This window comes from Terrirhizobium terrae, from assembly GCF_030323265.1.
Classification (GTDB): domain Bacteria; phylum Pseudomonadota; class Alphaproteobacteria; order Rhizobiales; family Rhizobiaceae; genus Neorhizobium.
The window spans coordinates 1,381,137-1,437,591 of sequence record NZ_CP104992.1 but is presented as its reverse complement, the minus strand read 5'-3'; the positions used below and the strand labels follow the sequence as shown (position 1 = coordinate 1,437,591).

Sequence of the window (56,455 nt, the reverse complement as noted above, 5' to 3'; positions counted from 1 at the left end):
CCGATATTCGAGATCGTCGAGTAGCGTCGCGAGCGGCTGGCCCACGCTGCCGGAGCGCCCCAGAAATTGCGCCCATCCCGCGCCGGCAAGCGTGGCCACCTGTGCCCGCGGCCAGGCTGCAAGCGCCGTCCGTTTCAACAGTTCGGCAAGTTCGCGGATGGCATCGCCCCGTCTCGCGGCATCGGTCATTTCGCCTTCCAGTTTCGCAAGCTGCCGCACGGCATCACGGCGGTAGGCGTTGCGCCGGAAACGGCGAACGGCCAGGATCGCGATCGCCAGCAGGAGCAAGAGAAGAAGGGCGGCGAGGGTAGCCCAGCCCCAGGTCTGCGGCATCCAGGAGATGGGTTGAGGCATGACGATGTCATGCAGTGAGCGAAGTGCCATTTCAGTCATCGGGTCGAGTTTCGGCGCGGGCTCCATCAGCGCCTCCGTTGCCGGAAGGTCGACTGCTCAAGCAGCCGACGCAGTTGCGGCGCTGTCTCCTCGGCGGCCGAGACGGGAAGCATCGGCAGGCCGAGCTCCCGCTGCCATGCGCGCAGCTCGTTGCCGCGGTCCTGCGCGAATTTGTTGACCGCGCCGCGCACGGCGCCGCGACCGAGCGTCAGTTCGGCCTGCAGCGTGCCGCCGCTGACGACGATGTCTCCGGCCCTCGGCAGTTCCAGCAGGAACGGATCGTAGATCAACAGGCAGATGACGTCGTTGCTGACGGACAGGCGCAGCAGGAGGTCGCGCGTCGTGCTGCCATGACCGTCGAAATCGCTGATCACCAGAATGAGATGATCATGGCGGGCGATATTGGCGGTGAGATGCAGGGCATCATCCAGTGCCTGATGGGCCGGCGCATCCGCATAAGCGGCGGAAAGCGCGGTGTTCTTCTCGGCAATGCGATCGGCCAGCGCGATGACGGCATTGCGGCTTCGGTGCGGGCGCAATTCGCTCGTGCCGGTATCGCCGATGACAAGCCCGCCGACCCTGTCGCCGGAGCCGAGGATGCGCCAGGCACAGAGCATGGCCGCCTCTGCCGCCGTAACCGACTTCAGCGCCCGGCGGCTGCCGAAGAACATGTTGATGCGCTGGTCGACGAGTAGAATGGCAGGCCGCTCCTTCTCCTCGCCATAGACGCGGATGGTCGGCTTGGTCGTGCGCGCCGTCACCCGCCAATCGATCGAGCGGACGTCGTCTCCCGGCAGATAGTCGCGCAACTCCTCGAAGATCAGCCCCCGACCGCGCAGGGAGGATTGCATGCGGCCGGCAAGCTGCTGGTGGCTTTTCGCCTTCTGGACGAAGCGGAGGTCGCGCGCATTGGTTTCCAGCGCGACGAGCTGTTCGGTCGTCACATAGGCGCCGTCACCTGCTGCGGCGCCGGGTTTCATGAGACGGCCACCAGTTCGGTGATACGGTCGATCACCTGATCGGGCGGCGTGTTCGATGCATGGGCCTCGTAGGACAGGATCAGCCGGTGGCGGAAGACATCGTGGACGACGGCCTTCACGTCGTCCGGCGTCACATAGTCCCGTCCCTGCAGCCAGGCGTAGGAGCGCGATACCTTATCCAGACCGATCGCGCCGCGCGGACTGGCCCCCACCTGCAAGAGCTTCGCGAGATCCTTATCGAAACGTTCGGGATATCGGGTCGCGAAGACCAGTGCGACGATGTATTTCTCGACCGGCTCAGTCATGGTGACGGCGCCGATCTGCTCGCGCGCCTCGAATATTGCCTGCGGATCGAGCCGTTCCGGCTCCGCATGGCGGGTCTGGTCGTGGCTGGCATTCTCCTCGTCGCGGTTGAGGCGCATGATTGCGGCCTCGGATTTTTCGTCCGGATAGCCGACCTCGACATGCATCAGGAAGCGATCGAGCTGCGCCTCGGGCAGCGGATAGGTTCCCTCCTGCTCGATCGGGTTCTGCGTCGCCATGACCATGAAGAGATCGGGCAGCGGATAGCTGGTGCCGCCGACCGTCACCTGCCGCTCCTCCATCGCTTCCAGAAGTGCCGACTGCACCTTGGCCGGAGCGCGGTTGATCTCGTCGGCGAGGATGAGATTGGCGAAGATCGGTCCCTGCTGGAACCTGAATTCGCCCTTGCCGCCTTCGGAAAAATAGACTTCCGAGCCAGTAATATCGGCAGGCAGGAGGTCGGGGGTGAACTGCACGCGCGACAGGTCGGATTGCAGGTTCTTCGCCAGGCTCTTGATCGCCCGCGTCTTGGCCAGTCCTGGCAGGCCCTCGACGAGAAGGTGACCATTGGCGAGCAGCCCGAGCAGCAACCGCTCGACCATCGCCTCCTGACCGATGATCGACTGGTCGATGCGCTTGCCGAGCGCGATGATATCGTCATGTGCGGTCATGGATCGAACCCGGTTGTTGCCGCGATGGAGCCTCAGGAGATTGGCTGGTATTCCAGCCTGTTTTGTCCTGGAGCCGAGTGGAAGTACGCAACGGTAAATCGAACCGTAACTCGACGTTAAACGGCGCCATCCGCGCTAATAGGTCACCGGTCTCGATTGCGGATCGGCTTGCAGTGTCTGGGTAACGTCGGTCGCGGCGGGTCGGGCCACTGGCTTTTCGGCAATCGCCAGCGGTGCTGCCGCGACGGTGCCGACGGTGCGTGCAGTGCCGCCGACCACGGCCGCGACGCTGTCGCCGAGGCTGATCGTCGAATCCGTCAATGTCTGCCCGGTCATCAGGCGCTGGCCGATGAGCTGGACGACCTGCGGGCTTTCGGCAAACTTGCCATGGTTGAGATTGTCTCCGGTCTTGACCTCAGTGAGGTCGATCGCGGTGATCCCGGCCTGGTCGAGCCGGCTGCGATAGGGCTCCTGGGATGGATCGATCGCACCGAGACGCGAGACCTTGCCGGTTATCAGGCTCGAGAATGCGAGCGCGCGATCGTCCTGCGACACGAAGATCGTAAATTTCGGCGTCGGCTTGCCCATCTCGACGAACTGCTTGGCGAAGACCTGGATATCGATGTCGGGAGAGGCAAGGATGACGTTGCGGATCTTGCCGTTCACATGGCCGTCGCGAATGCCCATCTGCCGCAACGCCTCCATCGTCAGCCAGGTGCCCATCGAATGGGCGAGCACGGTGATCTCCTTCACGCTCGGATCCTGCGCCAGAATGCGGAGCGTCTGCTCCAGCGCCGTGCGGGAATAATTCGTGCTTTCCTTGTCGTATTCGTAATCCCGAAGCTTGGCGCGCGAAGGCCAAGTGAACAGCACCGGCGTCGCGCGCATGCCGCTGTCATGGACGATCTGCGCCAGACGGAAGACGGAATCCTCGTATTTGTTGTTGAAGCCGTGGACGAAGACGAGCGCATGGCCGCCGACCAGATGCTGGCTGACCCAGGCTCTGCCGGCCTGAATCGTTTCGATCTCAGTGACGCGCGTGACGGCAAAATCCTTGGCCGGATCCGGCGGCAGCCGCTGCGGCCATTGCACCTCGCCGGCCTTCCTGTTGGGTGGCAGCGATACGACGATCTCCGTCAGATGCGCTTTCGGGCTACGCTCGCCGGTGAACAGTGTCGCCCGGTCGCGGGAGGGCTCGCGCGTCGTGGCGACAAGCATTTCGACGCGCGCCGTCTTCGGCGTCGCTGCCGTCACGGCGACAGGCGTCATCACACCCGTCGGATGTCCGCATCCGACTAGGGTCAGGACGGTGATGCACGCAACAAGGATCTTCATCCGCAATCCACCGGTTTGCCGGAGCAACGATAGCTGCAGAGTTGGTGCGAGGAAGTACGTTACAGTAAAAATCGACGTTAACGGCCGAGATTGGCGCTTCCATCCCAAGGCTGGAACTGGATGAGCGACGGCGCCATATTGATCGGCGGTTCACTCGCATTTTAATGCTATTTAAATTTCGCATTGCTAATGTTTTGGGATGCGGATCAGTGTCATCACCAATTTCGCCTATGGCGCCACCGTTGTCCTGACGGCATTGTCGGGGGCGGCGTTTATCCTCTCGGCCAACAGCGCGGAGCGGGAGCGTCTGGCCGTCGAGGAGCATCGGGTACTCGATAATCTCGGCGATGAACTTGCGCTCGGTGCAGAGGAACGTAGCGACGAAGCGCGGCTCTATGTCGTCAGCGGTGAAGAGCGGCATCTGCGGGCATTCAAAAGCCGAGAAGAAGAGGAGCGGCGTTTCGAGGCAGCCCTTTCTGCATTCGGCAATCAGGAGTTGCCGACCGCCGAGGCAGAGGCGATTGTCGATCTGGAGCGGTATGCGGATACGCTTGATCGCCTAGAAGAGGAGGCCATCGCTTCCTACCAGCGCGGTGATCGCGATGAAGCGAGCCGGATCTTGTTCGGACCGGAGCATGAACGCTTGCAGGCCTCTCTTACTGAAGCTTTGACGCGTTTGCGGGCGCTGGCCGCAACGCGTGCGAGCGATCTGCTGCAGGATGCGCGCGATCGCGCCGACGTCTGGAGCCTTGTTGCACGCATCATGCTCGGTCTGACGGCAGTGCTTTTTCTTGCGGTGCTGTATTTCGTGCTGCGGCGACGCGTCGCCCTTCCGCTCATCCAGATGACCGGTATCGTGAGCCGGCTTGCACGGCAGGATTATGCCGTCGAGGTGCCGCGTGATCGCCGACAGGACGAGATCGGTGAAATGACCGAGGCGATCCATATTTTCCGCCAGAACGGGCTGGAACGGGACCGACTGGATGCCGAGCGACGCCGCGACCAGATGATGAAGGATCTGATCCTGCAGATGATGCACCGTCTGCAGGCTTGCCAGACCCAGCTGGAACTGGCGGAGGTGGTTTCGCTTTTCGCGCCACAGATATTCCCGCAGCTTGCCGGTCAGTTATTCGTTATGAACGAAAGCCGCACCGCTCTGACGAGTTTCGGTTCCTGGTTGAAGCCGCGGCATGCGGAGACCTCCTTTCCGGCCTCGGCCTGCTGGGCGATCCGCCGGGGACGACCGCATGTCAGCGATTTCGCGCAGAGCGACATTTCCTGCCAGCACCTGCAAGGGCTGGACGTGACGGGCTTTTGCGTGCCGTTGACGGCGCAGGGCGACATGATTGGTCTGCTCTATTTTGAGGAGAGGGAAGAGGCCGATGGCAGGCTGGCGGAGACTTCGCGACTTTATCTCGAGCTGATTGCCGAAAATATTGGTCTTGCGGTCGCCAACCTTCAGCTTCGCGATCGTCTTACCCATCTTGCGGTCCGCGATGCGCTGACAGGGCTGCTGAACCGTCGTTCTTTGGACGATGCGCTCGCGCGTCAAAGCCGCAGCACGGACGGCGAGGCACTCGCCTGCCTGATGATCGACATCGATCACTTCAAGCGCTTCAACGACGAGTTCGGCCATGATGCCGGCGACGAGGTGATGCGCTATGTGGCGCAGATCATCGCCGATACAGTTGGAGACGACGGAAAAGTCTATCGATTCGGGGGCGAGGAATTCGCGGTTCTGGCTCCGGGCCTCGGTGAAGAGGCCGCGGTGGCGCTGGCCGAGAAGATCCGAGCAGCAGTAATGGAGGCTCCGCTCGCTTATCGGGGCCGCATCCTGGGATCCATTACCGCATCGCTCGGTGTTGCCGCCACGGCGCGATCATATTCAGGCCCGGCTTTGCTTATCCTCGCCGACAAGGCCTTGCTTGAGGCCAAGGCTCGTGGACGCAATTTATCCGTGTCGGCGCTTGAGCTGGGCGAAGCGGTCGCTCAAGAAGGCAAGCCTGGCGACATAACCATCAGTTCAGAAGACGATCGAGCCGTAGTCGGTGACGATCGTCGGTGATCCGGCTGACGCCGGCATAGACCGCGATAACGGCGCTGAAAACACCACTGGAGGCCAAAAGAAGCATCAGGAATATCTGATATTTCCCAGCTTCCAGCGGATCCTGTCCGGCCAGGATCTGGCCGCTCATGATGCCCGGCATGGTGATGATACCGGCTCCAACCATCTGGTTGGTAACGGGCAACAGGCCAGCCTGAATGGCCCGACGGATCAGGGGGCTAGTGCCCGCCAGCGGGTCGCGCCGAGGGCGAGTTGCGCTTCGATTGCATTTCGTTCCGAGCCGATATTTGCGAAAAGGGCATTGAGCGCGATGCTGGCGGAATTCATCGCAGTTCCGAGAATGATGCCGGCGATCGGTATCGCATGGGCGGGTTCAAGCCAATTCTCCGTGCCGAGTACCGTGAGGAGCGCGAATATGGACACGAAGCCCGTGGAAATCGTGATTGCGGTGCCGCTTACCAGGAACTGGAAATAGCCGCTCAGACGGCGGGGCAGCCTGGCGCCGGTCTCGTAACTTGCCGCAAGCAGCATGGTTGCAAATACAAGTAGCGTGATCCATGCCGAGCCGTGGGAAAAGACGAAGCGCAGCAGCATGCCCACCAATAACAGCTGAACGATCATCCTGATCGCGGACCAGGCAAGCGTCCTATGAAAGCCGAGCGACAGCAATACCGACAAGCCCGCGCTGATCAGTACCAGGGCACTTGCGAGCGACAGTTCGATCAAGCCAAGCGATATCATCACGGTGCGTGCCTCAGTACCAGTTTCTGGTCTGCCAGTCGTTCGCCCTGGGCGGCATTGTGGGTCACCATCACGAGGCCACAGCCTTTGTTCTTCGCGTCGTCAAGGGCGGCTTCGACGAGACCGGTCGTATCCTCGTCGAGCGCAGATGTCGGCTCGTCGAGAAGAAGAAAGCGCGGCTTTTGTATCAGAGCCCTGATCAGCGACATCCTCTGGCGCTCTCCGCTGGAAAGGTTCTGCGGCGGGCTGTCGAGTTTATCTGCCGCCAGACCCAGGCATGCCATGAGCCCGGCAGGGTCGATATCCGGATCAAGATGGTCACGCATTGTCGGTGCCCACCAGCCGGCATCCGATGACACATAGGTGACCTGCTTGCGCCAGAGCGGTCCTGGTGTTTCCCGCTGAGACTGGCCCCCAAGCAGAACCGAGCCGTCATGGGGATCGAGGTCGGCGAGCTTACGCAGCATCGTCGTCTTGCCCACACCTGAAGGCCCCATCACAATCAGGCACCCGCCCGCCGGAACAGAGAATTGCACAGCAGCTGTCGTCGCGGTGGCCGGAAGGCTTACGGTGAGCGATGGGGGCGAAAAATCTGTCATCCGACGGCAATGCCATTTTGAAGCAATCGAGGCAATTCGCCGACGCGGATCATCACGCGAAAGCTAAGAAGGAAGGCTCCGGGGACCGTGTCTCCTTCGCAAAGTCCTTGCCATGGTCGGTTGCCGCTACAGGAAGCCCTATGCCGAGCAGGAGGTCGATAATCAGCAGGCCAGGGCCGCGGCCAGCAGTTTTTGTCGATCCCGGCTGAAGCCTTCAAACGATTGTCAGATTTATGTGAGAAAGCGCCTCCATTGCAAAGAAAGGTGCATGATGGATAGTTCGGTACTGGCTAACACTATCGTTCGGCTGGCAGAAAACGGCGATATCGCCGCAGCCAATAGGCTTCTCGCTGCCGCAAAGGCTAAGTCGCGGCGTGGTGAGTTATATGCGCGGTCTTTGCGGCTTCGGTTGATGTTTGCCTCTATCGCACTTTTCGTGATTGCCTTCTTGTTCTTCTTTTTCGATCGCTAGGCAGCAGGCATGCGACTGCTCTGACCGAGCGCTTCGTTTTTTCCACTCCAACATATACATGCACCGGATCAGGCTTTTATACGGTCCACCATGTCTGCCACGAACTATGGTCGCACTTGATTGCAGGATGCCTGCGTTGTCGTGGTCAGCGCGCCTTTGGCGTCAAATACATATAAGATTCCTATTTTTTCCCCGTGAGCCTCATCTCGAATTCCTATGGTCATGAGATGCACATAGCGTTGCCGATCTCGGATATCGGCGCCGTTATCCAAAGGTGTGCATCATGGCATTCGATTATATCCTGAGCGGGATCGTGACGGTTTTCATTACCGTCTATCTCGCCTACGCCCTCTGGCGGCCTGAGCGTTTCTAAGGCGCTGCCATGCAAGGCTTTTTCCACTATTGCCGCCGACAGCTGCCATCGCGTCTCCATGCGCGCAGCTTCTGCCAAGGGTCGACCATCATCCTCAGGATGTGCGTCCTTCTCGGTGCGGCAACGGCCATCGCATTGCTGATCACGCGTCTTTCGCCGACCGCCTGACTTTTTCACATCCGCCAACTTGATGGGATTTCCCATGTCTGAGCCCAAAAGCGCGAGCATGTTCGATGCTCGCATTCTCGTGCCCGCCATCGGCGGCGCATTCACCAAACTCAATCCACGAACCATGGCCAAGAACCCGGTCATGTTCGTGGTTGCCATTGTTTCGGCCCTTACCACCGTCCTGTTCGTCAAGGATCTGGTGACCGGTGCCGAAGGCCTCGGCTTCTCTTTCCAGATCATCCTGTGGCTCTGGTTCACCGTGCTGTTTGCAAATTTTGCGGAAGCGGTGGCGGAAGGTCGCGGCAAGGCGCAGGCGGAAAGCCTCCGCAAGACGCGTACCGAGACGCAGGCCAAGCTTCTGACCTCCGCCGAAGGGCGTGAGTGGAAGGAAGTGGCCGGCACTTCGCTCAAGGTCAACGACATCGTGCTCGTCGAGGCCGGAGACATCATCCCGTCCGACGGCGAGATCATCGAAGGTATTGCGTCGGTCAACGAAGCGGCGATCACCGGTGAATCGGCACCTGTCATCCGTGAATCCGGCGGCGACCGATCGGCTGTCACCGGCGGCACGCAGGTCCTGTCCGACTGGATCAAGGTGCGCATCACGGCCGCTGCCGGCTCGACCTTCATCGACCGCATGATCGCACTCGTCGAGGGCGCCGAGCGTCAGAAGACCCCGAACGAAATCGCGCTCAACATCCTGCTCGCAGCCCTGACGCTGATCTTCGTCATGGCAACAGCCACCATCCCGGCCTTCGCCTCCTATGCAGGCGGTGCGATCCCGATCGTCGTTCTCGTCGCGCTTTTCGTGACGCTGATCCCGACCACGATCGGCGCGCTTCTGTCGGCCATCGGCATTGCCGGCATGGACCGCCTCGTCCGCTTCAACGTTCTGGCCATGTCCGGCCGCGCAGTGGAAGCAGCCGGCGACGTCGATACGCTGCTGCTCGACAAGACCGGCACGATCACGCTCGGCAACCGCCAGGCCACCGAATTCCGTCCCGTCACGGGCGTGACTGCGGCAGAGCTGGCCGATGCGGCCCAGTTGTCGTCGCTTGCCGACGAAACGCCGGAAGGTCGCTCGATCGTCGTGCTTGCCAAGGAAAAATACGGCATCCGCGCCCGCGACATGAAGGAGCTCAACGCCACCTTCGTGCCGTTCACCGCGCAGAGCCGCATGAGCGGCATCGATTTCGACGGCGCGTCGATCCGCAAGGGTGCCGTCGATTCCGTTCTCAAATACCTGCAGTCGCAGTCGGTTTCCGGCCGTGCCGGTTCGGAAGCGACGATCAAGGAAGGCCAGGCCATTGCCGATGATATCGCCAAGGCCGGCGGTACGCCGCTGGCGGTTGCCCGCGATGGCCGTCTGCTCGGCATTGTCCACCTGAAGGACATCGTCAAGGGCGGTATCCGCGAGCGCTTTTCCGAACTGCGCAAGATGGGCATCCGCACCGTCATGATCACCGGCGACAACCCGATGACCGCAGCCGCCATTGCCGCCGAAGCGGGCGTCGATGACTTCCTTGCCCAGGCTACGCCTGAAAACAAGTTGCAGCTCATCCGCGACGAACAGGCCAAGGGCAAGCTCGTTGCGATGTGCGGTGACGGCACCAACGATGCTCCGGCGCTGGCGCAGGCCGATGTCGGCGTTGCCATGAACACCGGTACGGTCGCTGCCCGCGAAGCCGGCAACATGGTCGACCTTGACTCGGATCCGACCAAGCTCATCGAGATCGTCGAGATCGGCAAGCAATTGCTGATGACCCGCGGTTCGTTGACGACCTTCTCGATCGCCAACGACGTGGCAAAGTACTTCGCCATCATCCCGGCGATGTTCGTCACGCTCTATCCGGGCCTCGATGCACTCAACGTCATGGGTCTGCACTCGCCGCAGAGCGCCATCCTGTCGGCCATCATCTTCAACGCGCTGATCATCATCGCGCTGATCCCGCTGGCTCTGAAGGGCGTTGCCTACAAGGCGATCGGTGCCGGACCGCTCTTGCGCCGCAACCTTCTCATCTACGGCCTGGGTGGTCTCGTTGTCCCGTTCATCGGCATCAAGCTGATCGACATGGTCATCGTAGCCCTCAACCTTGCCTGATCGGAGACATCAATGACCATTCTTTATCTCATCCTCGGGCTGGTCGTCTTCGGACTACTCTTTGCCCTCGCCTCCGCGCTTGATCGCGCGTGATTGGGGAGACACTACAATGACACAAGCAGTAATCTTCGTACTCTTCATATTGGCCGGCACCGCGCTCCTGTCGTGGCCGCTCGGCCGCTACATGAGCTGGGCCATGGACCCGGCGCGCGGTAAAGGTCAGCCGAACAGCTTTACCTCGCTCTTTCAGGGCATCGGCGGGTCGCTGGCCCGCCAGGAACAGAACTGGAAGCGCTACGTCGTCTCGCTTCTCGGCTTCAACGTCATCATGTTCATCGTCGTCTTTGCTGTCCTGGCTTTCCAGCAGTATCTGCCGCTGAACCCGGATGCCAAGGAAGCGCTCGATCCGAGCTTGATCTTCAACACGGCTGCGTCGTTCACCACCAACACCAACCTGCAGCACTATTCCGGCGAAGTCTCGTTCAGCTACCTGACGCAGTTGGCCGGCCTGATGTGGCTGCAGTTCGTCTCGGCGGCTGTCGGTATCGCGGCGCTGACGGCTCTTGCCCGTGGCCTCGCAGGCCGCAAGCTCGGCAACTTCTTCGTCGACGTGCAGCGCGCCACCTTCCTGGTGCTCCTGCCGGTCGCCTTCGTTGTCGCCGTACTTCTGGTCCTGAATGGCGTGCCGATGACCTTCAACGGCTCCGTCGTCGCCACCACGCTGGAAGGCGTGCAGCAGACGATCGCCCGCGGTCCGGTCGCGGCCTTCGTGGCGATCAAGCAGGTCGGCACCAATGGCGGCGGCTTCTTCGGCCCCAACTCGACCCATCCGCTGGAAAACCCGAGCTTCTGGTCGAACGCCATCGAAACCATCGCCATCATCCTCATCCCGATGGCTTGCGTCTGGATGTTCGGTCACATCATCGGCCGCCTGAAGCATGCTGCCGTGCTGTTCACCGTCATGCTCATCCTCATGGGTGCTCGCATCACGGCAACCGTCGGCTTCGAAAACGTGCCGACCCAGGCCTTCAATGCGCTGCCGATCACTCAGGATGTCGGCAACCTGGAAGGCAAGGAACTGCGCTTCGGTGCGTCGGCTGGCCCGCTCTGGGCAGTGCTCACCACCTCCACCAGCAACGGCTCCGTCAATGCCATGCATGACAGCCTCAATCCGCTGGCAGGCATGATGCCGATGATCGGCATGTGGCTCAACGAAGATTTCGGCGGCGTCGGCGTCGGCATGGTCAATATGTTCCTCTACATCATCGTCGGCGTCTTCATTGCCGGCATGATGATCGGTCGCACACCGGAATATCTCGGTTGGCGCGTCGAGGCCAAGGAAGTGAAGTTCGCCATGCTGGCACTACTCTCCCACGGCTTCTTCATCCTGGTCGGCACCGCAATCTTCGCGGTCACCCCATGGGGCGCCGATACGCTCAACAATATCGGTCCGCACGGCTTCAGCGAGATTCTGTATGAGTTCTCGTCGGCCGCCGCCAATAACGGCTCGGGCTTCGAAGGTCTGGGTGACGCCACCACGCCGTGGAACATCGCAACCGGTCTCGTGATGCTGCTTGCACGCTTCATCCCGATCATTTTGCCGCTCGCCATCATCGGTTCGCTGTCGGCCAAGCGTCGCGCGACGGAATCCTCCGGTACGCTTTCGGTCGAAGACGGCACGTTTGCAGGCATGCTGACCGCTACGGTCATCATCGTCGGCGCGTTGACCTTCTTCCCCGCCGCCACGCTCGGCCCGATCGCCGAACACGTCATGTTCATGAAGTAAGAGGTCCAGATCATGGAAACCCTCATCTCAAGCCTTCGCATCACCGTCGCCACAATGGCGATCTGCGTCGGCGGTTACTCCGCGGCCGTTTGGGCCATCGGTCAGGCGGTCACGCCTGACACGGCCGAGGCCTCGATCATCACCAAGGCTGATGGCACCGTCATCGGTAGCCGTCAGGTGGCCCAGGCCTTCACCCAGCCACAGTATTTCTGGCCGCGTCCTTCGGCCGTTGATTACAACGGCGCCGGTGCCGGCGGCTCCAACAAGTCGCCAACCAGCACGGATCTGACCGAGCGGGCAACGGAAACTGTCGCAGCCTATGGCGCGACAGCTGAAAATCCGCTTCCGGCGGAACTGGCTGCCGCATCCGGTGCGGGTCTCGACCCGCATATCACCGAGCGTGCGGCCCGTTATCAGGTGGCCCGCATCGCCCAGGCGCGCAACATCCCGGCCGATCAGGTTGAACAGCTTATCGACCGGAATGCCTTCTCGCCTGGTGGTATGTTCACGCCTGACCGGCTGGTAAATGTGCTCGAAATGAATCTCGCTCTGGACAACGTCCAGGTACAGTGAGCTAGAGATTGATATCGGCGGTGCCTCAAGCGCCGCCGATATCGGAGAACGGGGCGAGATGGCCAACGAAAATCAGAGCGGACAGGATCGCCGTCCTTCTCCCGACGCCTTGCTGGAGCGGGCGGACCAGGAAAATCGCGGCAAGCTGAAGATCTTTCTCGGTGCTGCGCCCGGTGTCGGCAAGACCTATGAAATGCTGATGTCGGCCCGCGCGCGCCAGGCCGATGGCGTGGATGTCGTGGTGGGCGTCGTCGAGACCCATGGTCGCAAGGAAACAGAGGCTCTCGTCCACGGGCTGAAGATCATTCCCCGCAGGGCAATCGAGTACAAGGGCCAGGCGCTCGAAGAGATGGATCTCGATGCCATCATCGAGAGACGGCCGGCGCTCGTTCTGGTCGATGAGCTTGCCCATACCAACGCCCCGGGCAGCCGACATCCCAAGCGCTATCTCGACGTGCTCGAGCTGCTCGCCAACGGTATCGACGTCTATTCGACGCTCAATGTCCAGCATGTCGAAAGCCTGAACGACGTCGTCGCGCAGATCACCCGTATCCGCGTTCGCGAGACGGTTCCCGATTCCGTCATCGACCGCGCCGACGATATCGAGATCATCGACATTACCCCCAGGACCTGATCAAGCGGCTGCAGGACGGCAAGGTTTATGTGCCGAAGACGGCGCGCCGGGCGATCGAGAACTATTTCTCGCCGGGCAACCTGACCGCACTGCGCGAACTGGCGCTTCGACGGACGGCACAGCGCGTCGACGAGCAGTTGCTTAATCACATGCAGGCCCACGCGATTTCCGGCCCCTGGGCGGCCGGCGAGCGCATTCTCGTCTGCCTCGACCATGGCCGCAACGGCGCGGCTCTCGTCCGTTATGCCCGCCGCCAGGCTGACCGGCTGCGCGCGCCCTGGACTGCGCTGCATCTCGAGACGCCGCAGTCCGCCACCATGGCGGATGCCGACAAGGATCGGCTGGCCGCCTGCATGCGGCTTGCCGAACAGCTCGGCGCCGAGACGGTGACGCTTCCGGCCTCCAGCGTTTCCCGTGAAATCATCGCCTATGCCAATGCCAACAATTTCAATCACGTCATCATCGGCAAGTCGAACAAGCCGAGGTGGCGGGAGATATGGGAAGGCTCCGTCACTCACGATCTGATCCGCCATTCCGGCGCAATCAGCGTGCATGTGATGTCCGGCAGCGAGGAGACGATCGACCCCAATGCCGTCAAGACCGCGGTTCCGAAGCGTCGTTTCCGGCTGAAATATTATATCCGCAGCACGGTCTTCATGCTGATCGCCGTCGGTATCGGCGTGCTGCTCGATCGGGCGCTGGATGTCCGCAATCTCGCCCTGGTCTTTCTGATGGGCGTGCTTGCGTCGGCGGTTCGCGGCGGCCTCGGGCCCGGTCTTTACGCATCATTGATCGGTGCGCTGTCATTCAACTTCTTCTTTCTGGAACCGCGCTACACGCTGACGGTGCGCGATCCGGAAGGGGTGATCGCTCTTCTGTTCTTCCTCGGCACGGCAATCGTCGCAAGCAACCTGACCGCCGCCGTCCAGCGACAGGCGGCTGCAGCCCGGCAGCGTGCCAGGACGACGGAGGATCTCTATCTCTTCTCCAAGAAGCTCGCCAGCACCGGCACGCTCGACGACGTTCTATGGGCGACGGCCTTCCAGATCGCGTCCATGCTGAAGGTCAGGGTCGTCATTCTGCTTCCGGAGGGCGGAACGATTGCCGTGAAGGCAGGTTACCCGCCGGACGATACGCTGGTGGACGCCGATATCGCGGCCGCCAAATGGGCCTGGGAGCACGACCGCCCGGCAGGCCGTGGTGCCGATACCTTGCCGGGCGCAAAGCGCCTCTATCTGCCGCTCAGGACCGGGCGCGGTGCGATCGGCGTCGTCGGTCTCGACAATGACCGGCAGGGACCGATCCTGACGCCTGAACAGAGCCGTCTTCTGGATGCGCTCGCGGATCAGGCAGCACTTGCGATCGAGCGCGTTCATCTGGTTGCGGATGTAGACAAGGCCAGGCTTGCGGCCGAGACGGACCGGTTGAGGACGTCGCTCCTGACTTCGATCTCCCATGACCTCAAGACGCCGCTTGCCGGCATCATGGGGGCAGCAGGGACGATGAAGGATTTCGGAAAGGGCCTATCGGACGATGCGAAGGGCGAGTTGCTGCAAACGATTATCGACGAGTCCGAGCGGCTCAACCGGTTCATCGTCAACCTGCTCGACATGACCCGCATCGGCTCGGGCGCCATGGAGCCGAACTACGCGCTGCATTATCTCGGCGACATCGTGGGCTCGGCGCTGAACCGCGCAGCAAGGATCACGGGCCAGCACAGGGTCGAGGTTGCCATTCCCGAAGATCTGCCGATGCTGCGTGTCGATCCAGTGCTTTTCGAACAGGTTCTGTTCAATCTCATCGACAACGCCGCCAAGTATTCGCCCGATGGTACGATGATCTCCATCCGCGCATGGTCCGAGGACAGCCAGATCAAGGTTCGTATTCTCGATGAAGGTTCCGGCATTCCGCCTGGCGATTTCGAGCGGATCTTCGACAGCTTCTATCGTGTGCGTAAAATCGATCACGTCAAGGCGGGCACCGGGCTTGGGCTTTCGATCTGCCGCGGCTTCGTCGAGGCCATGGGGGGCAGTATCAGGGCAGAAAACCGCCCAGACCGTCAGGGCGCGATGTTCACCATAACCATGCCGAGGCCGCCAGCGCCTCAGGGAGACGCATGATGACCAATCCAACGGTAAAGATACTGGTGGTCGATGACGAGCCGCCGATCCGCAAGCTCCTGGATGTCGGCCTCTCGTCGCAAGGGTTTTCGGTTCAAGGCGCTCCGAATGCCAAGGCCGCAATGGAGATGGCGGTGTCCAACACGCCGGATCTCGTACTGCTGGATCTCGGCCTGCCGGATATTGCCGGTCACGAATTGCTGGCGAAGTGGCGAGCCGACGATGTCACCTTCCCGATCGTCATCCTGTCCAGCCGCACCGACGAGGCGGGCATCGTCAAGGCGCTGGAGCTTGGCGCGGACGATTATGTGACGAAGCCGTTCGGCATGAACGAACTGGTGGCACGAATCCGCGTCGCATTGCGGCACCGGCTGCAGACGCAGGGAGAAAATCCTCTGTTTCAGGTGGGCGATCTCTCGGTCGATCTCGTCAAGCGGATCGTCAAGGTAAAGGGCGAGGAGGTCAAGCTGACCCCGAAGGAATACGACATCCTCCGGCTTCTCGTGCAGTATTCCGGTCGGGTGCTCACCCACCGCTTCATCCTCGACAAGGTCTGGGGCGAGATTACCGATGTGCAGTATCTGAGGGTCTATGTCCGCCAGCTTCGCCAGAAGATCGAGGAGAGCCCCGATCAGCCGCGATACATCCTCACCGAAACAGGCGTCGGCTACCGGCTCACCGAGCCAAGTTGAAAATATCCAAGCTCCATGGAGTGCATCATGAAACTGCAGGACTTCCTGCCGAGTGAGAACATTGTTGTCGGCGTACAGGCCGCATCCAAGGATCAGGTTCTCCGGCTGCTTGCCGAAATCGCCAGCAAGAAAAGCAAGCTCGCGGCCGGTGATATCTCGAAGGGCCTGCTTGAAAGGGAAAGATTGGGCTCGACGGGTATCGGCGACGGCATCGCCATACCGCATGCTCGATTCGAGGCGTTGCAAGAACCGCTCTGCCTTTGCGCCAAGCTCGCCAAGCCGGTGGATTTCGATGCGATGGACGGGCTGCCGGTCGACGTCGTCATCCTCCTGCTTTCACCGGCGGGTGCCGGTCGCGATGGCCTCAACATGCTGTCCTGTGTGGCCCGGAAATTTCGCGACGACAGAATCCTGCCTGCGATTTGCCAGGCAGGCAGTGCCGAGGAGATCTATGCGATCCTTACCGCGTGAATGGTTCGCTGGCGCGGAAACGTAATGAAGTCAGCATTACTAACGGCAGCCGGTAATTCGCCGCCGACATCGGTTGATATGCTGCTCGTCAGCTTGTCGCGGCGCTTGGTTCTCCGCAGCCGCGACAAGCTATCGAGCCAGATGCAATCAGTTGCGTCGCTTGCCGATCCTGCCATGCTTGACGTGATAGGCAATCGTGCTGCGCGACAGGCCGATGTCTTTCAGGCTGTCGTCATCGAGCGCCATCAACTCGCGAATGGTGAGGCGCGTCCTCAGCCAGTTCGACAGGCTTCTCATAGTCTCGATCAGTTGGTTCATTTCTACTCTCCCTAGAGCTTTGACCCTTTTCCGGGTCTTCGCGAAGGGTCGCTGGGGAGAGCTATTCGACTGTTTCTATTCCGGCGTTTCGTATGTGAACTGTAGCGAATGAAAGATTATGTAACAAACGACGGGCGCTCGCGGCTCTCGCTTTCGAGCCGCAAACACATGAATTCGCATGGGCCTTTAGGATCCGAGCAGGATATCGGCCTGTCGCGAGTGCCGGCGAACAAGCTCGCCGTTGCGAAGGTCGTTGCCTTCCGTTTTCGTCCGCGCCGCCTGCTCGTCGAACCCGAGTGAAAGCCAGCGGTGCATGAGGCGTTCTTCCAGCGTGGCGACCGGCGGTGAGATCATGACCGAGAAGTCGAATTGGCTTGCGAGCGCACTCCACGGTGACTGGTCGAGGAGAAGATAATTGCCTTCGACAAAGATGAAGCGTGTCGAGACAGGAACAATACGTGCTGCCGCAATGGCAAGCTCGCGGGTCCTGTCGAAGACCGGAACCAGTACCTCATCCCCGCCATCTTTGACGGCGCGAATGATGTCGAGAAAGCCACGGACATCGAACGTATCCGGGGCACCCTTCCGCGCATAGGATCCCTTTTGCCGCAGCACGTCGTCGTCCATATGGAAGCCATCCATCGGCAGCACTTCGGCGCTCTCTCCCTGGCTCGCGTGGCCTCGCAGAGCTGGTCCGCCAGGGTGGATTTGCCGGCGCCCGGCGGGCCGGCAATCGCGATCAGAAACCGCGCCCTGCCGGCAGCCTTTCCCAGGACGGCGTCGACAATCCGGGAGATGTCGTCCGCCTTGTCTCCGCTGGTCATGCTGCGATGGTTTCCGTGGGAGCCTTTGCGCCCGTCATGAAGGCTACGGCATCCGACATCGTGTAGTCCTTCGGATTGATAACCGTGAGGCGCTTGCCGAGCCGATGGATGTGGATGCGATCTGCTATCTCGAACACATGCGGCATGTTGTGGGAGATCAATATGATCGGGATGCCGCGTGACCGCACATCGAGAATGAGCTCCAGAACTCGCCGGCTTTCCTTGACACCAAGTGCGGCCGTGGGCTCATCGAGAATGATGACCTTGGAACCGAAGGCCGCAGCCCGCGCCACAGCCACGCCCTGACGCTGGCCGCCGGACAGCGTCTCGACCGCCTGGTTGATGTTCTGGATGGTCATCAACCCGAGATCGGAAAGCTTTTCTCGCGCCATTTTCTCCATGGCTGCGTGATCGAGCTTGCGGAGGAATTTTCCCATGAAACCCGGTTTGCGGATCTCCCGGCCGAGAAACATATTGTCGGCTATGGAAAGCGCCGGGGAGAGGGCGAGGTTCTGGTAGACGGTTTCGATGCCGGCCTTGCGGGCTTCGATCGGCGACGAGAACTGCACGACCTTGCCGTCCATGCGGATCTCGCCTTCGTCGGGCCGGATGGCGCCGGAGATCGCCTTGATCAGCGAAGACTTGCCGGCACCATTGTCGCCGATCACGGCCAGGATCTCGCCCGGATAGAGATCGAAATCGGCATGGTCGATTGCCGTTACCCGGCCGTAGCGCTTGATCAGGCCGCGTCCTGAGAGGATCGGCTGTCTTGTCTGTGCCTCGGTCATCAGCGAGATGCCTTTCTGATCCATTGATCGGTTGCGACGGCGACGATGATGAGCACGCCGATCAGGAGATAGGTCCATTGCACATCGGTCCCGAGAAGCCTCAGGCCGAGAGAGAAGACGCCGACGATCAGGGCGCCGAACATCATGCCGAGGATCGAGCCCCGTCCACCGAAGAGCGATATGCCGCCGATGACGACCGCCGTAATGGATTCGATATTGGCGAACTGGCCGGCTGTCGGAGAAACGGAGCCGAGGCGGCCGATCAGTGCCCAGCCGGCAAGTGCGCAGATCAGGCCGGCAATCACATAGACCGAAATCAGCATGCGCTTTACGTTGACGCCGGAGAGGTCGGCCGCTTCCGGGTCATCGCCGACAGCATAGAGATGTCGCCCCCATGCCGTGTGGTTGAGCACGTACCAGAGCAGCGCAACGAGCAGGATCATGGCGATGACGCCATAGGTGAACACGGCGCCGCCGATGCGGAAGGTCTCGCCGAAGAACTGGAGGATCGGCGCATTGGCCTCGATCTCCTGTGCCCGGATCGTCTCGTTGGCTGAGTAGAGGAAATTGGTGGCCAGTACGATCTGCCACATGCCGAGTGTGACGATGAAGGGGGAGCTTCACCCTGGCGATCAGCACACCGTTGATGAAGCCGCAAAATGCACCCACGGCAAAACCGCAGAGAATGGAGAGTTCGGGCGGCAGGCCATAGCGGAAGGCAAACTGGCCCATCACGACTGATGACAGAACCATGATGGCTCCGACGGACAGGTCGATGCCAGCAGTCATGATCACCAGCGACTGGGCGGCGCCGACAATGCCGGTAATTGCCACCTGCTGCAGGATGAGGGTCAGCGCGAAGGCCGAGAAAAACTTGGTGCCAAGAAGAAGGCCGAAGACCGTAAGTGATACGATCAGGACGATCAGGGACACCGTGGACGGGCTTGAATGCAGGAAATAGCGGAATTTCTCGACCGCGGACCTGTCGTTGTTGTCGAACGAGGCGACGTCCTTGGAGCTGTCCTTCAGCACCGTCTCGTAGTCATCACGCGGTGCTGACGCTACCGGGTCAGTCATGGGCATTCTCCTCCGCTTCCGTCCCGCTCCCGAGGACCAGATGGTCGTCCGCCGGCGAGCCGTTGCAGGCCCGCCGGACGATTTTCTAAAGGCTGATCAGCCCCAGCATTTGCCGAGAGCTTCCTTGGTATCGATCGACTTGATCGCGGGCACGGGCTTGTCCGTCACCAGCGTCACGCCGGTGTCGAAGAAGTCCTTGCCTTCGGTCGGCTTGGGCTTTTCACCGCTGTCGGCGAATTTCTTGATGGCTTCGATGCCGAGTGCTGCCATTTGCAGCGGGTACTGCTGGGAGGTCGCGCCGATCACGCCATCGGCGACATTCTTCACGCCCGGGCAACCACCATCGATGGAAACCACAAGGACGTCCTTCTCGCGACCGACTGCCTTCAACGCCTCATAGGCGCCTGCAGCAGCAGGTTCGTTGATCGTGTGGACGACGTTGATGGTCGGATCCTTCTGAAGAAGGTTCTCCATGGCGGTGCGGCCGCCTTCCTCGTTGCCGTTGGTGATGTCGTGGCCGACGATGCGCGGATCATCCTCGTCGCCGATGCGGTTTGGATCCTTGGGATCGATACCGAAGCCCATCATGAAGCCCTGGTCGCGCAACACGTCCACGGACGGCTGGGACGGCGTCAGGTCGAGGAAGGCGACCTTGGCTTCCTTGGCCGCGTCGCCGAGCGTTTCCTTCGCCCACTCGCCAATCAGCTTGCCGGCGAGGAGGTTGTCGGTGGCGAATGTCATGTCGGCCGCATCGATCGGTTCGAGCGGCGTATCGAGAGCGATCACCAGCATGCCGGCGTCGCGGGCCTGTTTCAGGTTCGGCACGATGCCCTTGGTATCGGAGGCGGTGATCAGGATGCCCTTGGCGCCGTCGGCGATGCATGTCTCGATCGCGGCGACCTGGCTTTCCGAATCGCCGTCGATCTTGCCGGCGTAGGATTTCAGCGTCATGCCAAGTTCCTTGGCCTTGGCGGTCGCGCCCTCCTTCATCTTGACGAAGAAGGGATTGGTGTCGGTCTTGGTGATCAGGCAGGCCGAAACGTCGGCGGCACGGGCAGGTGCTGCAAAAGCGACGCCGAGCGCCAAGGCGGCAAAAGTCACGGACAATACGGATTTCTTCATGCTCTCCTCCAGAACAAATGGCCGCCGAGCGGACCGAACCTGCGAACACGGGTCAAGCCGAATGCGGGATGCCTCCTCCAAAGCCGTTCCCGAATGTTCACTGGCGCAGATTAAGTGCCAAACGGGTTTGTCTGTCAATAATTAATTCCGATTGAATTATTTATTTGGCGTGCGATGCTAGACGACATCCATTGGAATTCGGGGAATGACTAATGTCTGTTCCAGACGGCCCGCTTTCAGGGTCTATGACGACGACGCGATTTGCCGGCGGATCGAACCAGATCCGCGTGCGGGCTTACAACGAGCGGCTGGTTCTTTCGCTCGTGCGTCTGCATGGAGCACTGTCGAAGGCGGATATCACGCGGTTGAGCGGTCTTTCCGCCCAGACGGCTTCCGTGATCATGCGCTCACTCGAACAGGATGGGCTGCTGCTGCGCGGAGAGCCGATACGCGGACGGGTTGGGCAGCCGTCCATTCCGATGCGCCTCAATCCGGACGCGGTCTTGTCGTTCGGCGTGAAGATCGGTCGCCGCAGTGCGGATCTCGTGCTGATGGATTTCGCCGGCGGCGTTCGCAAGCAGTACCATGAAACCTATGCTTACCCTCGCCCAGAGGAGATCATCAGGATCATCACGTCCGGCATGGCAAGGATCGAGGGCGAGCTCGATGACGTAGAACGGAGCCGTATTGCCGGCGTCGGCATCGCAGCACCCTTGAATTGTGGAATTGGGCCGACGAAGTCGGTGCGCCGCCCGGAGCCATGGACGCCTGGCGAGGCTTCGATCTTCAGGCCGAGATCTCGGCCAAGACACCCTACGCGGTCTATCTCCAGAACGACGCGACAAGCGCCTGCGGCGCCGAGCTCGTGTTCGGCATCGGCTCCCATTATCCGGATTTCCTTTATCTCTTCATCGGATCGTTCATCGGCGGAGGCATCGTCCTCAATTCCGCAATTTTTTCCGGACGCACGGGAACTGCCGGTGCGGTCGGGCCGCTGCCGGTGCATGACAAGAAGGGCCAAAACCGCCAATTGCTCGACATCGCCTCGATCTTCGTGCTCGAAAACATGCTGCGGGAACGCAATATCGATCCCCAGCCGCTCTGGTATTCGGCTGATGACTGGATCGATTTCGGCGAGCCTTTGCAGGCGTGGATCGACGATTCGGCCGCGGCACTCGCGCAGGCAATCGTCGCGGCCGCCTCGATCATCGATTTCGGAGCGGCCGTGATCGATGGCGGCTTTCCGTCCTGGGTCAGAACGCGACTGGTCAGCGCGACGATCGAGGCGGTCAACCGGCTCGATCTGCAGGGCGTCATCATTCCCGACATCATCTCGGGCAAGGTCGGCGCCCAGGCACGGGCGATCGGCGGGGCAAGCCTCCCCATCTTTGCAAGATACCTGACGGATCAGTCCGTGCTGATCAAGGATTCCAAGGATGCCTGACCGTTTACGGCGCACAATTGCGTGTGACGGCTATTGACCGCTCCGGATATGCTCCATTTCTTCTATATATGCGTGATGGAATGTTTCGTCGTGCAGGCAAGGTGCGGGCTGTCGTGACCGCGTTTCCCATATCGATCCAGAGGGCCATGACGTGCGACAGGCGAGAATGAACGACGATCAATGGCAGCGCATCTTGTCGCTTCGGCAACAGCGACTAGCCTCTGATGGCTCTGCATCCGGTGACAGGACCAGCCCGTTCAGCGATCTCTATCGGCCGATTGCGATGAGGCGTGGCAGGTTTGTCCTTGCGCAGGTGGGGCAATCCCTCGACGGGCGCGTCGCAACTCCCTCGGGCGATGCGAAGGACGTGTCCGGCTGTGACGGTATAGAACATCTCCATCGCTGCCGCGCTCTCGTCGATGCCGTCATCGTGGGTGTCGGAACCGTCGTTGCCGACAATCCCAGCCTGTCTGTGCGCGCGGTCGCGGGATCGAGCCCGGTGCGCGTCGTGATCGACTGCAACGGGCGCATGCCTCTCGACGCGAAAATGCTTCACGACGGCGGCGCTCCGGTCATCATCGTCCAGGCCTCTGACGTCGTATCACGATGTCCAGAGCACGAAACGGTACGGATCGGCCGTCAGTCGAATGGGGAACTCGCGCCGGCTGATATCCTGGCAGCACTCGGCGAGCGCGGCCTGAAGAGCGTTCTTGTGGAAGGCGGCGCGACGACGATCGCGCGTTTCATGGACAAGGGCCTGATTGACAGGCTGCATGTTTCCATCGCTCCGATCATCATCGGTTCGGGACCTGCCGGCATCAACCTTCCGCCGATCGATCTGCTGAGCGACGCCAAGCGCCCAAGCGTGACCGTACACAACATCGGTACGGATATTGTCTTCGATTGCGATCTGCGTGCAGGCGACACCGCGGCAAGCCTAGAAAACCGCGATGAGATCCCGGTGCCCTATCCGGCATAAGCCTCGCTTTTCTCGTGCCGAGTCCTGGCGATAGGCGTACCAGGAAATGACTTCTTCTGGCTCCCTCTGGCCGTGTTCCTGCACGGCACTCGCGATCCCGCTCAACAGAAGAAGCTGAAGGTCTGTTTCCTCATCTCCAAGCATCCAGGGGCTTTCTGCGATGGTGACGTCGCTACCCTGCAGGCGCATTGCATCCGCCAGCGCCTGCCAGGCGTCGGGCCCGAGCGAGAGGCCGAACCCCTTGTCGCTTTGCTGATGAGCGTTGAAGGCCGCGGTGACAGTTCGGTCCAAGGGGTGCTCGTCCGTCCAGTCCATCTCGCCGTCGTAATTGAGGGCTGCATAGAGGCCGATGCTAGCGCCGCCGAGACGACGCGAGACACTGTCGATGAATTGCGCCGAACACAAATCGAACAGAGCGGATGCGGTCACCAATGCAACGTCGTGGAGCGGCAGGGCGTCCACATTCCCGAGATCCATCTCGATGGTCTCTACCGCGTCGCCGTGGCGATTACGGACCTCGTCCAGGAGAGCTCGGTCATTGTCCAGAAGCCGCCAGCGAGTGTTGTCGTGCAGGTGAGGTTGCAGGCTGCGATAGGTCGAGCCGCTACCGCAGCCAATGTCCAGGATGACGCCGCCCGGATGTTTCTCGATCACCTCCTTGGCCTGCAGAAGGAGATGCCGGTCGCGCGCATTTCCGTCTGCCGGTTCGCGCAAGCTCAGCCAGTGCGGATCAAAACTCATGGCGCGCTTTCAGAAAGTCCGACACGCGCGCGGCGGTATCGTGCCAGGATGGCAGTTTGGCACCGGCTACAGCGGCGGCATCGGCCATTGATATTCTCAGATCGGTATCCTCCAGCAGACGCCGCAAAGCGCCGGCAAATGCGTCCGGATCGTCGGCCTCGACGAGAAAGCCGGCATTGTCCGGCACCACGTCGGCCACTGCGCCAACCCGGCAGCCGACGATCGGGAGACCGTGGACCATGGCTTCCGCGAAGACCATGCCATACCCCTCATATCGTGTCGCCAGCGCGAATATGTCGGCGCGGGCAAAGTCCGCGCGAATATCGTCGACGGCACCGGCGAGCTCCACCCTGTCCTTGATACTGGAGGCCGAGAGCTGGCTACGAAGCGTGTCAGCCGTGACGCGGTCGAGATCGGCGCTTCCGACGATCCTGCACGTCCATTCGAGGTCGGCAATCTTCTCCAGGGCGGAGATCAGGACGTCATGGCCCTTGCGCCGGGTAAGGCTGCCGACACTCAGGATGTGCGGCGCTCCTTGAGTGCCGGTTGCCAGTGCTGCCGGCTGAACGCCCGGGACTGCGACGAGAAGGTTCGAGAGCGGTACCCCGTAAGACTCGGCGACAAGTTTCGCAGTCGTCTCCGAGGTCGTGACGACGCCTGCCGTATGGCCGAGCGCCTTCGTTTCGGTGTCATGAAGATATCGCTGGCTTTCCGCATCCAGTCCGGTTTCCATCGCAAGCGGATGGTGGACCAGCGCAATGATCGTCAAACGGCCGGCATCGCGCCTGGCCCAGCCATCCATGACGCCGAAGGCCAGCCCGTCGACGATTACGATCGCGCCGTCGGGAAGCGCCGCCAGTTTCCGTTCCGCTTCCTGCAGTTGCTCAGCATTGGGGGTCGGAAAGCCGGCGCCGAGAGACAGGGGTTCCACCGTCCAGCCGAGATCACCAAGCCCGGCAATGAGGCGACGATCGTAGCCATAGCCACCGGTCGGCGTGTTCAGGTCGCCCGGATAGGCGAATGTGACAGTCCGGCTCACAGATCCGCCTCGTACCAGCCGCGCGCCGTATGGGATTCATGCAGGGTAATGCGCAAACGGCAAATCCTCTTTCCGCCCTCTCCGAAACGGCCACTCCGGATCGCCGCGACGATGTCGTCGAACAACGCCTTGGCCAAGAATTCCGTCGTGGTGATCTTGCCCTGAAAGCGATCCAGCGTGTCGAGGTTCTGGTAGTTGAGCGGAGCCAAAACCTCCTTCAGCAACTCGGTCGCAAGCCCGATATCGACGGCCAGGCCGTCATCGTCGAGTTCGCGGGTGAAGAAGGCGGCATCAACGATGAATGTTGCGCCATGCATGCCCTGTGCCGGACCGAATACGGGGCGGGGAAGACTATGCGCGATCATCATGTGATCACGGACTTCAACAGCAAACATTATAATGTCCTCAATAGGTGATGCGGTGACAAAGGGTGAGTGATGACGCCAGAATATCGGCGTATCGATCCTTCAGGTCGTTGAAAGATGTTTCGCCTGTAATCAGGCAATCGAGCCGGTCGTCGCGAAGAAGCTCTAGCGCCTTGGCGAGCCGTCGCCTGTAGGTCCAGCGCGCGCTTGTGGGGTGGGAGGAGCCGACCTGCGAACCGACGATGGCCAGGCGCCTGGCATGAAAGGCGCCGCCCAGCGGAATTTCCACCTGCCGATCTCCATACCAGCTAGCCTCCACGATACGGCTCTCAAGGCCCGCGAGTTGGAGTGCCTGGCCGAGCGCCTCCGCCGATGCCGAGGCATTGATCAGGCAATCATATTCACCCCTGAGAGCTGCGGGAGACTGAAAGTCGAGACCAAGATCGGTAGCCGGCTTTGATCTTGCCGGGTTGACGTCGCAGATCGTGACTTCAGTACCGATGATGCGCGAGGCAATATAAGCCGTGAGAAGGCCCACGACGCCTGCACCGAAGACCACGATCCGGTCGCCCGGGCTTGCCTCGGCGTCCCAGACGATGTTGAGCGCCGTCTCCATGTTGGCGGCGAGCACGGCACGCCCGGCGGGTACGCCCTCCGGCAGGGCATGTATGCTCTCCGGCTCGATGGCGAACAAATCCTGATGCGGAAACAATGCAAAGACGGCCTTGCCCGCGAGCGCTTCCGGGCCATCCTCCACTCGCCCAACAAGCGAATAGCCGTATTTGACGGGGAAGGTGAAGGCGCCCTCCTGGTGAGGTGCGCGCATCCGCTCATATTCCGAGGGGGAACCCTGCCATTGAAGACGAGAGACTCCGTACCCCGGCTGATGCCGCTATAGAGGCTGCGCACGAGAACCTGGCGTTCTGTCCGCTGGATCGGCTGCTCCCTCAGGCTGCACTGGCCTGGATGCTCGAACCAAAGCGCGCGGCTTCGATATATCTGCTCGGCCCCGCCGACCATGTCTCGCCTCGCCACCCTGCCATTCCCCTAGCCGTTCAGGATAGAGAGCTAGGCGTTATGCGCAGATTGGCAAGGAGCAAGCGCCGCTCCCAAGTGCCGAAACCATCACGTTTATTTGACGCTTGCGACCAGTCGGCGGCTTGCCTTAGGCTTGGGAAATCAAAGACGCGGGAGGGCTGACGATGGACACGAAAATCTCGCAGGCACCGAAGCCGGATGAGCCCGGTATTCTCGAGTTTCTGGAGATCTGCAGTCGCTTCTATCCGGATGATGCTGTCGACGCCCCGATTTCGCAGCAGCGGGCCTGGTACGACGCGCTTTGCGCACAGTTCGATCAGCCGCTGCCTGCGGGCATGATATTTCTAGACGAGACGCTGTTCGTGCCGATCCGTCGCTATCGGCCTGCGATCATCACGACGGATACGGTTCTGCTCTATCTCCATGGCGGTGGTTTTGTCGTCGGCTCGCTCCAAAGCCATGATGCCATCTGCGCCGAGATTGCCGAGTTCGCCGGGGCTGAGCTGGTCTCGGTCGACTACCGGCTGGCGCCGGAGCATGTCTGGCCGGCCCAGTCGGATGACTGTTTCGGCGTGTTGAAACAGCTTGTCGGGGCGGGAAGACAGGTCGTGGTGATCGGCGACAGTGCTGGCGGAAACCTCGCGGCCGGGCTTGCCCTGCGTGCCCGCGACGAAAGACTGCCGGGTCTCGTCGGGCAGGTGCTGATCTATCCGGCGCTGGGCGGTGATCTTGTTTCAGGCTCCTACAGCGAGATGGCCGATGCGCCCGGCCTGACGACCGCTGACGTGGCGTATTACCGTGCCGTATTGAAAGCGCCCGCAGATGAGCCAGTGGCGCATCCGCTTCTCTCGGATGATCTGTCGGACCTGCCTCCGGCCTATATCACGGCAGCACATTTCGACCCGCTCCGTGATGACGGCAAGCTCTATGCGGACAGACTAAGAGAGGCGGGTGTCATGGCCGCCTTTCGCGATGAGCCCCAGATGGTTCATGCATGGCTTCGGGCGCGGCACATGAGCCCTGGCGCCGGGGAGGGGTTTGATGCGCTCTGCGTCGCAATCCGCGATATGGCGGCAGGGGCGCTATGACCGGTATCACAGACCTCCCGACGCCTATCGCCAATCTTTAACCGGTGCAGGCCGTCGAAAGATCAAAAGCCGCGCATCATCTCTTCTCGTCATCCGATCTGAAGTCGGATAGTTCCTGTGTGTTTGGAAAAATACGTTTCAGGAGATGAAATTGAAGATCATTGCAATGACGGCAGTTCTGCTGATCGCGGGCGCAGGCTTTGCCGAGGCGGCGTCCTGTGAGGCAAATTTCAAGGTATCGGGTGTACCGATGATGACCGCGCTGAGCTACAGGACGTGGCAAGAGTTTCCGAAGGCGAAATCCGCAGCCGTGCTGAAGAATCTCGCGATGGCGGTCTCCGCGGAGGGCTTCTCCGGCATCAAGGTCAACAAGGAACTCTCCTCGATCGATGCCTATCAGGAAACCACCGGAAGCGGCCGCATCCAGACACTGCGCGTCGTCGCCCGCCAGAAGGGCGCGGGCGTACGCGTCGATGCAGTCTTCGATATCCAGGCCGGGCAGCTGACCACCAAGGACGTCGTGCGTACGGGGCTTTGTAACATCATCAGCTCGGCGCTGTGATGCCGGTAGCCAGACATGGCCACTAAGCTCGCTTTCCTTGCATGAGAGCACCGCTAACAGACCGACGGTGGATGCCAAAGGCGCGGTTCAGGCGCTGAAATTCCTGACCGACCCGAAAGCTTAAGTCTTCGCTTTTGAGACCAGCACAGGATTGGCTCTGAAGGCCGTCGGGAAGATGGCCTTCAGATTGTCGATCTTCGGCATGTCGTTATAGATGATGTAAGGGTAATCCGGGTTCAGGGTCAGAAAATCCTGATGGTATTTCTCGGCCGGGTAGAAAGCCTCGAGCGTCGACACCTTGGTGACGATCGGATCGTGGAAGAGCCCGGTCCTAGAAAGCTGGGCGATATAGGCCTCGGCCACCTTTTTCTGCTTATCGCTCGCCGTGAATATCGCCGAGCGGTACTGCGTGCCGTGATCCGGCCCCTGGAAATTCAGCTGGGTCGGATTGTGTGCCACCGAAAAGAAGATCTGCAGCAGCGTGCCATAGCTTACCTCCTTGGGATCGAAGGTTACCTCCACCGATTCCGCATGCCCAGTCTTGCCGCCGCTGACGGTTTCATAGGTCGCGGTCTCCCTGGCACCGCCGGAATAGCCTGAAACAGCGTTCTTCACGCCCTTCACATGCTGGAAGACACCCTGAACGCCCCAGAAGCAGCCGCCGGCAAAGACTGCGGTTTCGCTGCTTGCCTTCGATGCCTCATCCACGAGCGGGGCGGGAATGACGACGGCGGCCTCCGCAGCTAAAGAGGTGGTTGCGGGCAGAACGAACAGCAATCCGGCCAGTCCAGCGCCAAGGCTTCGACGTGCAAATTTTCTCATGACAACTCCTCCGGTTGTCATGACTGTGGTCCTCAGGCAGGGGCCGGTCAATTCACATCGACGTGGCGTGCCGCACGTCACATGAGGTCGCGCGGTATCGCCTTCTCGAAGGTCTTTTGAAGATCTGCCTTTCGCCATCATAGGCGATGACCGAGGCATTGATCAGCCAGTCCGTCGCCGTGCAGGCGATCTTTGCCGTCGCGACGGTGCGGACCGACCAGCGGGCGCGCTTCATGTCGCAGGTCCAGGTCGAGATACCCGTCATCGACAAAGGATCGTCCGGGCTGATGGACCAGGTCTCTTCCTTCAATTGCCGGGTGGAAAGGCGGGTGCCGGGATGTTCGAACAGGCCGGTGTCTTCAAGAACCTCGTAACGGGTCAGATTGGCGGCGAGATCGCGGGTGACTGAGCGGCGCGTCTCCGACGGTGCGTGTTCGATATATTTCGGCAGCGGATCGGGATTGTCCGGCTGCTTCATGTCGAAAGTCTCGTGCTCGCCGAGTAAAGGCATGGCGAGGCCAAGCGAGGCGATGTCGATCGTCACACCAGGATCGAGCGGCGGCGGCAGGATCATCGGCCAATAGGAGGTCGAGAGCGATAGCCGGATTCGATGGCCTTTCTCGAAGCGATAACCGCAGGCATCGAGATCGAGCCTGATCTTTACCGGCTCGCCGGCAACGAGCGGCTTGGGCTCATCATTGCCGTCACGATGGGCAAGATTGATGACGCCGAAGGATACGCGCGTCGCCGTACCATCGGGATGGATATCGACGATGCGGGCGCAGAGATTGGCCAGTTCTGCATCTGCGCGGAGCGTCAGCGTGATGCTCGGGCGGCCGAGATAGTCCTTCGCTTCTTCGAGCGGGGGCGTCTGGAAGGTCAGCGAGCCGGCATCGTCGCCGCGCTGGTCGCCGGCAAGTTCCGCGTCTGGTTTGAGAGTAAACCATTCGCCGGCCGCGGTGCCGGTATCGAGCGGCGATTTGAGATAGATCTCATGTGCCGGCGCATGCGGGATCGGCATGCCTTCGAGCAGCGTGCCGAACTGGTCGACATAGAAGCACTCACTTTCCGGTTCGCTCCAAAACTTCTTTGAGGCCCAGAAGCCGGGATCGTTGTCGCGGCGCGTCGCCGGCTTTGGTCCGTCGAGAATGTAGGCGCGGACCTGAGGCAGCTCTTCGATCCCATTCTCTTCGCCCCTCAGCCAGCGGTTCCAGAAGGCGATCGCCTCGCCATGGAAATCGGCGCGTGGCTTCGGCCAGGCGAAATGCGGGTATTTGTGCACCCACGGGCCGACCAGAGCCTTGGCTTTGTCGCCCAGCCCTTCGGCGGCAAGAAAAGGTGTGTTGCGATATCCGTCCGCCCATCCCGCGATGACAAGTGCCGGGATTTCGATAGCCGAGTAGTCTTCGCAGATGGAACCGTGCTTCCAGAATGCGTCGCGGCGCTGGTGGGAGAGCCATTCCTCCATGAAAAATGGCTCGTTTTCCAGCCGCTCCATCCACATTTCCAGCCAACGGTCGCCGACGATTTCCGGGTCAGGAGAACGGGATTGGTAGGCCAGCATCGTCGCCGCCCAGGATAGCTGCGCCGACAGATGGCAGCCGTTCTTGTAATGGATATCGTCGTTGTAGCGGTCGGTCGTGGAAGCGATCGAGATCACTGCCTTCAGCGCCGGCGGGCGAAGGGCCGCCACCTGCAGGCAGTTGAAGCCGCCCCAGGAAATACCCATCATCCCGACCGAGCCGTTCGACCAGGGCTGTTCGGCGATCCAGGCGATCAGCTCGCAGGCATTGGCCAGTTCCAGCTCGGTATATTCGCCATCGATGACACCGTCGGATTCCCCCGAGCCACGGATATCGACGCGCACGCCTGCAATGCCGGCTGCCGCAAACACCGGATAGGTGGATCTCGTCGCGTGGGCTTGTCCCGTCCCGTTTGCGATAGGGCAGGAATTCGAAGACGGCCGGCACCGGATCGGCTTCCGCCCCTTCCGGCATCCAGATGCGGGCGGCGAGCCGCGTCCCGTCCTTCAGCCTGATCCACTGGTTTTCGATGACGGTGAAGGAACGGTCAGCCATGCGCATTCTGCTTTCAACAATCGATCTTCAGTTTCCGGCACTTGCCATGCGCCGGGTCGCCAGCACTTTCTCCAGCCAGCCGAGCTGCATCTCGGGCACGGACTTGAGCAGGAGGTCGGTATAGTCGTCGAAGGGTGGAGACAGAGCCTGCGATTTCGGCCCGAAACGGACCAGCTTGCCGCGATGCATGACGGCCACGGAGTCGGCGATGGCCTTCACGATGGCGATGTCGTGGGTGATGAAGACATAGGAAAGCTGCTGCTCCTCCTGCAGCTTCATCAGCAGCTTGAGGATACCCTCCGCCACGAGCGGATCGAGTGCCGAGGTCGGTTCGTCGCAGAGGATCAGCTCGGGCTTGGCCGCCAGTGCGCGGGCAATCGCGACACGCTGCTTCTGCCCGCCGGAAAGCTCGGCCGGGTAGCGATCGATAAAGCCGTTGCCCATCTCGATCTGGTCCAGAAGTTCTTTCACGCGGGCCGTCTTCGCGGCGCCGCGCAGGCCGTAATAGAAGGTCAGCGGCCGGCCGATGATGTCGCGTACCGTCTGGCGCGGGTTCATCGCCGTATCAGCCATCTGGTAGATGAGCTGAATGCGGCGGAGATCATCGCGAGGCCGGCTTTTCAGCGTCGGCGTCAGCGGCTTGCCTTCGAAGGTGATCGAACCGGCACTCGGCGGAAGAAGACCGGTAATGACACGGGCGAGGGTGGATTTTCCCGAGCCGGATCTCGCCGACGATCGCCAGCGTCTGGCCCTTGCAGAGATGCAGGGAAACGCCGTGCAGAACCTTGAACCCGTTGGAATATTCGGCGCTGACATTGTCGACCTTGAGGAGCGCCGCCGATTGATCGGCCGCCTCCTGCCGCGCCGTCTGGCGGACATTCACCAGCGCTCGCGTGTAGTCCTGCGTCGGTGCCTGGATGATCTGCTGTACGGATCCGTATTCCACCATCTTTCCGTGGCGAAGGACCATGATGTCGTCGGAGATCTGCGCCACCACCGCGAGGTCGTGGGTGATGTAGAGCGCCGCCGTATCGGTCTCCTCGATCGCGTGCTTGATCGCTGCCAGAACGTCAATCTGGGTCGTCACGTCGAGCGCCGTCGTCGGTTCGTCGAAGACGATCAGGTCCGGGTTGGAGCAGAGCGCCATCGCCGTCATGGCGCGCTGCAGCTGGCCGCCGGAGACCTGGTGCGGAAAACGTTCGCCGAAGGTTTCGGGGTTCGGCAGGCCGAGAACCTGAAAGAGATAGAGCGCCCGCTTGCGCGCCTCGTCCTTGCTCATCAGCCCATGCTTGACGGTTGCCTCGATCACCTGGTCGCCCAGCCTGTGGGCGGGGTTGAAGGCGGCGGCCGCTGATTGCGCCACGTAACAGATCTCGCGCGCCGCGCAGCTTGCGGATGCCGCCCTTGCCGAGTTTCAGAATGTCCGTGCCGTCGAGCTTTACCTCGCCGCCGGTGATCTCGGCACCGCCTCGGCCATAAGCCAGGGCGGAGAGGCCGATCGTCGACTTGCCGGCTCCGGATCTCGCCGATCAGGCCGAGAACCTTGCCCTTGGCGAGATCGAAGGAAACGCCGTCGACGATGGTGATCCGCTTCGGCGGCTCGCCCGGAGGATAGCTTGTCGCCTCGATCTTGAGATTGCGGACGGAGAGAAGGTTCTGATCAGGCATCGCCACGGCCTCCCTTCAGGCTGGAGGTTCGCTTCAGCAGCCAGTCGACCACTAGGTTGACGCAGATGCAGAGAGCCGCGATCGCCCCGCCGGGCACGAGTGCTGCGGGAATGCCGAAAATGATGCCGTCCTTGTTGTCCTTCACCATACCGCCCCAGTCCGCCGTTGGTGGCTGGATGCCGAGGCCGAGGAAGGAGAGGGTGGAGAGGAACAGGATCGCAAAGGCGAAGCGCAGGCCAAATTCGGCCAGCAGCGGCGACAGCGTGTTCGGCAGGATCTCGCGAAAGATGATCCAGGTCTTGCCTTCGCCGCGCAGTTTCGCCGCCTCGACGAATTCCATCACCGCGACGTCGAGCGCCACGGCGCGGCCGAGGCGATAGACGCGGGTCGAATCGAGCACCGCCATGACGAGGATCAGAACGAACAGATATTGCGGCAGCACGGCCAATACGACGAGCGCGAAGATCAGCGTCGGGATCGACATCATCAGGTCGTTGAAGCGGGAGAAGACCGTATCGACCAGCCCGCCGGAAACGGCGGCCGTGAAGCTCAGGATGATGCCGAGCGAAAAGGAGATGACGGTCGCCGCCAGCGCCACGAACAGCGTCGTGCGGGTGCCGTAGATCAGCCGCGAGAGTATGTCGCGGCCGAGATTGTCGAGGCCGAAGAAGAACTGGCTGTCGCCTGCCTGCCAGACGCCGCCGACCACTTCCGTCTCGCCATAAGGCGCAATCAGCGGGGCGAAGAGAGCGCAGAAGATGGCGAGCGCGATGCCGAAAATACCGACCCAGGCGGTGATGGGGATTTCTCTCAATCTCATCGCGGATGCCTCAGGCGCGGGTTGGCGACGATCGCGAGGATGTCAGCCAGCATGTTGAGCAGGATGTAGACAGCAGCGAAGATCAGGCCGCAGGCCTGTACCACCGGCATGTCGCGCACGGTGACCGCATCGACCATGTACTGGCCCATGCCGGGATAGACGAAGACGACTTCGACCACCACGACGCCGACGACGAGATAGGCGAGGTTCAGTGCGACCACATTGATGATCGGTGCCAGCGCATTCGGCGCTGCATGCTTGACGATCGCGCGCCAGCTGGACAGGCCCTTCAGCTCGGCCGTTTCCATATAGGCGGACGACATGACCGAGAGGATCGCGGCTCGCGTCATGCGCATCATGTGGGCCAGCACGACGAGAACCAGGGTCGCCGTCGGCAGGGCGATCGTCTGGATGCGCTCCAGGAAGCCCATGCCCTGGTAGACCGTCGCGGGGAAGGTCGCAATGCCGAAATTGACCGCGAAGTAGAGGATCAGCAGATAGCCGATGAAGAATTCCGGCAGAGAGATCGCCGCCAGCGAGATGACGTTGATGATCTTGTCTGGCATGCGATCGCGAAAATGTACCGACAGCATGCCGAGCCCGATCGCCAGCGGTACGGCGATGATCGCCGCGAAACCTGCGAGGAAGAGCGAATTGCCGAGCCGGTTTCCGACCTGTTCGGAAACCGAGTTGCGGCTCGCCCATGACGTGCCGAAATCACCTTGCACGACGCCGCCCAGCCAGTCGAAATAACGGGTGACGACGGGTCGATCGAGACCGAGGTCGGCGCGGATGTTGGCGACCGCCTGGGGCGTTGCCGACTGGCCGAGATAGGTGGTGGCGAAATCGCCGGGCAGTGCTTCCACACCGGCGAAGATCAGCACGGAAACGGCGAAGAGAAGGACGAGCGACAGGAGACAGCGCTCGATGATGAGGGCTGCCAGCGGAAACCGGTCCCTCAGGCTGCGGGCTGGCTGACCGCCGGCCTCTGCGGAATTTGACATCTGGCGCGATCCCGTTCCGAAACGAAGTTTTCGGAACCGCGGGGTTCATCACCCCACGGTCCGCTATTCATCGGTGAGCCGGAAGGCTCGATGACAGGATCAGGCGCTGAACCAGACCCGGCTTGCAACATAGCCGTTCGACATGTCGTTGCCGATGTCGCTGACATAGCCCATCAGCTTCTTGGAGCCGGCGTTCACGAAGTCGTTGAACATCGGCAGGATCGTGCCGCCTTCGTCGCGAACCAGCATCGCCATTTCGCGATATATTTCGCGGCGCTTGGCTTCGTCCAGTTCGCCGCGGGCGGAGATCAGAAGCTTGTCGAAGGTCTCGTTCTTGAAGCGCGTGTCGTTCCAGTCGGCGGTCGAGAGATAGGCGCCGGAATAGAACTGGTCCTGTGTCGCGCGGCTGCCCCAGTAGGAGGCGGAGAAAGGCTGCACGTTCCAGACGTTTGACCAATAGCCGTCGCCCGGCTCGCGCTTGATTTCGATGTCGATACCGGCCTTCTTGGCGCTCTGCTGGAAGAGGACGGAAGCGTCGACGGCGCCCGGGAAGGCGACTTCGGACGTGCGCAGCAGGATCGGGCCGCTATGGCCGGACTTCTTGTAGTGGAAGGCCGCCTTGTCGGGATCATAGGCGCGCTGCTCGATCCCTTCCGGGAAGAGCGCATAGGTGTCGTTGATCGGGAAATCGTTGCCGACCTTACCGTAACCACCGAGAATGCGCTCGACCATCTCTTCGCGGTTGATCGCGTATTTCAGCGCCATGCGGACGTCGCTGTTGTCGAACGGCGCCTTGTCACAGTGCATGATGAAGACATAGTGGCCGCCGCCGGAAGTGGTCAGCAGCTGCACCGTCGGCGCGCGCGTCAGGAGCGATACCGTCTTCGGGTCGACGCGGTTGATGAACTGTACCTGGCCCGAGGCCAGTGCTGCGACACGGGCGGTCGCGTCGTTCATGGTGATGATCTCGACCGTCTCGACATAACCGCGGTCGGTGCGCCAGTCATTCTCATTCTTCTCGAACGTGATGCGGACGCCAGGTTCGAAGCTCTTGACCTTGTAGGGGCCGGTACCGACACCGGCGGTCGGGTTGTCGACGCCGCCATTCGGCTGGATGACAAGGTGGTAATCGGTAAAGATTGCCGGGAGGTCGGCATTCGGAGAATCGAGCGTCACGACCAGGTCGCCGCCCTTGTTCTCGATAGACTTGATCGACTTCATCACGCCTGCGGCGCCCGATTCCGTCTTCTCGTCGCTGTGGCGCTTCAGGGTCGCGACCACGTCATCGACGGTCATTTCCTTGCCGTCGTGGAAGGTCACGCCCTTGCGGATCTTGAAGGTCCAGATCTTGGCATCCGGCGAAGGTTCCCAGGATTCGGCCAGCGACGGGATCGGCGCGCGCGTCTCTGGATGGGTCTCCACCAGTGTGTCGCCCCAAGAGCGTGCTGCGACGAACATGACCTGGGAGGTTGCCTTGGCGGGGTCGATACTGTCGGTGGCTGCGCCGCCTTCGAGGCCGAGCTTCAGGCTACCGCCCTTCTGGGGCGCCTGTGCGGATACGCTGTTGGCGAAGAGAGTGCCTGCGGCAGAGAGCGTCAGGCCGGCCGCCACGCTGCGGCCCATGAATTCTCGGCGGTTCATGCCACCAGCCGTTACGCGGCCGGCAAGATATTTGGTGAAGTCATTCATTTCCCGGTTCCCTTGTTATCCGATGCAGGAGACTGCGTCTGTTTTCTGCGCCATCTCGCCCGGTTTCCTCTTCCGTGGCGGGTAGCGTTTCATGCTGTCGATCGTGGGAAATGGTTCGGTTGCCGCCGACATAACTTCCTTTCTTGTGCAGTCCCCGGCTCTTGGACGTGAGCTCTTTTGCCTCGGGGAGTTTCTGCTCTGTGATCGAAGGCCCGTTGAGGCTTGATGGAGATTATGGGCGCGTTGCCGCGCGGATGTGCCTTCGCTACGACATTAATTGCCTTTGATGCGACACATTTGGCAACCCCCATGGGTTGCGAAAATTTGACCACCTTACAGAGGGAGGCCGATCGGCCTAGTTGCGCGCTATCGCATGGAAGAACGTGCCACTGACGTGACCCCGTTTCCCGCCCGATGGGCCGATTTCGGTGCCGATACCGTCTGCAATCATAGCGAGAGGTTGGTCGTGACCGGGATCCGTCACGCGGGCATAGTGGAACTCGTGGCCACGCACGACGTCGTCCGTCGCACCGATCGCGCAGGGTCCGAGGAGGGTGGCCCGACGGTAGCCGAGGTTCATCTTGCGCTTGGCAAAACTGGTGGAATGGGACAATAGCCCGGTCATAGCGTGGGTCGCGCCATCGGCATCTTCCAGTGTCTCGCCCAGCACCATGTAGCCGCCGCATTCGCCATGCACCGGCTTCGTCTCGGAGAACGCCTTCAGGCCTGCCTTGAAGCTCTCGGCGACCGCCAGTTTGCCGGCATGCAGTTCCGGGTATCCGCCGGGCAACCAGCAGATGTCGCAATCGGCAGGCGGCGCTTCGTCCGCGAGCGGCGAGAACGGGATGATCTCGGCGCCGAGGAGGCGCCATTCCCGCTTGATATGCGGGTAGAGGAAGGTAAAGGCTGCATCTTCGGCAAGTGCGATCCGCTGGCCAGGCGGCTGCAAGGCCTTCTCCGTCGAGCCCTCAGGGATATCGAAAGGCTTTGCGGCTTCGAAGATCGCATCGAGATCGAGCGAGCGTTCCATCGCATCGGCCAGCCGGTCGATATGGGCGTCCATTTCCGGGTGTTCGCTTGCCTGCACAAGGCCGAGATGACGCTCGGGCAGGACCAGCGTGGGGTCGCGCAGCACGGTGCCGACAACGGGCAGGCCCAGCGCCTCGATCGCGTCGCCGGACAGCTTTTTATGTCGCTCGCTGCCGGCGCGGTTGAGGATACAGGCCGCGATTTTCACGTCGCGATCGTAGTTCATGAAGCCGCAGGCGATGGCGGCGGCTGTCTGGCTCTGGCCGGAGACGTCGAGGACCAGAAGCACCGGCAGGCCGAAAAGCCGTGCCAGATCGGAGGCGGCGCCGGAACGGTTCGGCTCGCCCAATATGCCGTCGAAAAGGCCCATGGCGCTTTCAATCAGGATCAGTTCGGCATCGCCCGCCTGTTCGCGGGCAAGGTGCCGCAACAGGTCCGGCGCCATGGCCCAACTGTCGAGATTGAGGCCGGGCAGGCGGGTCGCCGCCTCGTGGAAGCCGGGGTCGATGTAATCCGGTCCCGTCTTGATGCCGCGCACCTTCACGCCCCGTCGCTGAAAGGCGCGCAGCAGGCCGATCGTCACGCTGGTCTTGCCGGAGCCGGAGCGGGGCGCACCGATGATGAGCGCACGGGCCGTCATGGCTTGCCGCCCGCAAGCATCGTCTGTCCCGAAAGTACGGCCTGCATATTGACGATCCTGCCGATAACGATCAGTGCCGGGGCGGCAAAGTTCTGGCGCGCCACTTCCGCTTCGACCGTCGCAAGCGTTGCCGTCATCGACCGCTCGTCGGGCGTCGTTGCCGCCATCAGCACCGCTACCGGCGTGTCCGCGGCCAAACCACCTTCCATCAGAAGCCTGGAGATCGTTCCGATGGTGCTGACACCCATGTAGACGACGATCGGTTCGCCGGTCCTGGCCAGCGCCTTCCAGTCGAGATCCCCCGGCGTGCCGGCGGCATGGCCGGTTGCCAGCGTGATCGAGCGGCTGATGCCGCGCATGGTGGCGGGAATATTTGCGGAAGCGAGTGCCGCCAGCGCCGAAGTCATGCCGGGCAGCACACGGAAGGGAATGCTTTCCTTGACCAGCGCCTCGGCTTCTTCGCCGCCACGGCCGAAGATGAATGGATCGCCGCCCTTCAGCCGCAGCACGCGCTTGCCGGATCTGGCGAGTTCGATCAGCTTTGCGGTGATATCGTCCTGCGCCACCGATGGCTTGCCGCCGCGCTTGCCGACGAAGATCAGGTCCGTTGTCTTCGCCAAGGCCAGCACGGCGTCGGATACGAGAGCGTCATGCACGATCACGTCGGCCTTTTTCAGCGCATCCGCCACCTCCAGTGTCAGGTAACGTGGATGGCCGGGGCCGGCGCCCGCCAGCCAGACATGGCCGGGGATGAAATCCGGCGCTTCGACGATCGTTTCGATGAACTCATTCACGGACATATGCAAACCTTTTGCCGACCGATTGCGGCCGGGCTATAGAAACCGCCATGGAAGCGGCCATTGAACCAGAAAGCAAGAACCTGCGCCGTGGCTGGACCACGGGAACCTGCGCTGCCGCCGCAGCCAAGGCCGCCTGTCTTGCGCTGATATACGGCGAATTCCCGGCCATGGTCGACGTAGAGCTGCCCGGCGGGCAGCGCCCGAGCTTTTCGCTTGCAATAGAGGAACGGGGTGAAGGCTTCGCCAAGGCCGGCATCGTCAAGGATGCGGGCGACGATCCCGACGTTACTCATGGTGCGTTGATCATGAGCACGGTCCGGCGCGGTACGCCCGGTTCCGGCGTTACCTTCAAGGCCGGTCCCGGCGTCGGCACGGTAACGCGGCCCGGCCTGCCACTGCCGCCCGGCGAACCCTCGATCAATCCGGTGCCGCGGCAGATGATTGCTCAGGCGATTGCCGAGGTTGCCGGCGAGGGCGCCGATTTCGAGGTCGAGGTCTCGGTTGCTGATGGCGAAAGGATCGCGCTTAAGACGCTGAACGGCCGGCTCGGCATTCTCGGCGGCATTTCCATCCTCGGCACGACCGGGATCGTTATTCCGTTTTCCTGCTCGGCCTGGATCCATTCCGTCTGGCGCGGCATCGATGTGGCGCGGGCGGCCGGGCTCGATCACATTTCCGGCGCCACCGGCAACACATCGGAAAAGGCGGCGCAGGCCCATCATGGCCTTTCCGAGATCGCGCTCATCGACATGGGCGATTTCGTCGGCGGCATGCTGAAATATGTCCGTAGCCACCCGGTTCCCAAGGTGACGATCGCGGGCGGCGTTGCCAAGATGACCAAGCTCGCCCAAGGCATGCTCGACGTCCATTCCAAGCGCGGGCTTGCCGATCTCGAAGCCCTTGCCAAGGTCGCGGCGGAAGCTGGCGCGGATGCCGATCTGGTGGCGCGCATCACTGCGGCAAACACGGTTTCGCAGGCCTTCCAGCTTGCCGGCGAAGCTGGGCTCGCGCTTGGCGACCGCATCGCAGCGCTTGCCTGGGCGACTGCCGCGAAGGCGCTTCGCGACCCTGCGATTGCGCTGGAAATCTTGGTCTTCGACCGGCAGGGCCTGCTCGTCGGCAAGACGGAGTTCACGCCTTCCGATCATTCGGAACCCTTATCCGCCTGATCATTGCTGAACTGATCCCAACCGGGACGGAAACGCCTTACATAGTCGGCATTGTAAAGCTGGCTCTCGACGAAATCGGACGCGCCCAAGCCCTTGCCGACAAAGATCAGCGCCGTGCGCTCGGCCGGCTCTTCAGCCAGCTTCGCCTCGATATCGGCCAGCGTTCCGCGAATGATCCGCTCCTCCGGCCAAGAGGCTCGCACGACGATCGCAACCGGACAATCAGCGCTATAAAGCGGGGTCAGTTCCTCGACGATCTTGCCGAGCGCGTGGATGGCGAGATGAATCGCCAGCGTAGCGCCAGTCGCGCCGAATGCTTTCAGCGTTTCGCCTTCCGGCATTTTCGATGCCCGGCCGGAAACGCGGGTCAGCACAAGGCTCTGGGCTACTTCCGGTATGGTCAATTCGCGCTTCAAAGCGGCAGCCGCTGCGGCGAAAGAGGGCACACCCGGCGTCAGTGTATAGTCGATGCTGTGCTTTTCCAGCCGGCGGATCTGTTCGGCCACGGCGCTCCAGACCGACAGATCGCCGGAATGCAGCCTTGCCACGTCCTTGCCGGCCTTGTCAGCGGCGACATACTCCGCCTCGATTTCGTCCAGCGACAAGGAACCTGTATCGACGATGCGGGCATCCTTGGGACACCAGTCGAGCAGTTCCTTCGGCATGATCGAGCCGGCATAGAGGCAGATCGGCGAACGGGCGAGGATATCCCGGCCGCGTACGGTGATCAGGTCTGCCGCGCCCGGTCCGGCGCCGATGAAATGAACGGTCATATATCTTCCCCGGAGGCCGCGAGCGCGCAGGTGGCGCCCTGCGAGATCAGCCGCGGCACGATGATTTCGGATGTCCCGCCCGCAGCGGCCAGCGCTGCAGCCTCCGACAGGCTGGACGAGAGCGTCTTGGCAAGGCTGTGGCGCGACACGGTTTTCGTCCGCGGCTCCGCTTCCATCAGGGCTTCGTCCGACACGATATGGAGCGGTAGCCCGAGCTTTTCGGCGAGCTGCAGGATGCCCGGCTCCTGCCGCTTGATTTCGCCGGTCGCCAGGGCGGCGATGGATTCACGTGAAATCTTCGCCTCCAAACAGGCGGCGTCCAGCGCCGACAAGAGTTCTTCGCGCGTCGTGCCTTTGCGGCAGCCGAGACCGGCGACGATCATGGCTCCAACCCCTTCGTCCAGCTCCATTGGGTCACCGGCATGGCCGGCTTCCAGCCCTGCATCGAGCCAACTGGCGCTGCACGGGACACGTCCATGCGGATCAAGTTTCCGCCGAGCTTCACCTGCGCGGCGAGAAGCACCGCCTCCATTTCCAGCGTCACCGCATTGGCCACCAGCCGTCCGCCGGGTTTCAGCGCCGCGACTGCGGCATCGAAGACGCCGGGTTCGCTACCTCCGCCACCGATAAAGATCGCATCCGGCTGCGGCAGGCCGTCGAGTGCGACCGGTGCCTCGCCTTCGACGAGAGCCATTCCCAGAACGCCGAAATTCGCTGCGTTTCGCTTGATCCGGGCAGCGCGCTCTGGATGCGCCTCGATGGCAATCGCCTTCATTGATGGATCGGCCAGCATCCATTCGATGCCGACCGAACCCGACCCGGCGCCGATATCCCAGAGCAGTTCGCCACGCCGGGGGCTGAGTGCGGAGAGCGTCAGCGCGCGGATCTCCCGCTTGGTGATCTGGCCGTCATGTTCGAAGAGAGTGTCGTCGAGCCCGAAGCCGCGCGACAGAATACGGGCGTCTGCATTGGCCACAACCTCGATCGCGACGACGTTCAGGACATTGATACCCGGCAGTGCAAATTCGCTGGCCGTCGCCGATCGCACGCGTTCCGTGTCTCCGCCAAGCGCTTCCAGCACCGTCATTCGTGATTGTCCGAAACCGCTTGCTGTCAGAAGCTCAGCCAGTTCAGCCGGTCCCTTCTCGTCCGACGTCAGCGCGATGACCCGTCTTCCGGGGTGCAAAAGCGGCCGGACAAGATCGAGCGGGCGGCCATGCAACGAGACGGTTTCGATCTCCTGCAACGGCCAGCCGAGGCGGGATGCGGCAAGGGAAAAGGCCGAGGGTGACGGATAGGTGATGAATTCATTTGCATCGACATGGCGGGAGAGCGTCGCACCGACGCCGAAGAAGAAGGGATCACCGGAGGCCAGCACGCAGACGGTCTTCCCGCGCAATGCCACGACATCGCGCATCGCCGCATCGAAGGGCGTCGGCCAGGGCCGTGCGTTGCCGGAAATCAATGGTGCGGCAAGCTCCAGATGCCGCTTGCCGCCGAACACGACGGAGGCAGTAGCAATCGCTTCACGGGCATCGCTGCCCAGCCCTTTTACGCCGTCCTCGCCGATGCCGACGATGGACAGCCAGCGGCTTTGGTTTAAAGCTTTCGTTTCTGATTCAGGAGGCAATTTGATTTACTCCATCCTCATTCTGGGCGGTACGGCGGAAGCCAAGGCGGTGGCCGCGCAACTGGCGACGAGCCCCGACTACAAGATCCAGCTGTCGCTCGCCGGCCGCACCAAGGAGCCGGCCGAGCAGCCGGTGCCGGTTCGTGTCGGCGGCTTTGGCGGCTCCGAGGGGCTGGCAGATTTCATACGTGACAACGGCGTGGACCTTCTGATTGACGCCACGCATCCGTTCGCCGCGCAGATCTCGCGCAATGCCGCCGAGGCGGCTGCGATTGCCGGGACGGATATGTTCGCGCTGCGCCGTCCGGCCTGGTCGCGGCAGAAGGGTGATCGCTGGCAGGAGGTTGTCGATATTCCGGCTGCTGTCGCCGCGCTTGATATCGCACCGCGCAAAATTTTCCTGACGCTTGGCCGGCAGGAATTGCTGCCCTTCGAGGCCATGAGGCAGCATCATTATCTGGTGCGCAGCGTCGATCCGGTCGAACCGCCGCTCAAGCTGCCGCATGTCTCCTACATCACCGCCCGTGGTCCGTTTTCCGAATGGGACGAGATCCAGCTGCTCCAACAGCATGCTATCGATCTCATCGTCTCGAAGAACAGCGGCGGCGCGGCGAGTGTCGGCAAGATCGGTGCTGCCCGACGCCTCGGCATCGAGGTCGTGCTGATCGAGCGCCCCGACCTGCCGGAGGTGCCTTCGGCCAGAAGCGTAGAAGAGCTCGCCGGGATGGTGCGTCACTGGAAGCTCTCCCGCAGAAAACGCGGCGAATAGACGATCGGGCGCTGGTCTCGCCGTTCGATCAGCCGTGTTTCCGCAGTGCCGACGATGACGCAGGTCGCCATGTCGGCCATGTCGCCTTGCGCTTCCGATAGCGGCACGATGCGGATCGCCTCATCCGGGCGTCCCGCGGCTCGACCGAAAATCACCGGCACTGAGCCGGGCAGGTGGGCACGCAGGATATCGAAGGCTTCGCCCAGTTGGTGCGGTCTTGCCTTGCTGATCGGATTGTAGAAGGCCATGACGAAGCCGGCCGTTGCAGCCGCCACGAGGCGCTTTTCGATGACCGCCCAGGGCTTCAGATTGTTGGACAGCGAGATCGCGCAGAAATCATGGCCCAGCGGTGCACCGGCCTTAGCGGCCACGGCCAGCATGGCGGTCACGCCCGGCACGACGGAAAGCTCGATCTCTCGCCATTCCGCCGGACCGTCGTCGATCGCCTCGCAGACGGCGGCGGCCATGGCAAAGACGCCGGGATCGCCGCCGGAAACAACGCAGACTTTGCCACCCCTGGCCGCCATTTCCAGTGCCGCCTTGGCGCGCGCAAGCTCTTCGCGGTTGTCGGAGGCGTGGCGGCGCTGGTCGGGCCGCAGGTTCAGCCGGTCGATATACGGGAAATAACCGAAAAAGTCGGTAGATGCCGTAACTGCTTCCAGAGCCTCCGGCGTCATCTGGTCCGGATTGCCGGGGCCGAGGCCAACGACGATCAGCGCGCCGGTCATTTCTGGCCACCTTGCGGCCGGGTCGACCAGCCGGGAACGAGAACGATGGAAAAATAGGGCGCCGGGCTTTCGTCGCGGGTCTCCAGCCGTTCCGCCGCGCCATTCGCCATAGTGCCGCGCTCCACATAGAGCGCGCCGGACAGCTTGCCGACTGCGGCCAGTGCGCGGCGGATCTTCGGCAAGTTACGGCCAACCTTCATGATGACGGCACCATCCGTAACTGCCAGCCGCTCGGTCAGTTTCTCTTCCGAGAGGGTACCGGGCAGAACGCTCAGAATGTCGTCGCCCTGTACCAGCGGCAGGCCGGTCATCGACCAGCAGCCGGACATGGCGGTCACGCCGGCAATCACGTCTGCCTGATAACGCTCCTTCAGTCTGAGATGCAGATGCATGTAGGAGCCGTAGAACAGCGGGTCGCCCTCGCTCAGCACGGCGACATTTCTGCCGGCATCGAGATGAGCGGCGATTTCTTCGGCCGAGCGATCGAAGAAATCGTTGATCGGGTTCTTGTAATCCGCCTCGTCCTTGTGGGTCTCGATCGTGACCGGATAGACGAGCGGCAGCTCGATCGTGCCGGGGCGGATATGAGCCTCGACGATGGCGCGGCCGTTGCCGGTCGAGCCCTTCTTGCAGAAGAAGGCAACGACATCGGCCTCGCTCACGGCGCGCACGGCCTTCAGCGTCATCAGTTCAGGATCGCCCGGACCGGTTCCGACGCCGGTGAGCCGGCCCCTGGTTACGCTGCTGCTCAAAGCCCGGCCCTCGCCAGCGCGTTGACGGCGGCAGCCGTCATCGCCGAACCGCCCATGCGGCCACGCACCACGGCATAGGGAATGTCGTGGGTGGATTCCATCAGGGCTTCCTTGGATTCCATCGCGCCGACGAAACCGACAGGCATGCCGATGATTGCCGCAGGGCGGGGCCAGCCGGCATCCAGCATTTCGAGCAGGCGGAAAAGCGCCGTTGGCGCATTGCCGATCGCGACCACCGAGCCTTCCAGCTCGTCCCACAGATCGAGCGCGGCGGCCGAGCGGGTGTTGCCGATCGTTTTTGCCAGTTCCAGCGTGCGGCTGTCGCGGAGCGTGCAGATCACCTGGTTTTCCGCCGGCAGACGGGCGCGAGTCACGCCATGGGCCACCATTTCGGCATCACAATAGATCGGCTTTCCGGCGCGCAGCGCGCCGCGGGCGGCCTCGACGAAATCGCTCGAAAAGCGAAAATGCTGTGCCGCTTCCACCAGACCGCAGGCATGGATCATGCGCACTGCAATATCGGCCTGTTCCTCGGTAAAGGCGGACAAATCGGCCTCGGCGCGGATGATCGCAAAGGACTTTTCGTAGATCGCATCGCCTTCGCGGATATAGTCGTAATTCGTCATGGTCGTCCTGTGGCAGCCGCTGCCAGTCGCGCGGAACCGATCCGGGCAAGGCAGTCGGCAGAGTTTTCGCCCGGCCGTCGTTCGATCCTGACAAGATCGGAAAGCCGGCGAAGCGTGGCGTTGGTATCGGCAAAATCGGTGAAAGCAAAGGGTTCGCCTGACGCTTTTCCCTGCGCGATCAGGGAAACACCGGCTGCGGTGCCGCAAAGTGCGAGCGCTGTGGGTTCCGGATGGGCGCAGCCCTTGGCGCAGCCGGTGACATGCAGCTTGAACGATCCATCGAGCAGGTCGCCGCACTCGGCCGCAGCCTCGGCAGCAATGTCATGGGTGGCGACGGTTGCCGAGTTGCAGGCAGGGCTGCCGGTGCAGGCGGCAATGTGGCCGCGCGGATCGCTGGCCGAGGTGATGAAGCCGTTTTCGCAGGCGAAGTCCTGCAGCGCCTCGCAGGCATTTTTCGGGCCGAAGAAAAGCAGTGCGTGATCGAGGGCGGGCTTGAGGGATCTTATTCCCAGGCGACTCGCTTCGTCGCACAGCGCAATCAGGTCTTTCGCGCGAGATTGTCCGAAGGCCGGGCCGATGCCGATCGCATGGAGGCTATCAGCTAGAGGGTAAAAGTTGAAAGGCGAGGATGGGGCCGTTGCCGCATCCTGCGCCGTCATGCTCGGGCTTGTCCCGAGCATCCGCAACGGATCGACGGGCGCGACGCCAGCAGATCCTCGGGAGAAGCCCGAGGATGACGTTGAGAATGCGGTCGCCTCTTTGTCTAGCGTTGGGCCAAAGCTAAGATCACGTCCGCGTGCCTTGTTTCCCAATGCTGCGAGCCGTCTAAGCAGCGCCAAAACAGTGTCGACAGCATGTGTTTCACGTAAAACATTGATAACGCGACCCGATTGCTCGGTGCCGCCGAGAAGCAGCTTCCACTCAGTCTTGCTGACCGCAACAAGACGAATATCCGCCAGGAGGTCCGACAGCCTGAGCTGTCCCGCGCCATCGATCACAACGGCCATTTTCGGCGCGAGGCCGGTGATCTCCCGCGCGCCTTTGCGGATGGCTTCCGCGATCGGTCGCGGATCGACAATCTCGCTTTCATCCATTCCGGCCAGCGGCGGCACTTCAACGGCCAAGCCGTCGCGCAGCGCCAGGTTCATTGCCCGGACGTCTGCATCGAGCCGCGGAGCCGAAGTCTCGCTCAGGCCACGGATCTGCAGATTGCCGCGGGCGGAGATGTCGATCATGCCATTGCCGTGCATCAGCGCCAGTCGGCAGATGTTCGCAAGCTCGACCGGCGAAATCGCCTCGACGAGCGATATGCGAGCAAGCAACCCGTCGCCGGTCATCATCGGCGTCGACAGGGCAGGGCAGACGCCGCGCCGCATGTCCAGTGTCGAGCGGTCAAGGGAGAGTGCTGTCATGCGACCTCCTCATCAACATTTCCAGTTCCGCATCCACCGCGTTGCGGCGCGGATGCCAGAGCCCGCGGTTCAAAGCCGAGCGGAACCGTTCGCCCATGTAACGCGCGCCCTCAGGGTTCTGCGCGAGCAGAAAATCACGCACCGTCTCGTCGCCCAGATAGGCGTCATAGGTGGCGTCGATCAGCGATTGCGGGATCGCGTGGGTCGTCTCGGCAAAGCCGATCAGGCGGTCGACGGTTTCCACCAGTTCAGCGGCCCCGCGCGGACCATGGCGCATCTGGCCGGCAATGAAGCGCGGATTGGTGGCGCGGGCGCGAACCACGCGTGTCACCGCCTCGGAAATCGAGCGCGCCCTAGGTTTTGCAGGATCGGTCGTGTCGAGCGTGATCACATCCGCCTTGCCGCCAAGTGCTGCTACGGCCGCCGAAAAGCCGCCAATGAAGGCTACGTCGGCAGAACCGTCCAGCAGGTCGCGGCCGGGATCGTCGCCGGTATGGACCAAAAGGTCGGCCGTGCCTATCCGTCCGGCGAATTCGCCGGGCACATGGCTTGCCTCGCCATCGGCACCGCTGAAGGCATGGCTGGTGGCGTCGAGATAGATGCGGCCAAGCTCTTCGCGTTCGACCCATGAGCCATCGGCCAGCTTTTCCTCGATGCCGGAGCCGTAGGTGCCCGGGGCGGAGCCGAAAATGCGGGCCGGAACGGCGCCTGCTCTTTGCGTCTCTTCCGCCAGCGGATTGTCGCCCGGGGCTTCCTCCCGCGCGGCAATCGCTCGCATGGCGGCGTCGAGCAGGGCGATCAGCGCCGGAAACATGTCGCGGAATAGGCCGGAAATGCGCAGCGTCACGTCGACCCGCGGGCGGCCGAGTTGTGCCGGCGGAAGAACCTCGATGCCGGTCACGCGGCCGGTTGCGGCGTCCTGCTCCGGCCGGGCACCCATCAGCGCCAGAACCTGCGCCACTTCTTCGCCACCGCTTCTGAGAGATGCGCTGCCCCACAGATCGAAGACGAGGTTTTTCGGCCAGTCGCCATGGTCCTGCAGGTAGCGGCGCAGGATTTCGTCGGCGGCGCGTTTGCCGAGCTCGAAGGCCGTCGGTGTCGGCAGGGTGCGCGGATCGCTGGCGAAGAGATTTCGCCCGGTCGGCATCACATTGCGGCGGCCGCGCGCCGGCGCCCCGGAGGGGCCGGGACGAATGTGCTTTCCGTCCAGCGCATCCAGTAGCGCCTGCCGCTCGGTTTCGGCGCTGGCGACCCGTAACGGATCGTCGTCGCCTTCCGCCACCTCTCCGAACACATGCTGGCCATCCTTGATGGCAAAGTCCTTCAGGTCGCAGAGAAAGGCATCGATGCGGGCAAGCGCCGTATCCGGATCGTCGTTGCGGGACACGCCGGCATCGGTGGCGATCGTCGTGTCTCTGGCGGCATCGACGATCAGCTTTGCCAGCCGGTCACGGCGGCGGCGGTCCAACCCGTCGGCCTGCGCATATTCGTCGACCAGCAGTTCCAGTTTTTTCTGCTCGTCCGAAAGGCCCGCTCCGGTCAGAACCGGCGGCAGATGGCCGATGGTGACGGCGGAGATGCGCCGCTTGGCGACGGCCGCTTCGCCCGGATTGGAGACGATGAAGGGATAAATCACCGGCAGGCCGCCGGTAACGAGTTCCGGAAAGCAATCCTTCGACAGCGCCACCGTCTTTCCCGGCAGCCATTCCAGCGTGCCATGGGCGCCGACATGGATGATCGCATGGGCGCCGAGCGCGTTGCGCATCCACTGGCCGAAGGCGGCCAGCGCGTGACGCGGCGGCAGGTCAGGGCTGTGATAATCAGCGCGACGATCGGCATTGCGGCCGCGATCGGGTGCGAGCGCCACGGTGATGTTGCCGAACTGCGCGGCGCGGAAACGATAAGCGCCGTCTTCGATATCCTCATCGTCTTCAGGCGTACCCCAGGCGGCATCGGCACCGGGTGCCGGAACATAGTCCGCTATCGAAAGGGTGCCGGTCTTTTTGCTTAGGCGATCCAGCAGATCACGTGGTGTCTCGGGAATGTCCGAAACCGAATAGCCCGCTATCGAAAGATCCCGCAGCATGGACAGCACGCTTTGCGGTACATCCAGCCCGACCGCATACCCGGTGCGGCCCGGCGCACTCGGATAGTCCGGCAGCAGGATCACGAGCCTGCGCTCGGCTCGCGGCGCCATCTTCATGCGCAGGAAGGCGGCAATCCGCTCTGCGACCTGCTCCACCCGGTCGGATTCGGGCTGATTGACGAGATTGGCGGAGTTGTCGCCGTCCTTGAAAGAGATCGCACCGGCCAGGATGCGGCCGTCGAGCTCCGGCAGAACGACATGCATGGCAAGGTCTGCCGGGTTCAGCCCGCGCCTGCCTTCCGCCCAGCCTTCGCGGCGGGTGGTGGCGACGACGATCTGGAAAACCGGGATGCCCGTCCGGTCGAAGAGTGTTTCGCCCTTGTCGTCGGCGCCGCTGGCAAAGGCGGTGGTGGTCAGAATAGCGGCGGGTGAAAGCTCATCAATTGCCCTTTCGACAAACGCAATCGCATCCGCATCCTTCAAACCGCTGACGAAGATGGGGACCGGAGCAAAGCCGCGAGCTGCCAGTGCCTCGAATAGCGCATCGATCGGTGCGGCGTCATTGGCGAGCAGCATGGAACGGTAGAACAGGATCGGCAGTCGCGGCGCATCTGATGCAAAATTAGCAATCAGGGTGTCGCGATCAACAATGCCTTCGCCAGGCTGGTAGAAACCGGCTTTCGGCATGGGATTCGCCGTCGGTAAAGCATCCGCGTCGCCTCTCGCCAAGGCACCCAGCCTCTTTGCCAACAGCCGCATATTGTCCGGTCCGCCCTCGCGAAAACAGGCGAGGATGCCGGACAGCTCTTCTTCGGAAACCGTCGAAGCGGCGGCCAGCCGCTCGTCGCGGATGCTGCATTCGCCCGGTAGCAGCGCGAGCGCGATCTTTCTCCGCCTTGCCAGCCTCGAAAGCTCTTCGACGCCATAGGCCCAGCGGTCGTAGCCGCCGAGAATGCGTACGAGGATCACCTTTGCATGCGCCGCGGTCTTTTCCGCCCACAGGTCGACGGACATCGGATGGCGCAGGTCGGATAGGTTGGTGAGGGCGAGCGTAGGTGGCGAAATAAAGGAAGTCCCCTCCCCAACCCCTCCCCACAGGAGGGAGGGACTTTCATTGCCATGCTGGCCGTCTGTGTTTGCCGAAGGGGAGCCGCGAGTCTTCTCCCCCTTGTGGGGGAGATGGCCGGCAGGCCAGAGGGGGCGTTTTCGTGGTTGGGAGCAGAACCCCACCCAGCCGCAATGCCGTTCAAATCACTGCCGGAAAAGGACAGCACCACCACATCGGCCGGGGACTGGTTGAGGTCGACCGGTTCGATAAGGTCGTCGAGCGACGACGATGTGGTGGCGAGTATGTGCATCCTTTTCCTTTGTATTCCGCAATTCCAGGAAAACCGCTTCGCACTTTTCCTGGAATTGCTTGGCGTGCCTTCAGGCCGCCAGCATCTTCTCGATCGCGGCGCGGTCGATGCCCTTTTCCCCGATCACGACGAGGCGGCTCTGGCGGGTTTCGCCGGGCGCCCAGGCGCGGTCGAAATAGTGGTTCACACGCGATCCTACAGCCTGAACCTGCAGGCGCATCGGCTTGTTCGCGACGTCGACGAAGCCCTTTATGCGCAGCACGTTTTCCGCTTCCGCCGTGGCGGCAATGCGCTCGGCCAGCGCTTCCGGGTCGGTCACGGCGGCCAGATCGATGACGAAGCTGTCGAAATCGTCGTGATCGTGATCTAGCTCGTCGTCGTGATGGGTCTTGCGGTTCTCGATATCGTCCTCGACGGCAAGGCCAAGCCCGATCAGCACGCCCGGATCGACGGCGCCATTGGCGGCCGGCACGATCTTTACCGCCCGCGGCAGGTGCGCCTGAACGCGGCCCTTGGCGGCGGCGAGCGACGCCTGGTCGAGCAGGTCGGTCTTGGTCAGCACGATCATGTCGGCGCAGGCGACCTGATCCTCGAAGACTTCCTCGACCGGATCGTCGTGATCGATCGAACTGTCGGTCTGGCGCTGAGCTTCCAGGGCATCATGGTCGTCGGCGACACGGCCTTCGGCCAGCGCCACGCCATCGACGACGGCCACGACGCCGTCCACCGTCACGCGGGCCTTCACGTCCGGCCACTGGAATGCCTGCACGAGCGGCTTCGGTAGAGCAAGGCCGGAGGTCTCGATGAGGATGTGGTCGACGCGGGGCTCGCGGGCGAGAATCTGGTCGATCGCCGGTACGAAATCGTCGGCGACCGTGCAGCAGATGCAGCCGTTCGCCAGCTCGATGATGTTGTCGTCCGGGCAGCTCTCGATGCCGCAGCCCTTCAGCACTTCGCCGTCGATGCCGACATCGCCGAATTCGTTGACGATGATCGCCAGCCGCTTGCCGTCCAGCTTCTCGATCAGGTTGCGGATCAGCGTGGTCTTGCCGGCGCCGAGAAAGCCGGTGACGACGGTGCAGGGGACCTTATCGAACTTGGGGGCGAAATTTTCGCTCATGAAGGCATGTCCTCGTGGTGGTGGAATGGGGAATGCGGGCCGTCATGCCCTTGCCGCGAAGGCATGATGGACGGCCGCGAAGGGGAAGGAAGCCGCGCTCGTCCTCGGCCAGCATCATGGCGCCGGTAACGATGTCGTCGACATTGTCGGTCGAGAGATGACCGAAGACATAGGACCAGCCGGAACGGTGGTTGAAAGCAGCACTCGGGCTCTTCTCGCAATTGGCAAGGCAGGTGACCGGCTTCACCGCGAGTGGCTTGCCTTCCGCTGCCTGGCGCAGAGCCTCCATCAGGCCGATGCCCGGGCGGGCTTCGCTGTCGGTCGCCTCACGGCAATTGGTGCAGACGAAGATCGTCACATCGACTTCATCGGAAGCCGATTTTGATATCTCTTTTGGCACTTCATTCGTCATCGGGCCGCAAACCGTCGGGTCTTACAAATCCGGGGTGCGCGGCAGGCGGGCGAACCATCCTGCAGTGGAAAGCGAAGCTTCATCCGAGGCACCCCGCCCGGAAAAGCATGTGTCTGAAACGGCAGGTCTCCTGGCTCGCGGGTCGTCGCCATCCGCCTGCCTTCCCGGAATTTTCCAGTGGCGTCTTTGGCAGGATGGCTCGCCGCATACAGTTGCGGGGGCAGCCGCGGCATTGGGTCTGAGGGAGATGGATTCCCGATACCCGCACCGCATTCTCTCTTAGCCCCTGCCGTTGCCGGCAAGGGACCGTCGTATGGGTCCAAGTAAGCGCTCCGGCGTCGAACTGTCAATGTCGCAAAGGCGATTGCCCGTGCGGCGAAAGTGTCTATAGTGACAGTGTCTTTGGTGCCCGATAGGGTTTTCCCATAAGGGAGATCAAAGGGAATGCGGTGCGACGGATCTTTCGTCAAACCCGCGGCTGCCCCCGCAACTGTAAGCGGAAAGTCTTCGCCCAAAACGGCCACAAGCCGTGACGCCACTGGAGAGATCCGGACAAGGATCAACCTGGGAAGGCGGGCGAAAGCGCCCGATCCGCGAGCCAGGAGACCTGCCAGGGACGAGAGGCACTCTAGAACGGCCCTCGGGTGGAGGGCAGAAGGACAGGTCCATGGTTACGAATTCTGCTGCGGGAGCAGTCAGCGTTTCCGCATCGAAAATCATTCCTCTCAGCATGACGGCCATTCTTGGTCTGTTCATCGTCGGCTTCGTGGGGTTCTCGCATCTGGAAGTGGTCCACAACGCCGCTCACGATACGCGCCACTCGCTGGCTTTCCCCTGCCACTGATTTTGCAGGCAAACGAAGAGGAATTCCCCAATGTCGCTGTTTCGTAACATCGTCTTCACGGCGGTGGTCGCAGGGCTTTTGTCCGGTCTCCTGATGACCGTGATGCAGAGTTTTTCCACCGTCCCGCTCATCCTTGCGGCGGAAACCTATGAAAATGCTGGCGGCGAAGAGGCCGGGCACAGCCATTCGCATGACGCGGCGCCCGCTGCGGGCACTGCCGCGCCGGCCGCTGCCGATCACCATCACGACGAAGAAGCCTGGGCACCGGCCGACGGTTTCGAGCGCTTCGCCTATACCGCGGCTGCCGATGTTCTGTCGGCCATCGGTTTCGCCCTCGTCGCCATCGCCATTGCGGAAGCGCTTGGCGGCTTCGGCGGATGGCGCGGCGGCCTGATGTTCGGCATTGCCGGCTTCCTCACCGTCAGCCTCGCCCCCGGCCTCGGCCTGCCGCCGGAGCTGCCGGGCATGCCAGCCGCTGAGCTTGGGCCGCGCCAGGTCTGGTGGATCTCGACCGCCGTCTGCACCGCTGTCGGCCTCGGGCTGCTCGCCTATACCCGCTCGGCGCTGCTTGCCGCTCTCGCCATCGTGCTTCTCGTCGCACCGCATCTTGTCGGCGCGCCGCTGCCGCCGACCCATGAGACGGCCGTGCCGATCGAACTGCATGCCCGCTTCGTCAATGCCGTTTATGCCACGAACCTCGTGTTCTGGGCGGTGCTCGGCGCGCTTGCCGGTGTGTTCCGTCAGCGTTTCCGTGCCGGCGAAGACGTGCCGGTCTCTTCCGCGGGGCTTGCAGCGCGGTGAAGGATATCGATCAGACCGCCGAAGAACGCCATCGCGCCAAGATGGCGAACCGCAAGGCGGTTCAGGATGCCGAAGTCGCGGAGAAGACCCTGGAAAAGGGTCTTCTCATCGTCCATACCGGCCCCGGCAAGGGTAAGTCGACCGCAGCCTTCGGGCTGGCGCTCAGAATGCTCGGCAATAACCGCCGCGTCGGCATCGTGCAGTTCATCAAGGGCGCTTGGTCGACCGGCGAACAGCCGGCACTCGCCGTCTTCGGTGATCGTGTCGTCTGGCACACGATGGGTGAAGGCTTCACCTGGGAGACTCAGGACTTGAAGCGCGATATCGCGGCGGCGAACAAGGCCTGGGAAAAAGTGCTGGAATTGATGGCCGACGAAACGATCGCCCTTCTCATCCTCGACGAGCTCAATATCGCCCTGCGCTATGATTATCTCGATCTCGACAATGTCGTTGCAACGCTGCAGGCTCGCCGTCCCGACCTTCACGTCGTCGTCACCGGCCGCAATGCCAAGCCGGCGCTGATCGAGGCGGCCGATCTCGTCACCGAGATGACGCTGGTCAAGCATCACTTCAAGGCGGGCGTAAAGGCCCAGGCCGGCATCGAGTTCTAAGACATGGCTGCCCGATCTCTCATGTTTCAGGGAACGGGCTCCGACGTGGGCAAGTCGCTCATCGTCGCCGGTCTCGCCCGCGCATTCACCTTGCGCGGGCTGAATGTCATGCCGTTCAAGCCGCAGAACATGTCGAACAACGCCGCCGTCACCGCCGATGGCGGGGAGATCGGCCGCGCCCAGGCGTTGCAGGCCCGCGCGGCTGGCGTGCAGCTCAGCGTCCACATGAACCCGGTACTGTTGAAGCCGCAGAGCGATGTCGGCTCCCAGGTCGTTGTGCAGGGCAGGGTCGAGGGCAATGCCAAGGCTTCCGAATACCAGAGCCTGAAGCCGAAGCTGCTGTCGCGCGTCCTGGAGAGTTTTGAAATCCTCCGCGCCAAGGCTGATCTGGTCCTGGTCGAAGGTGCTGGCAGCGCTTCCGAGATTAACCTGCGCGCCAATGACATCGCCAATATGGGCTTTGCCCGTGCGGCTGACGTGCCGGTGGTGCTGATCGGCGATATCGACCGCGGCGGCGTGATCGCCAGCCTCGCCGGGACCAAGCTTGTCATCGACACCCATGATGCGGAAATGATCCGCGGCTTTATCGTCAACCGCTTCCGTGGCGACCCGACGCTGTTTGCTGAAGGCATGGATCTGATTTCGCGCTTTACGGGCTGGCAGTCGATCGGGTTGCTGCCGCACTTCCCCGATGCGGCACTTTTGCCTGCTGAAGATGCGCTGGGACTCAACCAATCCTTTGCGCGCAAGCCGGGTGCGAAAATCCGCATCGCGGTGCCGATTTTGCCGCATATTTCCAATTTCGACGATCTCGACCCGCTGGAAGCGGAGCCGGAGGTGGAGCTGATCCGTGTCCGCCGCGGCGATGTTATCCCCGGCGATTGCGATCTCGTGCTGCTGGTCGGCTCAAAGGCGACGATCTCGGACCTGGCAGCACTTCGCGAGGCTGGGTTCGACATCGATATCAAGGCCCATCACCGTCGCGGCGGCCGGGTGCTCGGTCTTTGCGGCGGCTATCAGATGCTCGGCCGGACACTGTCGGATCCAGAAGGCACGGAAGGAGCGCCCGGTTCGGTCGAGGGACTCGGCCTGCTCGATGTCGAGACAGTGTTGTCGGGCGCCAAGCGACTCGAAGCGGTTCGGGGCACCAGTTCCGACGGCATTTCGTTCTCCGGGTATGAAATGCATATCGGCCGAACGTCCGGTGCCGATTGTTCGCGGCCGTTCTCGACGATCGATGGCCATGCGGAAGGTGCATCCTCTGCGGATGGCCGCGTCACCGGCACCTATGTCCACGGCCTGTTTTCCGACGATCGACAGCGTTCCGCCTGGCTCACCCGCCTTGGTGGCTCAGCTTCTGCTTTGGACTACGAGGCCAATGTCGATGCCATTCTCGATCGGCTTGCCGCCCATATGGAACGGCATCTCGATCTCACCGGGCTGCTTAGACTTGCAAGATGAGAAGCGCCAGCACGCCGAAAAGGCCGATCAGCAGCATGTCGGCGATACGGGCGATCTTCAGCGCATCGTAGATGTCGTCATAGGTGAGCTCGGTTCGCCCGCCTTCGCCCATATAGCCCGCCTCGATCATCTGGCCGCCATAGCTGCGCGGGCCGGCAAGGGCTATGCCCAGCGCACCCGCCATCGCCGCCTCCGGCCAGCCGGCATTCGGCGAGCGGTGGTGTTTTGCATCCCGGCGGACCGCCTTGATGGCATTGGCCGGCGATGCGCCTCGAACAAAGTAGGCGGCCAGGACAAAAAGTGCTGCGGTGAGCCGCGAGGCGGGCAGGTTGATCACGTCATCGAAACGCGCCGCGGCCCAGCCGAATGCCTCGTGGCGGGGCGAGCGATGGCCGATCATGCTGTCAGCCGTGTTGGCCGCCTTGTAGGCAGCACCGCCCGGCAATCCGCCTATCCCCATCCAGAAGGCCGGGGCCACGATGCCGTCGGAAAAATTCTCCGCAAGGCTTTCGATGGCTGCCCGGCAAACGGCGGCCTCGTCAAGCTCGTGGACATCCCGTCCCACGATCCTGGAGACGGCCTGGCGTCCGGCCGTCAGTCCGTGATGCTTGAGCGAGGATGCAACGTCCCTCACATGCCGCTCAAGGCTTTTCTGGGCCGGAAGGCTGGCTGCGACGAGAACGAGAAGGATCGGACCCAGGGGAAGGGCCAGAAGCATGCTCTGCAGACTATAGGAAATCAGGATGACCGCGCCGAGAATGACGGCAAGTGCTCTGATGCCCATGTTCTTGCGACTGGCGAAGTCATCGGTTTCAAGGTTCCATCGCCGGTCGAGTTCGGATATCAGCCGGCCGATCCATGTCACCGGATGGCCGATCCGCTTGAACAGCCAGTCCGGATAGCCGGTGAGGCGCTCCACGATCAGCGCGAAGAATGCGAGAAGGAACATGGCAGTGGCGATCTCTGATTTGGGCGATCCGATCCAGCACGGCGGCAATCTGGCCAAGGCGCGCGCTGTTTCCTGAAGCGCCCGAGCCGTGGATCGACCTTTCGACCGGCATCAATCCGCATTCCTATCCCCATTCGCCAATCCCGGCCAATGTTTTCGCGCGCCTGCCGGAGCCGGATGTAGCGCAACGCCTAAAAGAGATTGCTGCCCGCGCCTATGGTGCGCCGTCATCCGCGCATATCGCGGCCGGCCCAGGTACGCAGATCCTGCTGCCGATCGTCGCCGGCCTCGTCAGCGGCCGGAAGGCGGCGGTGCTATCGCCGACCTATGCGGAACATGCGCGAGCAGCGAAGCTCGCCGGTTTCGAGATTACGGAAACGGGCGAACTGGATCATCTCGCGGAGGCCGATCTTGCCGTGGTCGTCAATCCCAACAACCCGACCGGACGAATCGTGCCGAAGGCGGATCTGCTTTCGCTTGCCGCCACCATGCGCGCGAAGGGCGGCTTGCTGGTCGTCGACGAGGCCTTCATGGATGTATCT

At 62.2% G+C, this 56,455-nt stretch carries 46 protein-coding genes, 8 pseudogenes and 2 riboswitches (2 of these 56 only partly in view); of the genes and pseudogenes, 20 read left to right on the top strand and 34 right to left on the bottom strand.

The annotated features are described in order from the left end of the window. The 4 genes from N7E02_RS14790 to N7E02_RS14775 all read right to left on the bottom strand — a co-directional run. Positions 1-420, bottom strand: partial view of a DUF4381 domain-containing protein gene (locus N7E02_RS14790; RefSeq protein WP_286582837.1) — the 5' portion only. The gene continues 96 nt to the left of window position 1, outside the view; 420 of the gene's 516 nt are visible here — the first part of the coding sequence; the start codon lies at positions 418-420; its stop codon lies beyond the left edge, outside the window. Further along, the gene (locus N7E02_RS14785; protein ID WP_286582835.1) at positions 420-1,373 is read right to left on the bottom strand and encodes a DUF58 domain-containing protein; all 954 of its coding nucleotides are present in this window, start codon (positions 1,371-1,373) and stop codon (positions 420-422) included. Before N7E02_RS14785 ends, N7E02_RS14790 begins: the two co-directional genes overlap by 1 nt. Next, entirely contained in the window at positions 1,370-2,347 is a 978-nt protein-coding gene (locus N7E02_RS14780; protein ID WP_286582833.1) for an AAA family ATPase, read from the bottom strand. The genes N7E02_RS14785 and N7E02_RS14780 overlap by 4 nt, the downstream gene beginning before the upstream one ends. A gap of 135 nt (positions 2,348-2,482) precedes the next feature. Further along, a complete protein-coding gene (locus N7E02_RS14775) occupies positions 2,483-3,682 on the bottom strand; it encodes an alpha/beta hydrolase (protein ID WP_286582832.1) in 1,200 nt (399 codons plus the stop codon). Positions 3,683-3,881: 199 nt separating this feature from the next. Between N7E02_RS14775 and N7E02_RS14770 the strand changes: the two genes are divergently transcribed. Then, the gene (locus N7E02_RS14770) at positions 3,882-5,747 is read left to right on the top strand and encodes a diguanylate cyclase (RefSeq protein ID WP_286582830.1); all 1,866 of its coding nucleotides are present in this window, start codon (positions 3,882-3,884) and stop codon (positions 5,745-5,747) included. On the opposite strand, the pseudogene N7E02_RS14765 reads toward N7E02_RS14770, so the two are convergent. After that, positions 5,701-6,488 (bottom strand): annotated as a pseudogene (locus N7E02_RS14765) (ABC transporter permease). The gene N7E02_RS14770 and the pseudogene N7E02_RS14765 overlap by 47 nt on opposite strands. Then, entirely contained in the window at positions 6,488-6,985 is a 498-nt protein-coding gene (locus tag N7E02_RS14760; protein WP_286583837.1) for an ABC transporter ATP-binding protein, read from the bottom strand. Before N7E02_RS14760 ends, N7E02_RS14765 begins: the two are co-directional and overlap by 1 nt. A 370-nt stretch (positions 6,986-7,355) precedes the next feature. Between N7E02_RS14760 and N7E02_RS14755 the strand changes: the two genes are divergently transcribed. The 8 genes and pseudogenes from N7E02_RS14755 to N7E02_RS14720 all read left to right on the top strand — a co-directional run bounded on the left by N7E02_RS14755 (position 7,356) and on the right by N7E02_RS14720 (position 16,477). After that, positions 7,356-7,559 (top strand): hypothetical protein, encoded by a 204-nt coding sequence (locus tag N7E02_RS14755; protein WP_286582828.1) that lies wholly within the window; start codon positions 7,356-7,358, stop codon positions 7,557-7,559. A gap of 283 nt (positions 7,560-7,842) precedes the next feature. After that, positions 7,843-7,932, top strand: a complete 90-nt coding sequence (gene kdpF, locus N7E02_RS14750; RefSeq protein WP_286582826.1) for a K(+)-transporting ATPase subunit F — start codon at positions 7,843-7,845, stop codon at positions 7,930-7,932. Between the two features lie 202 nt (positions 7,933-8,134). Beyond that, entirely contained in the window at positions 8,135-10,201 is a 2,067-nt protein-coding gene (gene kdpB / locus N7E02_RS14745; RefSeq protein ID WP_286582824.1) for a potassium-transporting ATPase subunit KdpB, read from the top strand. A 109-nt stretch (positions 10,202-10,310) separates the two neighbouring features. Next, the gene (gene kdpA / locus N7E02_RS14740; RefSeq protein ID WP_286582822.1) at positions 10,311-11,987 is read left to right on the top strand and encodes a potassium-transporting ATPase subunit KdpA; all 1,677 of its coding nucleotides are present in this window, start codon (positions 10,311-10,313) and stop codon (positions 11,985-11,987) included. Positions 11,988-11,999: 12 nt separating this feature from the next. Continuing rightward, positions 12,000-12,560, top strand: a complete 561-nt coding sequence (locus N7E02_RS14735) for a potassium-transporting ATPase subunit C (protein ID WP_286582819.1) — start codon at positions 12,000-12,002, stop codon at positions 12,558-12,560. A gap of 58 nt (positions 12,561-12,618) precedes the next feature. After that, positions 12,619-15,314: pseudogene (locus tag N7E02_RS14730) on the top strand (DUF4118 domain-containing protein). Then, positions 15,314-16,006, top strand: coding sequence for a response regulator transcription factor (locus N7E02_RS14725; RefSeq protein ID WP_286582817.1), 693 nt, complete (start codon positions 15,314-15,316; stop codon positions 16,004-16,006). The pseudogene N7E02_RS14730 and the gene N7E02_RS14725 overlap by 1 nt, the downstream one beginning before the upstream one ends. Positions 16,007-16,033: 27 nt before the next feature. Next, a complete protein-coding gene (locus N7E02_RS14720; RefSeq protein ID WP_286582815.1) occupies positions 16,034-16,477 on the top strand; it encodes a PTS sugar transporter subunit IIA in 444 nt (147 codons plus the stop codon). A gap of 147 nt (positions 16,478-16,624) precedes the next feature. On the opposite strand, the gene N7E02_RS14715 is transcribed toward N7E02_RS14720, so the two are convergent. The 5 genes and pseudogenes from N7E02_RS14715 to N7E02_RS14695 all read right to left on the bottom strand — a co-directional run bounded on the left by N7E02_RS14715 (position 16,625) and on the right by N7E02_RS14695 (position 20,606). Next, entirely contained in the window at positions 16,625-16,795 is a 171-nt protein-coding gene (locus N7E02_RS14715) for a DUF1127 domain-containing protein (protein WP_286582812.1), read from the bottom strand. A gap of 186 nt (positions 16,796-16,981) precedes the next feature. After that, a pseudogene (locus N7E02_RS14710) lies at positions 16,982-17,619 on the bottom strand (nucleoside triphosphate hydrolase). After that, positions 17,616-18,431, bottom strand: a complete 816-nt coding sequence (locus tag N7E02_RS14705) for an ATP-binding cassette domain-containing protein (RefSeq protein ID WP_286582811.1) — start codon at positions 18,429-18,431, stop codon at positions 17,616-17,618. Before N7E02_RS14705 ends, N7E02_RS14710 begins: the two are co-directional and overlap by 4 nt. After that, positions 18,407-19,484: pseudogene (locus N7E02_RS14700) on the bottom strand (ABC transporter permease). Before N7E02_RS14700 ends, N7E02_RS14705 begins: the two are co-directional and overlap by 25 nt. Positions 19,485-19,580: 96 nt before the next feature. Next, the gene (locus N7E02_RS14695) at positions 19,581-20,606 is read right to left on the bottom strand and encodes a sugar ABC transporter substrate-binding protein (protein ID WP_286582809.1); all 1,026 of its coding nucleotides are present in this window, start codon (positions 20,604-20,606) and stop codon (positions 19,581-19,583) included. Positions 20,607-20,818: 212 nt separating this feature from the next. Here N7E02_RS14695 and N7E02_RS14690 point away from each other — a divergent pair. Beyond that, a pseudogene (locus tag N7E02_RS14690) lies at positions 20,819-22,050 on the top strand (ROK family transcriptional regulator). 166 nt (positions 22,051-22,216) lie between these two features. After that, complete coding sequence (locus N7E02_RS14685; RefSeq protein WP_286582807.1) at positions 22,217-23,029, top strand: RibD family protein; 813 nt, start codon at positions 22,217-22,219, stop codon at positions 23,027-23,029. Here N7E02_RS14685 and N7E02_RS14680 read toward each other — a convergent pair. Genes N7E02_RS14680 through N7E02_RS14665 form a run of 4 tightly spaced genes read right to left on the bottom strand, consistent with a single transcriptional unit; the run spans position 22,988 to position 26,000 of the window. Further along, complete coding sequence (locus N7E02_RS14680; RefSeq protein ID WP_286582805.1) at positions 22,988-23,770, bottom strand: class I SAM-dependent methyltransferase; 783 nt, start codon at positions 23,768-23,770, stop codon at positions 22,988-22,990. The two genes, N7E02_RS14685 and N7E02_RS14680, sit on opposite strands and share 42 nt — an antisense overlap. Next, positions 23,760-24,809 (bottom strand): glycosyltransferase family 4 protein, encoded by a 1,050-nt coding sequence (locus N7E02_RS14675; protein ID WP_286582801.1) that lies wholly within the window; start codon positions 24,807-24,809, stop codon positions 23,760-23,762. Before N7E02_RS14675 ends, N7E02_RS14680 begins: the two co-directional genes overlap by 11 nt. Beyond that, positions 24,806-25,204: a 6-pyruvoyl trahydropterin synthase family protein gene (locus N7E02_RS14670; RefSeq protein ID WP_286582799.1), complete on the bottom strand. Its 399-nt coding sequence runs from the start codon at positions 25,202-25,204 to the stop codon at positions 24,806-24,808. Before N7E02_RS14670 ends, N7E02_RS14675 begins: the two co-directional genes overlap by 4 nt. A 10-nt stretch (positions 25,205-25,214) precedes the next feature. Next, complete coding sequence (locus N7E02_RS14665) at positions 25,215-26,000, bottom strand: zinc-dependent alcohol dehydrogenase (protein WP_286582797.1); 786 nt, start codon at positions 25,998-26,000, stop codon at positions 25,215-25,217. Between the two features lie 376 nt (positions 26,001-26,376). On the opposite strand from N7E02_RS14665, the gene N7E02_RS14660 reads away from it, so the two are divergent. Together N7E02_RS14660 and N7E02_RS14655 are read left to right on the top strand one after the other, a co-directional pair. Further along, the gene (locus N7E02_RS14660) at positions 26,377-27,300 is read left to right on the top strand and encodes an alpha/beta hydrolase (protein WP_286582794.1); all 924 of its coding nucleotides are present in this window, start codon (positions 26,377-26,379) and stop codon (positions 27,298-27,300) included. A gap of 145 nt (positions 27,301-27,445) precedes the next feature. Beyond that, entirely contained in the window at positions 27,446-27,862 is a 417-nt protein-coding gene (locus tag N7E02_RS14655; protein WP_286582790.1) for a hypothetical protein, read from the top strand. A 120-nt stretch (positions 27,863-27,982) separates the two neighbouring features. Here the strand turns inward: N7E02_RS14655 and msrA are convergent, their stop codons facing one another. From msrA to cobA, 8 genes and pseudogenes are all read right to left on the bottom strand, one after another. After that, complete coding sequence (msrA, locus tag N7E02_RS14650) at positions 27,983-28,684, bottom strand: peptide-methionine (S)-S-oxide reductase MsrA (RefSeq protein WP_286582788.1); 702 nt, start codon at positions 28,682-28,684, stop codon at positions 27,983-27,985. A 77-nt stretch (positions 28,685-28,761) separates the two neighbouring features. Beyond that, positions 28,762-30,762, bottom strand: a pseudogene (locus tag N7E02_RS14645) (CocE/NonD family hydrolase). A gap of 27 nt (positions 30,763-30,789) precedes the next feature. After that, positions 30,790-32,430, bottom strand: a pseudogene (locus N7E02_RS14640) (ABC transporter ATP-binding protein). Continuing rightward, a complete protein-coding gene (locus N7E02_RS14635; RefSeq protein WP_286582786.1) occupies positions 32,423-33,250 on the bottom strand; it encodes an ABC transporter permease in 828 nt (275 codons plus the stop codon). The pseudogene N7E02_RS14640 and the gene N7E02_RS14635 overlap by 8 nt, the downstream one beginning before the upstream one ends. Continuing rightward, entirely contained in the window at positions 33,247-34,254 is a 1,008-nt protein-coding gene (locus tag N7E02_RS14630; protein ID WP_286582785.1) for an ABC transporter permease, read from the bottom strand. The genes N7E02_RS14635 and N7E02_RS14630 overlap by 4 nt, the downstream gene beginning before the upstream one ends. Positions 34,255-34,353: 99 nt before the next feature. Beyond that, entirely contained in the window at positions 34,354-35,943 is a 1,590-nt protein-coding gene (locus tag N7E02_RS14625; RefSeq protein ID WP_286582783.1) for an ABC transporter substrate-binding protein, read from the bottom strand. Between the two features lie 355 nt (positions 35,944-36,298). Next, on the bottom strand, positions 36,299-37,612 hold the full coding sequence (locus N7E02_RS14620; protein ID WP_286582781.1) for a cobyrinic acid a,c-diamide synthase CobB: 1,314 nt from the start codon (positions 37,610-37,612) through the stop codon (positions 36,299-36,301). After that, positions 37,609-38,412 (bottom strand): uroporphyrinogen-III C-methyltransferase, encoded by an 804-nt coding sequence (gene cobA, locus N7E02_RS14615; RefSeq protein WP_286582778.1) that lies wholly within the window; start codon positions 38,410-38,412, stop codon positions 37,609-37,611. The genes N7E02_RS14620 and cobA overlap by 4 nt, the downstream gene beginning before the upstream one ends. Positions 38,413-38,459: 47 nt before the next feature. Here cobA and N7E02_RS14610 point away from each other — a divergent pair, with 47 nt between their 5' ends. Then, positions 38,460-39,581, top strand: coding sequence for a cobalt-precorrin-5B (C(1))-methyltransferase (locus tag N7E02_RS14610; protein ID WP_374730696.1), 1,122 nt, complete (start codon positions 38,460-38,462; stop codon positions 39,579-39,581). Here the strand turns inward: N7E02_RS14610 and cobM are convergent. Genes cobM through cbiE form a run of 3 tightly spaced genes read right to left on the bottom strand, consistent with a single transcriptional unit; the run spans position 39,557 to position 41,984 of the window. Then, positions 39,557-40,354 (bottom strand): precorrin-4 C(11)-methyltransferase, encoded by a 798-nt coding sequence (gene cobM / locus N7E02_RS14605; RefSeq protein ID WP_286582777.1) that lies wholly within the window; start codon positions 40,352-40,354, stop codon positions 39,557-39,559. The two genes, N7E02_RS14610 and cobM, sit on opposite strands and share 25 nt — an antisense overlap. Then, a complete protein-coding gene (locus tag N7E02_RS14600; RefSeq protein ID WP_286582774.1) occupies positions 40,351-40,737 on the bottom strand; it encodes a cobalamin biosynthesis protein in 387 nt (128 codons plus the stop codon). Before N7E02_RS14600 ends, cobM begins: the two co-directional genes overlap by 4 nt. Then, entirely contained in the window at positions 40,734-41,984 is a 1,251-nt protein-coding gene (gene cbiE / locus N7E02_RS14595) for a precorrin-6y C5,15-methyltransferase (decarboxylating) subunit CbiE (protein ID WP_286582772.1), read from the bottom strand. Before cbiE ends, N7E02_RS14600 begins: the two co-directional genes overlap by 4 nt. 1 nt (position 41,985) lies before the next feature. Between cbiE and N7E02_RS14590 the strand changes: the two genes are divergently transcribed. Further along, the gene (locus tag N7E02_RS14590) at positions 41,986-42,753 is read left to right on the top strand and encodes a cobalt-precorrin-6A reductase (RefSeq protein ID WP_286582771.1); all 768 of its coding nucleotides are present in this window, start codon (positions 41,986-41,988) and stop codon (positions 42,751-42,753) included. On the opposite strand, the gene N7E02_RS14585 is transcribed toward N7E02_RS14590, so the two are convergent. The 7 genes from N7E02_RS14585 to N7E02_RS14555 all read right to left on the bottom strand — a co-directional run bounded on the left by N7E02_RS14585 (position 42,717) and on the right by N7E02_RS14555 (position 51,235). Then, positions 42,717-43,481 (bottom strand): precorrin-3B C(17)-methyltransferase, encoded by a 765-nt coding sequence (locus N7E02_RS14585; RefSeq protein WP_286582769.1) that lies wholly within the window; start codon positions 43,479-43,481, stop codon positions 42,717-42,719. The genes N7E02_RS14590 and N7E02_RS14585 overlap by 37 nt on opposite strands. Beyond that, complete coding sequence (locus N7E02_RS14580) at positions 43,478-44,167, bottom strand: precorrin-2 C(20)-methyltransferase (RefSeq protein WP_374730725.1); 690 nt, start codon at positions 44,165-44,167, stop codon at positions 43,478-43,480. The genes N7E02_RS14585 and N7E02_RS14580 overlap by 4 nt, the downstream gene beginning before the upstream one ends. 62 nt (positions 44,168-44,229) lie before the next feature. After that, positions 44,230-44,859: a precorrin-8X methylmutase gene (locus tag N7E02_RS14575; RefSeq protein ID WP_286582765.1), complete on the bottom strand. Its 630-nt coding sequence runs from the start codon at positions 44,857-44,859 to the stop codon at positions 44,230-44,232. Next, a complete protein-coding gene (cobG, locus tag N7E02_RS14570; RefSeq protein ID WP_286582763.1) occupies positions 44,856-46,271 on the bottom strand; it encodes a precorrin-3B synthase in 1,416 nt (471 codons plus the stop codon). The genes N7E02_RS14575 and cobG overlap by 4 nt, the downstream gene beginning before the upstream one ends. Beyond that, positions 46,252-49,371 (bottom strand): cobaltochelatase subunit CobN, encoded by a 3,120-nt coding sequence (gene cobN / locus N7E02_RS14565; protein ID WP_374730695.1) that lies wholly within the window; start codon positions 49,369-49,371, stop codon positions 46,252-46,254. The genes cobG and cobN overlap by 20 nt, the downstream gene beginning before the upstream one ends. A 414-nt stretch (positions 49,372-49,785) precedes the next feature. Further along, a complete protein-coding gene (cobW, locus tag N7E02_RS14560; RefSeq protein ID WP_286582761.1) occupies positions 49,786-50,835 on the bottom strand; it encodes a cobalamin biosynthesis protein CobW in 1,050 nt (349 codons plus the stop codon). Beyond that, the gene (locus N7E02_RS14555) at positions 50,804-51,235 is read right to left on the bottom strand and encodes a DUF1636 family protein (RefSeq protein ID WP_286582760.1); all 432 of its coding nucleotides are present in this window, start codon (positions 51,233-51,235) and stop codon (positions 50,804-50,806) included. The genes cobW and N7E02_RS14555 overlap by 32 nt, the downstream gene beginning before the upstream one ends. Before the next feature lie 115 nt (positions 51,236-51,350). Continuing rightward, a riboswitch (cobalamin riboswitch) is annotated at positions 51,351-51,573 on the bottom strand. A 72-nt stretch (positions 51,574-51,645) separates the two neighbouring features. Further along, a riboswitch (cobalamin riboswitch) is annotated at positions 51,646-51,876 on the top strand. A gap of 38 nt (positions 51,877-51,914) precedes the next feature. Between N7E02_RS14555 and N7E02_RS14550 the strand changes: the two genes are divergently transcribed. Genes N7E02_RS14550 through N7E02_RS14535 form a run of 4 tightly spaced genes read left to right on the top strand, consistent with a single transcriptional unit; the run spans position 51,915 to position 54,964 of the window. Beyond that, positions 51,915-52,091 (top strand): CbtB domain-containing protein, encoded by a 177-nt coding sequence (locus N7E02_RS14550; protein ID WP_093001747.1) that lies wholly within the window; start codon positions 51,915-51,917, stop codon positions 52,089-52,091. A 30-nt stretch (positions 52,092-52,121) separates the two neighbouring features. Next, positions 52,122-52,892 (top strand): CbtA family protein, encoded by a 771-nt coding sequence (locus N7E02_RS14545; protein ID WP_286582757.1) that lies wholly within the window; start codon positions 52,122-52,124, stop codon positions 52,890-52,892. 41 nt (positions 52,893-52,933) lie between these two features. Next, a complete protein-coding gene (gene cobO / locus N7E02_RS14540) occupies positions 52,934-53,503 on the top strand; it encodes a cob(I)yrinic acid a,c-diamide adenosyltransferase (RefSeq protein WP_286583833.1) in 570 nt (189 codons plus the stop codon). Between the two features lie 3 nt (positions 53,504-53,506). Then, positions 53,507-54,964 carry a cobyric acid synthase gene (locus tag N7E02_RS14535; protein WP_286582755.1) on the top strand — a complete coding sequence of 486 codons (1,458 nt, stop codon included), beginning with the start codon at positions 53,507-53,509 and terminating at the stop codon, positions 54,962-54,964. On the opposite strand, the gene cbiB is transcribed toward N7E02_RS14535, so the two are convergent. Continuing rightward, entirely contained in the window at positions 54,948-55,913 is a 966-nt protein-coding gene (gene cbiB, locus N7E02_RS14530; protein WP_286582753.1) for an adenosylcobinamide-phosphate synthase CbiB, read from the bottom strand. The genes N7E02_RS14535 and cbiB overlap by 17 nt on opposite strands. Here cbiB and cobD point away from each other — a divergent pair. Then, a pseudogene (gene cobD / locus N7E02_RS14525) lies at positions 55,912-56,455 on the top strand (threonine-phosphate decarboxylase CobD); it runs 468 nt beyond the window's last position. The gene cbiB and the pseudogene cobD sit on opposite strands and share 2 nt — an antisense overlap.

What these genes read in the sequence shown, in the direction of transcription:
- cobN (WP_374730695.1), bottom strand. Translation starts at nt 49,371, where the DNA reads ATGTCCGTCGACCTGTGGGCGGAAAAGACCGCGGCGCATGCAAAGGTG.
- N7E02_RS14585 (WP_286582769.1), bottom strand. Translation starts at nt 43,481, where the DNA reads ATGACCGGCGCGCTGATCGTCGTTGGCCTCGGCCCCGGCAATCCGGAC.
- N7E02_RS14725 (WP_286582817.1), top strand. Translation starts at nt 15,314, where the DNA reads ATGACCAATCCAACGGTAAAGATACTGGTGGTCGATGACGAGCCGCCG.
- kdpB (WP_286582824.1), top strand. Translation starts at nt 8,135, where the DNA reads ATGTCTGAGCCCAAAAGCGCGAGCATGTTCGATGCTCGCATTCTCGTG.
- N7E02_RS14755 (WP_286582828.1), top strand. Translation starts at nt 7,356, where the DNA reads ATGATGGATAGTTCGGTACTGGCTAACACTATCGTTCGGCTGGCAGAA.
- cobW (WP_286582761.1), bottom strand. Translation starts at nt 50,835, where the DNA reads ATGAGCGAAAATTTCGCCCCCAAGTTCGATAAGGTCCCCTGCACCGTC.
- N7E02_RS14610 (WP_374730696.1), top strand. Translation starts at nt 38,460, where the DNA reads ATGGAAGCGGCCATTGAACCAGAAAGCAAGAACCTGCGCCGTGGCTGG.
- kdpF (WP_286582826.1), top strand. Translation starts at nt 7,843, where the DNA reads ATGGCATTCGATTATATCCTGAGCGGGATCGTGACGGTTTTCATTACC.
- N7E02_RS14680 (WP_286582805.1), bottom strand. Translation starts at nt 23,770, where the DNA reads ATGAGTTTTGATCCGCACTGGCTGAGCTTGCGCGAACCGGCAGACGGA.
- N7E02_RS14625 (WP_286582783.1), bottom strand. Translation starts at nt 35,943, where the DNA reads ATGAATGACTTCACCAAATATCTTGCCGGCCGCGTAACGGCTGGTGGC.
- N7E02_RS14685 (WP_286582807.1), top strand. Translation starts at nt 22,217, where the DNA reads ATGAACGACGATCAATGGCAGCGCATCTTGTCGCTTCGGCAACAGCGA.
- N7E02_RS14775 (WP_286582832.1), bottom strand. Translation starts at nt 3,682, where the DNA reads ATGAAGATCCTTGTTGCGTGCATCACCGTCCTGACCCTAGTCGGATGC.
- N7E02_RS14535 (WP_286582755.1), top strand. Translation starts at nt 53,507, where the DNA reads ATGGCTGCCCGATCTCTCATGTTTCAGGGAACGGGCTCCGACGTGGGC.
- N7E02_RS14635 (WP_286582786.1), bottom strand. Translation starts at nt 33,250, where the DNA reads ATGAGATTGAGAGAAATCCCCATCACCGCCTGGGTCGGTATTTTCGGC.
- N7E02_RS14660 (WP_286582794.1), top strand. Translation starts at nt 26,377, where the DNA reads ATGGACACGAAAATCTCGCAGGCACCGAAGCCGGATGAGCCCGGTATT.
- cobA (WP_286582778.1), bottom strand. Translation starts at nt 38,412, where the DNA reads ATGTCCGTGAATGAGTTCATCGAAACGATCGTCGAAGCGCCGGATTTC.
- N7E02_RS14600 (WP_286582774.1), bottom strand. Translation starts at nt 40,737, where the DNA reads ATGATCGTCGCCGGTCTCGGCTGCCGCAAAGGCACGACGCGCGAAGAA.
- N7E02_RS14785 (WP_286582835.1), bottom strand. Translation starts at nt 1,373, where the DNA reads ATGAAACCCGGCGCCGCAGCAGGTGACGGCGCCTATGTGACGACCGAA.
- N7E02_RS14705 (WP_286582811.1), bottom strand. Translation starts at nt 18,431, where the DNA reads ATGGATCAGAAAGGCATCTCGCTGATGACCGAGGCACAGACAAGACAG.
- cbiB (WP_286582753.1), bottom strand. Translation starts at nt 55,913, where the DNA reads ATGTTCCTTCTCGCATTCTTCGCGCTGATCGTGGAGCGCCTCACCGGC.
- N7E02_RS14720 (WP_286582815.1), top strand. Translation starts at nt 16,034, where the DNA reads ATGAAACTGCAGGACTTCCTGCCGAGTGAGAACATTGTTGTCGGCGTA.
- cobG (WP_286582763.1), bottom strand. Translation starts at nt 46,271, where the DNA reads ATGACAGCACTCTCCCTTGACCGCTCGACACTGGACATGCGGCGCGGC.
- N7E02_RS14665 (WP_286582797.1), bottom strand. Translation starts at nt 26,000, where the DNA reads ATGCGCGCACCTCACCAGGAGGGCGCCTTCACCTTCCCCGTCAAATAC.
- N7E02_RS14545 (WP_286582757.1), top strand. Translation starts at nt 52,122, where the DNA reads ATGTCGCTGTTTCGTAACATCGTCTTCACGGCGGTGGTCGCAGGGCTT.
- N7E02_RS14780 (WP_286582833.1), bottom strand. Translation starts at nt 2,347, where the DNA reads ATGACCGCACATGACGATATCATCGCGCTCGGCAAGCGCATCGACCAG.
- msrA (WP_286582788.1), bottom strand. Translation starts at nt 28,684, where the DNA reads ATGAGAAAATTTGCACGTCGAAGCCTTGGCGCTGGACTGGCCGGATTG.
- N7E02_RS14550 (WP_093001747.1), top strand. Translation starts at nt 51,915, where the DNA reads ATGGTTACGAATTCTGCTGCGGGAGCAGTCAGCGTTTCCGCATCGAAA.
- N7E02_RS14655 (WP_286582790.1), top strand. Translation starts at nt 27,446, where the DNA reads ATGAAATTGAAGATCATTGCAATGACGGCAGTTCTGCTGATCGCGGGC.
- N7E02_RS14770 (WP_286582830.1), top strand. Translation starts at nt 3,882, where the DNA reads ATGCGGATCAGTGTCATCACCAATTTCGCCTATGGCGCCACCGTTGTC.
- N7E02_RS14630 (WP_286582785.1), bottom strand. Translation starts at nt 34,254, where the DNA reads ATGTCAAATTCCGCAGAGGCCGGCGGTCAGCCAGCCCGCAGCCTGAGG.
- N7E02_RS14575 (WP_286582765.1), bottom strand. Translation starts at nt 44,859, where the DNA reads ATGACGAATTACGACTATATCCGCGAAGGCGATGCGATCTACGAAAAG.
- N7E02_RS14670 (WP_286582799.1), bottom strand. Translation starts at nt 25,204, where the DNA reads ATGTTTGCTGTTGAAGTCCGTGATCACATGATGATCGCGCATAGTCTT.
- N7E02_RS14580 (WP_374730725.1), bottom strand. Translation starts at nt 44,167, where the DNA reads ATGACGCTGAAGGCCGTGCGCGCCGTGAGCGAGGCCGATGTCGTTGCC.
- kdpA (WP_286582822.1), top strand. Translation starts at nt 10,311, where the DNA reads ATGACACAAGCAGTAATCTTCGTACTCTTCATATTGGCCGGCACCGCG.
- N7E02_RS14760 (WP_286583837.1), bottom strand. Translation starts at nt 6,985, where the DNA reads ATGGGGCCTTCAGGTGTGGGCAAGACGACGATGCTGCGTAAGCTCGCC.
- cobM (WP_286582777.1), bottom strand. Translation starts at nt 40,354, where the DNA reads ATGACCGTTCATTTCATCGGCGCCGGACCGGGCGCGGCAGACCTGATC.
- cobO (WP_286583833.1), top strand. Translation starts at nt 52,934, where the DNA reads ATGGCGAACCGCAAGGCGGTTCAGGATGCCGAAGTCGCGGAGAAGACC.
- N7E02_RS14695 (WP_286582809.1), bottom strand. Translation starts at nt 20,606, where the DNA reads ATGAAGAAATCCGTATTGTCCGTGACTTTTGCCGCCTTGGCGCTCGGC.
- N7E02_RS14735 (WP_286582819.1), top strand. Translation starts at nt 12,000, where the DNA reads ATGGAAACCCTCATCTCAAGCCTTCGCATCACCGTCGCCACAATGGCG.
- N7E02_RS14620 (WP_286582781.1), bottom strand. Translation starts at nt 37,612, where the DNA reads ATGACGGCCCGTGCGCTCATCATCGGTGCGCCCCGCTCCGGCTCCGGC.
- N7E02_RS14715 (WP_286582812.1), bottom strand. Translation starts at nt 16,795, where the DNA reads ATGAACCAACTGATCGAGACTATGAGAAGCCTGTCGAACTGGCTGAGG.